The 57,671-nt window shown below is 60.2% G+C and carries 46 protein-coding genes, 8 pseudogenes and 1 riboswitch (1 of these 55 running past the window's edge); of the genes and pseudogenes, 46 read left to right on the forward strand and 8 right to left on the reverse strand.

Features of this window, described 5'->3' with window-relative positions:
* The first annotated feature begins 489 nt into the window (after positions 1 to 489).
* The 6 genes from IVA92_RS07770 to IVA92_RS07790 all read left to right on the forward strand — a co-directional run bounded on the left by IVA92_RS07770 (position 490) and on the right by IVA92_RS07790 (position 6,824).
* A complete protein-coding gene (locus IVA92_RS07770) occupies positions 490 to 693 on the forward strand; it encodes a 4Fe-4S binding protein (protein ID WP_247279022.1) in 204 nt (67 codons plus the stop codon).
* 63 nt (positions 694 to 756) lie between these two features.
* A complete protein-coding gene (locus IVA92_RS07775; protein ID WP_247279023.1) occupies positions 757 to 1,002 on the forward strand; it encodes a hypothetical protein in 246 nt (81 codons plus the stop codon).
* A gap of 84 nt (positions 1,003 to 1,086) precedes the next feature.
* Positions 1,087 to 1,473, forward strand: coding sequence for an aminotransferase class V-fold PLP-dependent enzyme (locus IVA92_RS07780; RefSeq protein WP_247279024.1), 387 nt, complete (start codon positions 1,087 to 1,089; stop codon positions 1,471 to 1,473).
* A gap of 176 nt (positions 1,474 to 1,649) precedes the next feature.
* Positions 1,650 to 1,849: riboswitch (cobalamin riboswitch) on the forward strand.
* 99 nt (positions 1,850 to 1,948) lie between these two features.
* On the forward strand, positions 1,949 to 4,264 hold the full coding sequence (gene metE / locus IVA92_RS07785; protein ID WP_247279025.1) for a 5-methyltetrahydropteroyltriglutamate--homocysteine S-methyltransferase: 2,316 nt from the start codon (positions 1,949 to 1,951) through the stop codon (positions 4,262 to 4,264).
* A gap of 928 nt (positions 4,265 to 5,192) precedes the next feature.
* Entirely contained in the window at positions 5,193 to 5,597 is a 405-nt protein-coding gene (locus IVA92_RS35955; protein WP_346658117.1) for a DUF6538 domain-containing protein, read from the forward strand.
* A gap of 90 nt (positions 5,598 to 5,687) precedes the next feature.
* A complete protein-coding gene (locus tag IVA92_RS07790) occupies positions 5,688 to 6,824 on the forward strand; it encodes a tyrosine-type recombinase/integrase (protein ID WP_247279026.1) in 1,137 nt (378 codons plus the stop codon).
* A gap of 14 nt (positions 6,825 to 6,838) precedes the next feature.
* Here IVA92_RS07790 and IVA92_RS07795 read toward each other — a convergent pair whose 3' ends face one another.
* The 4 genes from IVA92_RS07795 to IVA92_RS07810 all read right to left on the reverse strand — a co-directional run bounded on the left by IVA92_RS07795 (position 6,839) and on the right by IVA92_RS07810 (position 14,067).
* Positions 6,839 to 8,332, reverse strand: a complete 1,494-nt coding sequence (locus IVA92_RS07795; RefSeq protein WP_247279027.1) for a HEPN domain-containing protein — start codon at positions 8,330 to 8,332, stop codon at positions 6,839 to 6,841.
* Positions 8,333 to 8,950: 618 nt separating this feature from the next.
* Positions 8,951 to 10,576 carry an ATP-binding protein gene (locus tag IVA92_RS07800; RefSeq protein WP_247279028.1) on the reverse strand — a complete coding sequence of 542 codons (1,626 nt, stop codon included), beginning with the start codon at positions 10,574 to 10,576 and terminating at the stop codon, positions 8,951 to 8,953.
* A 119-nt stretch (positions 10,577 to 10,695) separates the two neighbouring features.
* Positions 10,696 to 11,778 (reverse strand): dsDNA nuclease domain-containing protein, encoded by a 1,083-nt coding sequence (locus tag IVA92_RS07805; RefSeq protein ID WP_247279029.1) that lies wholly within the window; start codon positions 11,776 to 11,778, stop codon positions 10,696 to 10,698.
* 360 nt (positions 11,779 to 12,138) lie between these two features.
* Entirely contained in the window at positions 12,139 to 14,067 is a 1,929-nt protein-coding gene (locus IVA92_RS07810) for a TonB-dependent receptor (protein ID WP_247279030.1), read from the reverse strand.
* Between the two features lie 925 nt (positions 14,068 to 14,992).
* On the opposite strand from IVA92_RS07810, the gene IVA92_RS07815 reads away from it, so the two are divergent.
* The 6 genes and pseudogenes from IVA92_RS07815 to IVA92_RS07840 all read left to right on the forward strand — a co-directional run bounded on the left by IVA92_RS07815 (position 14,993) and on the right by IVA92_RS07840 (position 19,719).
* Positions 14,993 to 15,220 (forward strand): hypothetical protein, encoded by a 228-nt coding sequence (locus tag IVA92_RS07815; protein ID WP_247279031.1) that lies wholly within the window; start codon positions 14,993 to 14,995, stop codon positions 15,218 to 15,220.
* Between the two features lie 74 nt (positions 15,221 to 15,294).
* A complete protein-coding gene (istA, locus tag IVA92_RS07820; RefSeq protein WP_247279032.1) occupies positions 15,295 to 16,851 on the forward strand; it encodes an IS21 family transposase in 1,557 nt (518 codons plus the stop codon).
* An 11-nt stretch (positions 16,852 to 16,862) separates the two neighbouring features.
* Positions 16,863 to 17,365 (forward strand): annotated as a pseudogene (locus IVA92_RS07825) (ATP-binding protein); the annotation flags it as partial.
* An 81-nt stretch (positions 17,366 to 17,446) separates the two neighbouring features.
* Positions 17,447 to 18,468, forward strand: a pseudogene (locus tag IVA92_RS07830) (IS110 family transposase).
* A 277-nt stretch (positions 18,469 to 18,745) separates the two neighbouring features.
* Positions 18,746 to 18,991: pseudogene (locus tag IVA92_RS07835) on the forward strand (ATP-binding protein); the annotation flags it as partial.
* Between the two features lie 308 nt (positions 18,992 to 19,299).
* Positions 19,300 to 19,719: a hypothetical protein gene (locus tag IVA92_RS07840; protein ID WP_247279033.1), complete on the forward strand. Its 420-nt coding sequence runs from the start codon at positions 19,300 to 19,302 to the stop codon at positions 19,717 to 19,719.
* A 379-nt stretch (positions 19,720 to 20,098) separates the two neighbouring features.
* Here IVA92_RS07840 and IVA92_RS07845 read toward each other — a convergent pair whose 3' ends face one another.
* Positions 20,099 to 21,166, reverse strand: a complete 1,068-nt coding sequence (locus IVA92_RS07845) for a cytochrome-c peroxidase (protein WP_276576765.1) — start codon at positions 21,164 to 21,166, stop codon at positions 20,099 to 20,101.
* A 1,747-nt stretch (positions 21,167 to 22,913) separates the two neighbouring features.
* Here IVA92_RS07845 and IVA92_RS07850 point away from each other — a divergent pair.
* A complete protein-coding gene (locus tag IVA92_RS07850; protein WP_247279034.1) occupies positions 22,914 to 23,420 on the forward strand; it encodes a hypothetical protein in 507 nt (168 codons plus the stop codon).
* Positions 23,421 to 23,676: 256 nt separating this feature from the next.
* Here IVA92_RS07850 and IVA92_RS07855 read toward each other — a convergent pair whose 3' ends face one another.
* Positions 23,677 to 23,964 (reverse strand): hypothetical protein, encoded by a 288-nt coding sequence (locus tag IVA92_RS07855; RefSeq protein ID WP_247279035.1) that lies wholly within the window; start codon positions 23,962 to 23,964, stop codon positions 23,677 to 23,679.
* 55 nt (positions 23,965 to 24,019) lie between these two features.
* Between IVA92_RS07855 and IVA92_RS07860 the strand changes: the two genes are divergently transcribed.
* The 20 genes and pseudogenes from IVA92_RS07860 to IVA92_RS35735 all read left to right on the forward strand — a co-directional run bounded on the left by IVA92_RS07860 (position 24,020) and on the right by IVA92_RS35735 (position 44,020).
* Entirely contained in the window at positions 24,020 to 24,232 is a 213-nt protein-coding gene (locus IVA92_RS07860) for a hypothetical protein (protein WP_247279077.1), read from the forward strand.
* Positions 24,217 to 24,542, forward strand: a pseudogene (locus IVA92_RS07865) (ISNCY family transposase); the annotation flags it as partial. The gene IVA92_RS07860 and the pseudogene IVA92_RS07865, both read left to right, overlap by 16 nt.
* Before the next feature lie 1,424 nt (positions 24,543 to 25,966).
* Positions 25,967 to 27,469, forward strand: a complete 1,503-nt coding sequence (gene nifD / locus IVA92_RS07870; protein WP_247279036.1) for a nitrogenase molybdenum-iron protein alpha chain — start codon at positions 25,967 to 25,969, stop codon at positions 27,467 to 27,469.
* A gap of 80 nt (positions 27,470 to 27,549) precedes the next feature.
* Positions 27,550 to 29,109 (forward strand): nitrogenase molybdenum-iron protein subunit beta, encoded by a 1,560-nt coding sequence (nifK, locus tag IVA92_RS07875; RefSeq protein WP_247279069.1) that lies wholly within the window; start codon positions 27,550 to 27,552, stop codon positions 29,107 to 29,109.
* Positions 29,110 to 29,228: 119 nt separating this feature from the next.
* Positions 29,229 to 30,878 (forward strand): nitrogenase iron-molybdenum cofactor biosynthesis protein NifE, encoded by a 1,650-nt coding sequence (nifE, locus tag IVA92_RS07880; RefSeq protein ID WP_247279070.1) that lies wholly within the window; start codon positions 29,229 to 29,231, stop codon positions 30,876 to 30,878.
* A 9-nt stretch (positions 30,879 to 30,887) separates the two neighbouring features.
* Positions 30,888 to 32,270 carry a nitrogenase iron-molybdenum cofactor biosynthesis protein NifN gene (nifN, locus tag IVA92_RS07885; protein ID WP_247279037.1) on the forward strand — a complete coding sequence of 461 codons (1,383 nt, stop codon included), beginning with the start codon at positions 30,888 to 30,890 and terminating at the stop codon, positions 32,268 to 32,270.
* Between the two features lie 22 nt (positions 32,271 to 32,292).
* Positions 32,293 to 32,688, forward strand: a complete 396-nt coding sequence (gene nifX, locus IVA92_RS07890; RefSeq protein WP_247279038.1) for a nitrogen fixation protein NifX — start codon at positions 32,293 to 32,295, stop codon at positions 32,686 to 32,688.
* Between the two features lie 10 nt (positions 32,689 to 32,698).
* On the forward strand, positions 32,699 to 33,169 hold the full coding sequence (locus tag IVA92_RS07895; protein ID WP_247279039.1) for a NifX-associated nitrogen fixation protein: 471 nt from the start codon (positions 32,699 to 32,701) through the stop codon (positions 33,167 to 33,169).
* A 7-nt stretch (positions 33,170 to 33,176) separates the two neighbouring features.
* Positions 33,177 to 33,377 carry a CCE_0567 family metalloprotein gene (locus IVA92_RS07900; protein WP_247279040.1) on the forward strand — a complete coding sequence of 67 codons (201 nt, stop codon included), beginning with the start codon at positions 33,177 to 33,179 and terminating at the stop codon, positions 33,375 to 33,377.
* Positions 33,378 to 33,390: 13 nt separating this feature from the next.
* On the forward strand, positions 33,391 to 33,675 hold the full coding sequence (fdxB, locus tag IVA92_RS07905; RefSeq protein ID WP_247279041.1) for a ferredoxin III, nif-specific: 285 nt from the start codon (positions 33,391 to 33,393) through the stop codon (positions 33,673 to 33,675).
* Positions 33,676 to 34,740: 1,065 nt separating this feature from the next.
* Positions 34,741 to 34,908: pseudogene (locus IVA92_RS07915) on the forward strand (cytochrome); the annotation flags it as partial.
* 94 nt (positions 34,909 to 35,002) lie between these two features.
* The gene (locus tag IVA92_RS07920; RefSeq protein ID WP_247279042.1) at positions 35,003 to 36,292 is read left to right on the forward strand and encodes a cytochrome P450; all 1,290 of its coding nucleotides are present in this window, start codon (positions 35,003 to 35,005) and stop codon (positions 36,290 to 36,292) included.
* Between the two features lies 1 nt (position 36,293).
* A complete protein-coding gene (locus IVA92_RS07925; RefSeq protein WP_247279043.1) occupies positions 36,294 to 36,602 on the forward strand; it encodes a ferredoxin in 309 nt (102 codons plus the stop codon).
* Positions 36,589 to 37,404 (forward strand): annotated as a pseudogene (locus tag IVA92_RS07930) (SDR family oxidoreductase). Before IVA92_RS07925 ends, IVA92_RS07930 begins: the two are co-directional and overlap by 14 nt.
* Complete coding sequence (locus IVA92_RS07935) at positions 37,404 to 38,747, forward strand: cytochrome P450 (protein ID WP_247279044.1); 1,344 nt, start codon at positions 37,404 to 37,406, stop codon at positions 38,745 to 38,747. The pseudogene IVA92_RS07930 and the gene IVA92_RS07935 overlap by 1 nt, the downstream one beginning before the upstream one ends.
* A 148-nt stretch (positions 38,748 to 38,895) precedes the next feature.
* Positions 38,896 to 39,894: a polyprenyl synthetase family protein gene (locus tag IVA92_RS07940; RefSeq protein WP_247279071.1), complete on the forward strand. Its 999-nt coding sequence runs from the start codon at positions 38,896 to 38,898 to the stop codon at positions 39,892 to 39,894.
* A gap of 279 nt (positions 39,895 to 40,173) precedes the next feature.
* Positions 40,174 to 41,724, forward strand: a complete 1,551-nt coding sequence (locus tag IVA92_RS07945) for a hypothetical protein (RefSeq protein ID WP_247279045.1) — start codon at positions 40,174 to 40,176, stop codon at positions 41,722 to 41,724.
* Positions 41,721 to 42,622 (forward strand): annotated as a pseudogene (locus IVA92_RS07950) (hypothetical protein). The gene IVA92_RS07945 and the pseudogene IVA92_RS07950 overlap by 4 nt, the downstream one beginning before the upstream one ends.
* 85 nt (positions 42,623 to 42,707) lie before the next feature.
* Complete coding sequence (fni, locus tag IVA92_RS07955; protein WP_247279046.1) at positions 42,708 to 43,757, forward strand: type 2 isopentenyl-diphosphate Delta-isomerase; 1,050 nt, start codon at positions 42,708 to 42,710, stop codon at positions 43,755 to 43,757.
* Positions 43,758 to 43,885: 128 nt separating this feature from the next.
* A complete protein-coding gene (locus IVA92_RS35735) occupies positions 43,886 to 44,020 on the forward strand; it encodes a hypothetical protein (protein ID WP_256464971.1) in 135 nt (44 codons plus the stop codon).
* A 595-nt stretch (positions 44,021 to 44,615) separates the two neighbouring features.
* Here IVA92_RS35735 and IVA92_RS07960 read toward each other — a convergent pair.
* Together IVA92_RS07960 and IVA92_RS07965 are read right to left on the reverse strand one after the other, a co-directional pair.
* Positions 44,616 to 45,360: pseudogene (locus tag IVA92_RS07960) on the reverse strand (IS5 family transposase).
* A gap of 715 nt (positions 45,361 to 46,075) precedes the next feature.
* A complete protein-coding gene (locus tag IVA92_RS07965) occupies positions 46,076 to 46,666 on the reverse strand; it encodes a hypothetical protein (RefSeq protein ID WP_247279047.1) in 591 nt (196 codons plus the stop codon).
* A 327-nt stretch (positions 46,667 to 46,993) separates the two neighbouring features.
* Here IVA92_RS07965 and IVA92_RS07970 point away from each other — a divergent pair, with 327 nt between their 5' ends.
* The 13 genes from IVA92_RS07970 to IVA92_RS08030 all read left to right on the forward strand — a co-directional run.
* Entirely contained in the window at positions 46,994 to 47,314 is a 321-nt protein-coding gene (locus tag IVA92_RS07970; protein WP_247279072.1) for an iron-sulfur cluster assembly accessory protein, read from the forward strand.
* A 39-nt stretch (positions 47,315 to 47,353) separates the two neighbouring features.
* A complete protein-coding gene (locus IVA92_RS07975; protein ID WP_247279048.1) occupies positions 47,354 to 47,647 on the forward strand; it encodes a NifU family protein in 294 nt (97 codons plus the stop codon).
* A gap of 18 nt (positions 47,648 to 47,665) precedes the next feature.
* Entirely contained in the window at positions 47,666 to 48,859 is a 1,194-nt protein-coding gene (nifS, locus tag IVA92_RS07980) for a cysteine desulfurase NifS (protein ID WP_247279049.1), read from the forward strand.
* The gene (nifT, locus tag IVA92_RS07985) at positions 48,856 to 49,077 is read left to right on the forward strand and encodes a putative nitrogen fixation protein NifT (protein WP_247279050.1); all 222 of its coding nucleotides are present in this window, start codon (positions 48,856 to 48,858) and stop codon (positions 49,075 to 49,077) included. The genes nifS and nifT overlap by 4 nt, the downstream gene beginning before the upstream one ends.
* A 480-nt stretch (positions 49,078 to 49,557) precedes the next feature.
* Complete coding sequence (locus IVA92_RS07990) at positions 49,558 to 51,669, forward strand: prolyl oligopeptidase family serine peptidase (RefSeq protein WP_247279051.1); 2,112 nt, start codon at positions 49,558 to 49,560, stop codon at positions 51,667 to 51,669.
* 639 nt (positions 51,670 to 52,308) lie between these two features.
* Positions 52,309 to 53,865, forward strand: coding sequence for a nitrogenase cofactor biosynthesis protein NifB (gene nifB, locus IVA92_RS07995; protein WP_247279073.1), 1,557 nt, complete (start codon positions 52,309 to 52,311; stop codon positions 53,863 to 53,865).
* 17 nt (positions 53,866 to 53,882) lie between these two features.
* A complete protein-coding gene (locus tag IVA92_RS08000; RefSeq protein WP_247279052.1) occupies positions 53,883 to 54,107 on the forward strand; it encodes a 4Fe-4S binding protein in 225 nt (74 codons plus the stop codon).
* Positions 54,108 to 55,223: 1,116 nt separating this feature from the next.
* The gene (locus IVA92_RS08005; protein WP_247279053.1) at positions 55,224 to 55,544 is read left to right on the forward strand and encodes a nitrogen fixation protein NifZ; all 321 of its coding nucleotides are present in this window, start codon (positions 55,224 to 55,226) and stop codon (positions 55,542 to 55,544) included.
* Positions 55,541 to 55,780, forward strand: coding sequence for a nitrogen fixation protein NifZ (locus IVA92_RS08010; protein ID WP_247279054.1), 240 nt, complete (start codon positions 55,541 to 55,543; stop codon positions 55,778 to 55,780). Before IVA92_RS08005 ends, IVA92_RS08010 begins: the two co-directional genes overlap by 4 nt.
* A gap of 11 nt (positions 55,781 to 55,791) precedes the next feature.
* The gene (locus IVA92_RS08015; protein WP_247279055.1) at positions 55,792 to 56,151 is read left to right on the forward strand and encodes a hypothetical protein; all 360 of its coding nucleotides are present in this window, start codon (positions 55,792 to 55,794) and stop codon (positions 56,149 to 56,151) included.
* A 135-nt stretch (positions 56,152 to 56,286) separates the two neighbouring features.
* Positions 56,287 to 56,424, forward strand: a complete 138-nt coding sequence (locus IVA92_RS35960; RefSeq protein ID WP_247448739.1) for a hypothetical protein — start codon at positions 56,287 to 56,289, stop codon at positions 56,422 to 56,424.
* A gap of 713 nt (positions 56,425 to 57,137) precedes the next feature.
* Positions 57,138 to 57,401 carry a hypothetical protein gene (locus IVA92_RS08025; protein ID WP_247279056.1) on the forward strand — a complete coding sequence of 88 codons (264 nt, stop codon included), beginning with the start codon at positions 57,138 to 57,140 and terminating at the stop codon, positions 57,399 to 57,401.
* Between the two features lie 117 nt (positions 57,402 to 57,518).
* A protein-coding gene (locus IVA92_RS08030; protein WP_247279057.1) for a hypothetical protein crosses the window boundary here: on the forward strand, positions 57,519 to 57,671 show its start. It continues 180 nt past the right edge of the window; only the first 153 of its 333 coding nucleotides appear in the window; the start codon lies at positions 57,519 to 57,521; its stop codon lies off the right edge, out of view.

The following is a 57,671-nucleotide window of genomic DNA, read 5'->3' on the forward strand; positions in this document are numbered from 1 at the left end:
TTTGGGCCGTCAAAGCCCGAAAGTTTGCAATCCCCAAGACCTTCTCGCCCCGAAAACTGATTCTTGATCAACCGCTTGGAGGTTCTTCACGGACGACTAACGTTGCAGCCGTGAGCGAGGCTTGCACAAAACCTCCAGTCAGGGTGTGTGACCGGAGGTTTGCCGAGATCCGGCGTAGACGTGCGTCGGCTCGCGGCTTTTAGTCGCGCCGCCGGTTTCGGAATCGTCGAGCGTCGCTTGGCCCCGCGCTGCCATGCCAGACAAACGACGGAAGCTCCCAGCGGTCGAGTCGCGACTGGCTCTCGGAGTAGGGCCTGAGGGCTCGCATAGCTTGAAATTGAAGTGGCCCGTTGCTGTCGCAGATGTAGCATGGTCTCAGACCCGGGACAGCACCTTTGGGCAAATTGCCCATCATTGAGCGCGTCCGTCCTTGGCACGGCATTTGAAAGGGATCGCCAATGGCATCGCTCGCCTAAGGAGTCGGAAGGCATGGCTTACAAGATCGTCGCTTCGCAATGCACCGTTTGTGGGGCATGTGAGTTCGAGTGTCCCAACGCGGCGATCAGCCTCAAGCGCGACATTTACGTTATCGATGTCAAAAAGTGTACGGAGTGCGAGGGCCATTCCGACAGGCCGCAATGTGCGGTGGTCTGTCCGGTGCCTGACACCTGTGTCCCGTCGAAGACAGCATAAGCAGCCCGCGTCCAGAAGGCTTCACCGCTCGATTTCGCGAACGAAGTAGTAGATGTCGCGCTTGTGGAGGCCGCCGACCGCGTGGGGCGGATCGAGGTCGATCAACATCGTTATGACCTTAAGGCGCCGATCGATTCCGAGAAGCCCTCGAAGGGCTCTGCAGGATATCTAAAGCTACGTCACTTCGAAGCCGAAGAGACGGTCTCGATGCGCGACGAGATCGGTCCGGAGATCCTGATGACGTGCGAGAAGCTCGGCATCCGCTTGGCCGTGGTCACCATGCACGCGTGCATGAGCCTAGGCTCATAGCAGGATTCCCGCCGCCCGCGCTCGCCCCGCTCACTCCAGTTTCGCAAGTCAGCGTGCATCCTGACGTCCGGAACTGTTCCGGCGATGTCGCGCAGGCCAACATCCAGGCTGCACTACTCGCCAGCGGCGACGGAAACAACGAAGGCGCGCGCCATAGTCGCTCAGCACGTAAGTGCTTGGCGCACCGAGGAGATCATCTTGACCAACGCCACGGAGGCGATCGAGCTCGCGGCTCGTCGCGGGGTCCGCCGAACACAGGCAGTCCGACCTGATCATCCGTGCGATCCTGGAGCAATCCCGGCCTTGGCAATTCCTAAGGAGCCTCATGGCGCTGTGTTCAAGCGGATGTCGGCCGAGCATGATCGCAACTTCCTCACGGGCGAGTTCGAGAAGCTGCTGACGGAAAAGACCAGGCTTGTCGCGATCACGCAGATGTCGAAGCGCCCAGTGCGTTCGTTCTGCTCGCGTTAGCTCACGACTACGCCAAGAGGGTGTTGAGCGGACGCATTCATAAGCGGAGGCTTCACAGATCCACGCGTTTTTACCAGGCCGGGAGTAAGACCGTTGTGCCCTACCTGGTACAGCTGGCAATCGCTTGGGCAATATCGCGGCAACACTTAGTAGGTTGACGGATCGATCCTCGTGCGTCTAATGCCAGCCGTCGTGGTCTTCGGATTTCGTTTGATCCAGAGCTAAGAGGGAGCCGGTGCAATGCCGGCGCTGCCCCCGCAACTGTAAGCGGCGAGCCGCTGTCCAACGAAGTCACTGAAGCCATGCGGCTTCGGGAAGGCCGGACAGCAGCGACGACCCGCGAGCCAGGAGACCTGCCTCGACAATATATCGTCCACGGGCGGGGTGTCCCGGTGTGCGCCAAGCAGCTGTCGCTCACGCGATATTCGCTGCATGCGTCCGCCATGGCCTTTGTCCCAATTATGGGGTCTGATCTATGTCTATTCTTTCGCTTCCCGTTGCCACATTGGGGACGTCACGCATCGGCCCACGACGCGAACTCAAGTTCGCGCTCGAGAGCTACTGGGCGGGAAACTCCAGCGAAGCCGAGCTCCTCGAGGCGGGGAGTGGACTTCGTGCCGCTAATTGGGCACGGCAGAAATCCTGCGGTGTGACGGTCATTCCTTCGAATGACTTCTCGCTCTACGACCAGGTGCTCGATACCAGCGTAATGGTCGGAGCCATTCGCGACGTCTACGGCTGGACCGAAGGTCCTGTGTCGCTCAAGACCTACTTCGCCATGGCACGTGGCGCTCAGGACGGTGATCACACTCAGCATGGGCCTGGCGTAGCCGCACAGGAAATGACGAAGTGGTTCGATACCAACTACCACTACATGGTGCCGGAATTTCACCAGGATCAGATCTTTAAGTATTCCTCTCGAAAGCCGATCGAGGAATATGAGGAGGCAAAAAGCCTCGGCTACCAAACGCGCCCCGTCCTAGTTGGCCCAGTCACTTTCCTGAAGCTCGGCAAAAGCGGAAATCCCGCATTCAATCCGCTGTCGCTGCTTGATAGGCTCCTCCCAGTTTATGTCGATGTTCTCCGCGAACTAGCCTCGCGCGGTGCTGAATGGGTTCAGCTCGACGAGCCATGCCTGGTGATGGACGTCGACGAAGCGTCGCGGGCGGCTGTCCGCCGGGCCTATGCTCATTTCGCAAAGGTTGTGCCGGCCCTTAAAATCATGCTGGCCACTTATTTCGGCGCTATCGGCGACAATCTTGAAACAGCCCTTGCCTTGCCCGTTGCCGGGCTTCATGTCGATCTGGTTCGGGCACCCGACCAGTTGGACGCAATTGTCGCCACAGCCCACAGAGATCTCGTGGTCTCGCTAGGCGTCGTTGATGGTCGCAACGTCTGGCGCTCCAATCTTGCGGCGCTGCTCGACCAACTTGCCCCTTTTGTCAAAAAGCTGGGCAGGGACCGTGTTCAGATTGCTCCTTCCTGCTCGCTGCTTCATGTTCCGATCGACATTGAGCTAGAGACCGATCTCGATCCCAATCTGAAGACGTGGCTGGCGTTCTCAGTTCAGAAGATCAAGGAACTTTCGATATTGGGCAAAGCGCTGGCCGGCCATGCTGCCGAGGTGGCCGATGAACTTGCGCTTTCCGAGAACGCAGCCGTGACCCGCGAAACATCGCCCGAGATCCACAATGCGAATGTCGCCGGACGAATGGTCGCGATCGACGATAGCATGCGTCGCCGTCGCAGTGCGTTCACCCAGCGTGCCGACGTCCAGCGGGCCGCGTTCGCATTGCCGATGTTTCCAACGACAACCATCGGATCCTTCCCGCAAACGGTCGACGTCCGGAATGCGCGTGCGGCTCATGCGCGGGGAGCGCTGAATGACGCGCAGTACGAGCAGCTTCTGAAAGCGGAGACAGCCCGTACCGTGCAGTGGCAGGAAGATATCGGCCTGGACGTGCTCGTACACGGTGAGTTCGAGCGCAATGACATGGTTCAATACTTTGCCGAGCAGCTGTTGGGATTCGCTTTCACCAAGCACGGCTGGGTTCAGTCTTATGGATCGCGGTACGTTCGTCCGCCTATCCTGTTCGGAGATGTCTCCCGGCTGAAGCCGATGACCGTTGAATGGTGGCGCTTCGCGCAGTCTCTGACCAAGAAACCCGTCAAGGCTATGCTGACCGGACCGGTGACGATCCTGAACTGGTCGTTTGTCCGCGACGACATCTCGCGGAGCGAGACATGCCGTCAGATCGCTCTTGCGATCCGAGATGAGGTGATCGATCTTGAGGCGGCTGGAGCGACCATGATCCAGATCGACGAGGCTGCGTTGCGGGAGGGATTGCCGCTACGCAAATCGCAGTGGAGGAACTATCTCGATTGGGCAGTGGACAGCTTCCGCGTTTGCTCGTCCGCTGTCGCCGACGGAACTCAGATCCATACCCACATGTGCTATTCCGAGTTCAACGAAATCATCGATGCGATCGCAGCAATGGATGCTGACGTCATTTCAATCGAGACGTCCCGTTCTAAGATGGAATTGCTCGAGGCCTTCAAGAGCTACAAATATCCCAATGAGATCGGGCCCGGCGTCTATGACATTCATTCACCGCGCATTCCCGCAGCGGCGGAAATCAAGCAGCTGATTGTGTTGGCGCGGCAGCGAGTTTCCGATCGGCAGCTCTGGATCAATCCCGACTGCGGACTGAAAACTCGAAGCTGGGAGGAGGTGCGTCCCGCGCTCGTCAATATGGTGGCCGCCGCACGCGAGTTGCGGGCTGAGCCATGATGGTGCGGAGCGTTTCGCCAACGCGTTTGTGAACAAGATGCACGCGCTTTGGGGGCTTACGATGTCCTTGCGAGCTCCCAAAGTTCCCAGCGCCTCGGAATGCCGGCGGGCGCCGGCGGAGGCGGTCGCATACAGCCGGCGACAAGCTCGATTCTCGACCCGACGGCCGACAGCATGCCGGCGACGTCCGATCAGGTCACATATTGCGACGTCATTAACGCTCCACGCGAAGCACAGCCCTACTTTTTCATTTATCCATCGCGTGGATGCGTCCCATCACAACAATCTATTTTACCGTCCTTACGGAACGTCATACGAAATTCGCGTCCTGGCACGCTCTTCGGGAAAGGTAATCGAGCGTTGTTGGTTTTTGGGGGCGTGCCAAATGCTGCTGCGCGACGGCAAACTGCCGCTTGTGTTTCAGGGCACGGCAGCCAAACCGCTTGCGCGAAGGATCCCAGCTCGATCAAGGCACTGACGTCCCAACCGGACAGCGGGCGAGTGGTGGACAAGTCGTGAAGTTTCCGACAGGAGCGGAAGGCAAGCGGCTCCAAATTTCGCGCGGAGTGATATCCGTTTCTCCTTGTTTGACGGCGAATGCCCTCGCCGAAATCGATCGCCGGTAAGTCCTCCCTACCGACGAAAGCTGGTGCGATGCATAAAGCAGCGTCGTTCCTGCGTGACTTTCGCCCGGCCTCCGGAGGAGGCCGGGCTTTTTTGGTGCCCCAGGCATGGCGCGGACCGCGTGACTGGCGCGATTCGACCGGAGTAGTGTCCGGTCCTGACTTGGAGGTCAGAGTCCTTTCCTGGGCACCATACAATTCTGGATATCAAACAAATCCAGATAGATAAGTCCAATCAGAGTGTTGCGTTGGCCCCGACTGTGTAACAATGGGGCGTAACATTGCTGTTTAGGGTTGTTCGGCCGATGCGCCGGGACGGGTCTCGCTTTCCACTTTTCGTGCAACGCATTCCGGCTGATGTCCGGCGCAAGGCGGTCGGTTTCGAACTGGCGATTCCGCTCGGTGATGGCTTCGTTTTCGTGACGCCCAGCGAGGGCGCTCAGGCCGTCCGGTTCTCTCTTCGCACGGCAGAGCCAAATGAAGCTAAGAGGCGTCACGCGCTCGCTGCGGCCAGTCTAGCGATCATATGGGAGGCGCTCCGGAATGACGCCCCCGTGCGTTTAACCCACCGGCAGGCCACGGCTTTAGCGGGCGAACTCTATGGCGTGTGGGCGGACAGCGAGAGCCGCGCCCGAGTGTTGCCATGGTGCGCGCCCGGAGTGGGCTGGGCGCCCGACACTGAGAGCCAGGACGAGCAGGAAGCCCATTGAGCGGCCGTGGTGGCAATGTGGGCGAGGGTTGGCGAGGACGGTGACCCCCAAAAATTGGAGAAGCAGCTCGGGCCTATCGTGGACCGCCTCTTGCTGACCAAGGGCATTCGCCGTGTGGATGGCGAATCACGCGCACTCTTGCTCACCGCCTTTTGGATGGCGCTTCGGGACGCCTTCGCGGCCCGCCAACGGAATGCAGGCGGCGACTACTCGCTCGATCCCAAGGCCGCTCGCTTTCCGGAATGGCAGGCCCCGGCAGATGCGCCGAAGGAAAAGCCAAAGCGGGGTGCCTTCAAGAATTCCCTTACTGGGCTGGTTGAGGATTGGTGGAAGGAAGCGAAGCGGGCGGGTCGCAAGCAGAGCACCTATGAGAGCTATCGCAATTCGATGGCGCGCCTCGTGGCATTCCTGAAGCACGACACCGCGAGCCGGGTGACGCCGGAGGACATCGTTCGCTTCAAGGACTATCGCTTGCAGAGCGACGTAAGCCCGAAGACCGTAAAGGATAGCGACCTTGCCGGTCTGAAAACGGTGTTTGGATGGGCGGTGGTCAATCGTCGGCTGCCCAACAATCCGGCCGAAGGGATCACAATCAAGGTCGGCAAATCACGCAAGCTTCGGTCCAAGGGGTTCTATGATTCGGAGGCTATCGCCATCCTGAAGCATGCCCGCGAGTTTGTGCCCGGGAGGGAAGCCCCGAAGCTGGCAGCGGCCAAACGGTGGGTGCCGTGGCTGTGTGCCTTCACGGGCGCCCGCGTGGGTGAGATGATCCAGATTCGCAAAGAGGACTTGCGGCGCGAAGGCAAGCTTTGGGTGCTGCATGTGACGCCGGAGGCGGGACCGGTGAAGACGGACGAAGCGCGGGATGTTGTGCTTCATCGGCAAGTCATCGAGGAGGGCTTTATGGCGTTCTTTGAAAAGTCCAAGGGCGGCTATCTGTTCATTGACCCCAAGGCCGGAGAGTTGGGTGTGCGCAACGCGGTGAAGACTGCGCGGAACAAGGTCAATGAGTTTGTGCGTGAGGTGGTGAAGGACAAGAACGTTGATCCAAGCCACGGCTGGCGCCACCACTTCAAGACCGTGGGCATTGATCAGGGCGTCGAGATGCGCGTGCTGGATGCCATTCAGGGGCATGCGCCGCGCAATGTCTCGGAGGGCTACGGAGACGTGAGCATCAAAGCAAAGGCGAGCGCTATCGCTCAGTTCCCAGCCATTGAAGTCGCGTGAGTCGCCATACTGCCTCAGATTGAAGGCAGAGGGCGACAAGCGGTCTGTGCCATGGTGTTGTTGCCAAGCATCCCGGCGAGATTATCAAGAGGCAGTCCCATGGTGATGCAGGCGTGAATGCAATAGAGCACGATCAGCTTATAGGTGAGAAAGAGAGATAGATAAGATGCCACTTCAATAGGTAGATTTTTCCCGTCCTGCATGTGCGTTAGCACATTGCGTGTCTTGACTACAGCGGAAACAAAATCGGATCGGTCTCTGCAAATCTGATCTAATGCGAGTTGCGGGATGTCCTTGATCATATTTTGAACGAAGTTTGCAAAGCTTTCGCGATTGCTAGAGCGCAACAACTGTAAGAGCCGCTTCGCCGCATCTTCACCAAGCTGATTGTTGAATATTTTCTCAACTTCTCGACAGACCGCTCTAAACTGTTGTTTATTGTAGGGAGCGGCCTTGCTCTCCTCGCGACCAGCGATCTCCCACGCCTGCGCTACGGAAAGAAATTTCGATGTCGATGACACCTCGGTAAAGAGGGCATCAAAGATTAGCCAACGCGCTAGACGCGTCGACTCACTTGCGGCAAACCATCTCTCCAAAGCTTGTCGTGCGAGTCCGGGATGTCTTCCCAAAGGGACGAGCATCTGGTGAGGCATGAGGGAGAAACGTGCCGAGCGGTTCTGTTTTCCCATCTTCCAGATCAGTTCCGCCCTGTGAATCATATCGAGGCTGAGTGCTACTCTCTCACCGCGAAATGGCCCGATGCACAACAGGGCAAGAAACTGCTCGACTTCATAAGCTACGTTCACAAGCTCCGTTAAAGTCGCACCCTGCGACAGGATATAGACCGAGTCTGACGTTGTTATGCTGATCCCATCCAGGCTTGAACTGTTCTGTGAAATTGACGACGCGAATTGGATTTCGAACGATTTGTCCGCTCTGACAATTTGAGCTTTTGGCTGCTCGCGGTGGTGAACGAGAATGGCCTCATCTGCGCCAGTCAATTTCTTTAGCTTGTGCGTCGGGCTCTTCCGCTTCGGCTTCGATTCGACGAGGAACTGATGGTCAACGTCAATCGTCGATAGAATGTTGTGCAGGCCGGGCGCACGAAAGCTTAGTTCTTGGTAGGGCTCTTCGGCGCTAACGAAACCAGAGCCGCTCCACGCTTGGGACGGTCCTAGCGTTAGCTCGACCCGGGCCAGGGGCGGGTCTAGCTGAACTGCAGATTGGTAAGTCAATTGCGGGCAGTTAAAAAGTGTCACGTGCCCTGCCGCCTTCGTTCGACCGTGTAGCGTTGGCTGATTCGGCGGCGCGAAGGGCATCAAGCGGGGGTCGGTTCGGGTAAGAATTTCGAAGGGTGTGTTCCCGTCAATCGTAAGATAGAGGGTCAGACGGAGATTATCGTCTTCAAAGTACAGTACACCTGGAAATTCCTCGTTGCTTCCGAGGACGAACCACGTGCCAACGACGGGGTGAGATTTGAGACGATCGATTGTAACTGACTCGGGCATTGCAGAAGCTCGTCTCCCCTTGAAGTCGTTGGTTTGGAGAGACTAGCGGAGGACCGGTGGTTCTTGAAGTCGCGACGGCGCTGATTTCCGGCGTCAAGTTAGTCGGCTGTGGGTCACCAACGTCTCGTCTTGGTAATCAGAGACGGTCAGCGTCGGACCGCATTGAAATCTCTAGCGAGTGTTCGCGTAGTCGGCTGCTGCCGCTTGGCATGCCGCAATCTTCGCGCACGCCAGCACGGCGCCGTCACGTAGGGCACTCTCATAGGACTCGTCTTTCTGGTTTGCATGAAGATAGGCCCCGAGTAAGGCCGCAGCGACCAAAACCACGACGTAACGAGCTCGCTCCAAAATCAGCCGCGCTTTGGGGTTCTTTTGAATGCGAGTGACCGTCGCCAAGAATAGGAATTGGCGGATCAATCATGCATCGGCGATGTGGTGGCCGCTGCATTGAACTTGGCGCTGAATGATGCCTCAGAAATTGAAGGGGGCTACGGGGGAAAGCTCGCAGCCGACGCCCATGAGGTGACCTCTCAGATTTTGGACCCTTGCACAATTCTCGCCCGGGTCTGTCACCGGACGGTATCAAACCGGCCCAGAAAGGTTCTTTGCAGCGCCGGCCTAGAGCACAAGCTGCGCCAGATATGGCCGCAAATGTTCGCTAACAGCTGCAAACTGATTGTCGTCAAGTAGCTGGCGCTTCTGGACTCCCACGCTGGTGATGTCCGCATCATCGGCCGTTATGCCAACCGCATCCTCCACACCAAGTATTAATTGCGCGTTCTCGGGGCGCTTCTTGACAAGGAATGAGATAATTGCGGGCAGATGCTGCCCATCTTGCCCTTGCTGATTGGGGGCATCGATTACAATTGGGCAAAATGTCGACGATCCATATTCCTTGGCCGTGTGTAAGAATGCGTAAAAATATGCCGTGAGACCGCGCGGGCCTTCACTGCCACGAGCTAGATGCGCACTTGCGATTGAACCAGACTTAGTGCTCTCCACCCTCACATCGAGGCTCATCGAAAAGCTTGTGAGACGGCTGAAGAAGAAATCGGTAATCGTGGCTGACCTCTTGCGGTCAAGTGATTTGCGCATTGCAAGTCTTAGTTCTTCGATGCGGCCGCTAAGCGCACCCACCTTGCTTTCAATTTCGGTCACGCGCTCTCGCAGCACGCGGCTTGCCGCATTGCGGCCCTCCGCCGCCATCACCTCTTCCAGGGTGACGTCATTCTTGCGGGTCGAGAGAATCGCCTTAACCCGTGAAAGCGCAGTCTCGACCTCGCCCAACTCCTTCTGAGCGGTATCGATTTGCTTCTGAAGCCCGTCTTTTTGTTCTTTAGCTTGATGGAGGATGCTGATGAGGGCTTCAGTATCTGCGGCGATGCCGAATCGTCCGGCAATATCATTAGTGTAATGTTCTCCGCAGGTGGGACATTCGACATCTGCCGGATGACCAATGGCGCTTTTGAATACCTCGTCAAGTTCCGCGAGCGCCGCCTTTGCGATATCTATCTGTGTCGACCACAACGCGCGAGCATCAATCAGTTCGGATAGTTTTGCCCGGTGGGCATTCTGTCGATCAAGCAGTTCCGAGCACTCGGCCAACAGGCTGTTAGTTTCGGCCTCGAAGTCCTTGAGGTCGAAATAAACTCCCGCCTCTGGTTGCACGGAACGAATTTGCTCTAGTGCATCACGGAGTCCTTGAAGCCGGGCTGCCTCTTCTCGAAGTTCGACCGCTAGTCGGTCCCTCTCAGCCCTCGCAACGTAATAGGCGTTGGGCTTAAGACCGGAATGATACTCGGCGAGGCTTGCGTCTGAACTCGGAAGATACATCCCACGAAATGGCTTCCATGGTTCGGACCAGCTCTTATCTTGATCGATACAGAAAGGGGCAAATGCGTAAGCCGGTGGGGGGATAAGAACCTGCTCGCGCTTGTCGGTCATTAGGAGTCGGAAATCGAGAAGGTCGGCCATGAAAGGCGACAGCTCCCGAGTTACCGAGGTCGTTTGGAGGATCTTCTGCCCAGCTGCGTCGAACACCACATAGGTGCTCGCGATCTTCATAGCCGTATATGCTTCGCCAGCCACTTCGAAATCGACCGCAGAGGTGACACGCGCTCTACGCCAACTTTCGTCGATCCGATGCGGCTCGGCCCCTAAAGTATCATAGAGGCTCTTTATTAGGGCCGACTTTCCGAAGCCGTTTCCGGCGGACAGCACCGTTGCGCCCGGGCTGAACTCCATCGTGAAGGCTCGTCGCTCTTCTTGCGATAGAAGAAAGACTCTCTTGAACCTCATCGTGCGCACGTCGCCTGCCCCCACTAATATTCAATAGCAATCGTCGCAGTCCCAACCCCCGCCGCTTATTTTCCATTCATGGCCTCAAACAATTCGACGAATATGGCGGCATCAATTTCGATGGCGTCATAACTGGACAGCTCGGACATCTGCAGTTGAGCTTTGACCATCTCGACGACCGGCAGCAGGTTGCTACATTCCATTACGGCAGTCTCGATTGAGGCGAGAGGTTTGCTCACAATTTCGGAGAGCGTTATCGATCTGGCACTGCGATTTGAGCAGCCACGTAGGTGAGTGATTGTCTGCGTCTTCAGCCTGATTCGAAATGCGATCGAACGGCCAGCTTCCTTGAGTTCATCTTCAATGATGGACCAGCTATCGAGAATGCCCCGTCTATTCTCAGCGGCAGAAATAACGTCTGCCAGATCTTTCCGAGACAGCGACTTCCGAGCATATATATCGTCAATGCTACTGTATTCCGTCGCGTCGTTTGTTCGCGCTGTAACTTCCTCAAGGATAGTGCGATATAGAGCGCTGACAGCCAGTCTATCGGTGTTTTCGAGTATCTCGACCAACTTGCCCTTCACCATCGTGTCATAACCCGTTACAGGCACGTCAGTGCGTTCGTAGTGCAGCACGATGCTCTCGCTGGGTGACCGGGGCGGCGCAAAATCGAGATCCAGCGCCTTAGCAATCACTTCGCTGTCCTTGGGACCTAGACTGGCATGAGTAATATTCCGATGGTCGCTACCAGTCTTGGTGCCGTCCGCCAGCGTGAAGCTGAAAGATGCGTTCGTTAGGAATGTGCAACGCGTGACGGCCGATCCAAAAATAGTGGTGTGATGATACATCTTGCCGACAGGTGTGCAGGGGCTCTCGCCCTCCTTCTTGGCGAGGTTGGCAGCGGTCCATGGCTTTGACTGCTTGCCCTTGATCTGGATGAACGCGATCTTATCAGGATCATCGGGGCCTGTGAGAACCGCGAGGTCGTCGAAATGATCGAAGACGGCACGATAATCGAAGCCCGCTGCATGCCACTCTAGAACTTTGGCTAAACAAACGTGCACCTGAAACGCATACCTTGCGCCTGTCCGGGGTCCCGACTTCTCGCGCGGCTTCGCTGTAACAAGCGTTGTCGCTAGCGTCATACATCCCCCACCGCCCAAGGTTTCGCTACCCGGCCGATGCTACCTTGCAGCCTGAGCCGCGCCAAGGGCTCTTCATCCCCAAATCGATGGCTGCAACAAGACTTTCGGACGGCGGGATGCACCTGAGTTCATCGCGTCGACTAAGAACATCACTAAGCAAAATTCTACCTTATAATCAATGGTGACCGGGTCGCCTTTCGCAATCCAGCATGAAGCTCAGACCGGAAGCAGCGTTGAACGATGGCCCTAAAGCTGACCGGGAACGCAGCGAGCTGCGCCAGGAGGTCACCTCTTAGATGCTGGACCTTTGCGATCTCGGCCGGCGAGCAGCGATCGTTCAAATCGATATATATTCGAAGGTTAAAATTTGCCGGCGAGCGTAACCCGAAAGGCGCGGGGCTCGGCCGGATGCACGTGACGGTCAGCAACACCATGGACGGGTTCGCCCGGCAGGCGAGACACGTAATAATACTCAATCTGGTTGGTTTGGGCGTTGAACAGGTTAAGGACATCTAGCTGCAATCTAAGCCCATTGTCGAAGCGATAGCCGGCGCGTGCGTTGAATATGAGGGATGACAGAGAACGGACGCTGTCGTCCTCAATAAGGGGGCGTGGACCGAAATAGCGTGCCTTCAACGCCCCAAACCAGCCGGTCTCTCCTCCGAGCGTAACCGAACCGCTCGCGACCCATGCTGGTGCTCCGGGAATGCGATTGCCTGCAACATCGAAATCGGTGAACCTTGCCCGAGTATACGCAACGTCTAGGTCGAACGACAACCAAGTCAGCGGTTTATATTGATTGACCCACTCTACGCCAACACGACGGCTCGGCCGGTTGGGTTCAGTGGTTCCGGCATCGCCCACAAATAAAAGTTCGGAATCGAAATCAAGAACGAACACTGCGAGCGAACTCGTGAGATGATCGATCGCCTTGGTGCGAATACCTACTTCAGCGCCGCGCGAGCGGACGAGAAGCGGAACGCGATCAAGGGGTGTCACCTTGTCCTTCGGATCAACTGTGATGGCCGCACCCCTGATGTCGTTGCTGTGCAGTCCGTAACCAGCGTTGCCGTAGAACTCGGTTTTGAACCAGGGGCCGAGCACCAGCCCGGCTTTGGGGCTCGCCATGGACGCTCGGGCACTGCCAGAGTTTTCCGGTGTGTCGCTGAGGACGCGACCAGCGAAGATATCTTCGCGAATGCCCACTGTAGTTCGGAGCCAGTTAGTCCAACGTGTGGTCGTGTCGGTCCATATGCCGACGTTGCCCTCGCGCACGCGGTCTTCGCGCACCGTCGAGGGCACCGCACGCTGCTCCGTTTTAAAAAGTCCTACTTGAATATCGTCGTATCGACTTTGTATGCCAACCCGTGTTTCCGTCTCTAACCCACCAAAACGCCAGTCAATGGCATGGCGCGCGTCAAAGCCGCCCAGAGTGCGGCGGTCGAGCTGATTGAATTGATCGCCCTTGACAGGATTGTCCAGATAATATGTGAAGTTATTGAACAGCTGCAAATCGGAGCGAACGACGTAGGCGCTGATCTTGGTCTGGCCATACTCGCTGGATCGAGTCCAGTTGCTGGATAAACTGAAGCGACTGGACGTTCCTCCATCAGTAGGATCTAGGGAGCCGAAGCGGCCGATGATGCCCTGATCGATTGCCCGCTGAGCAACTTGATCGGTTGAATTCCAGCCATTGGAATAGGCCATCGCAGTCAGCGCAAGGCCATCGGTCACTGTGCCCTGACTATATCGCAGCACTCCATTGATCTTACGGACGTCGTCGGACACGTCCCACGGGCCGCTGTAGTTTGTGCTTTCGATCGCCGAGAGGAGCGTGCCAGCACCGACCGCGGTGGATGCTGCGGCGACGCCGCGCCGATAGCCGAAGCTACCAAACGTGGCCTCTGCAAGATTCTTTGGCAGCCTATTAACGTAGTCGATGCCAACAGCACCTGCTGAGCCGAAATCTCCAACGTCAGCAAAGTAGGGACCCTTCCGAACGTTGACCGACTGGATCAGCTCGGGAATGAGGAAATTAATGTCCGCATAGCCCTGTCCGTGGCCATGAGTCGGCATGTTGACCGGCATGCCGTCCACCGAAATGGCTAGATCGGTGCCGTGGTCAAGATTGAAGCCGCGCAGAAAATACTGATTGGCTTTGCCTTCGCCCGAGTGCTGGGTGACAATCAATCCGGGACCTACTTCGAGCGCTTCTCCCACTCGCGAGAAGGGCACTGCATTTACTTCTGCGCCCGTAAAGCGCACCGCGCTTGCCGCCGTGGGCTGCATTGTGGCGGCTCCATCGGCTGTCATCCCCTCAGCCAAGCTGGAATGGGCGCTAAGGTTGGGCTGTGATGACCGGGTTGCGACAGCATTTCTTCTCCCACGATCCCGTGAGGGCAGGCGTCGCGCGTTTCGACTTGCTGGTTTTGCGTCTGGAGCCGAAACGGTCACAGGTGGAAGCTGACTAGGCTTCAACCCCGATTGATCCTGCCCGGCTGCCGGCAAAGAAAGTATCGCTGTTGATGCTGTCGCGGAAATAACCCGCAATATTACTCGACGCATCGGCACGCCCCTGCGCCCGAAAGCCCCGCAACAGTCACCTTCGACCGCGCGGGCCATTCCAACCAAGCGAGAGACGTAACAGGCCGAGTATGAGGATTCAATCAAAGCATCATACTTACGTCCATTCCTCGCAAGCATCTGGGTTAATGGCGCAGCATCGTCGGCTACAGAACTGTGTAACAAACGACGGGACCAGTTGAAATTGCTCAACTTTCAATATTATGAGTCCCGGCCGATGCAATCCTTTCCTGGGCACCATCGCTCCTCTAAGAGCGTGAAATCCAAAGCAAAGCAATTCAACGGCTTACCCGCTCCTCAGTGGTACAGAAGGGTGGTACAATGCCGTCGGCTATGTCGCGTCCGTGGAAGCATCCCAAAGCTGGAATCTATCAGCTCCGGAAGGCCGTTCCGGAGGATTTGCGCAAGATCGTCGGCAAGCGCGAGGAGAAGGTAAGCCTTCAAACCCGCGATCCCGGCGAGGCCAAACAGTGCTTCGCGAAGGCGCTTGCTGAGGTCGAGACTCGGTGGGCCAACTTGCGCACAGGGCCAAAACTGCGAACTGAGCGTGAGGCGCATGAACTTGCCGTCGTCGCCTACGATCAGTGGCTGCAGATGTACAGGGATAATCCAAGCCAACTGACCGGTTGGGATGTCGTCGCCGGAGATCGGCTGTTCGGCCCCCCAAGAGACCAGGGAGCAGATCCGTGCTGCGTCTCAGCGAGTGTTGGATGGCGCGCCGGAGTTGCCAGAGGACAAGATTTTCCGGATGGAACAGGCGTGTTTGGATGCCGCTGACGGCTATTTGATGCTGATTCCGCTCGATGTCGCGGATCTCGCCCACCGTTCCGATTTGATGTCGCCCACCATTCCGGGATGATGTCGCCCGGGGTGACGAGGCCTCTTCTAGCTCCGCTACGGTCCCGCCTTTCGGCTTTGCGAAGGGGGACCTGGATGCCGACGGAGAGGTTTGCGATGCGCCATGTGCGCGATGTGATCAGATTGAAGTCGGCCGGGATGCCGAGCCGCGAGATCGCGCGGCGGGTGGGGATGGCGCCTTCGACGGTTGACGATCCGCCGGTTCGAAGCGGCGGGGCTGACCTGGCCGTTGCCCGACGACATCACCGACACTGTGCTGGAGGCCCGGCTGTTCGCCAGCGCAGGAGCCGGTTCCGGCACCCGGCGGGCCATCGCCGGCAGGCCGAGCCGGACTGGGCGGCGGTGCATCGCGAGCTCAAGCGCAAGCACGTGACGCTGTCGATCCTGTGGGAGGAGTACATCGCGGGCGAACCCGGCGGGTATCGCTATTCGCGCTTCTGCGAGCTCTACCACGCCTGGGAGGGCCGCCTGTTGGTGACGATGCGCCAGTCGCATGCGGCCGGCGACAAGCTGTTCGTCGACTATGCCGGCGACGGCGTGCCGGTGGTGATCGACCGAGCCACCCGCGAGCCGCGCACCGCGCAGATCGTCGCGGTGCTCGGCGCATCGAGCTTCACCTACGCGCAGGCGACCTGGGCGCAGGGGCTCGCCGACTGGATCAGCGGCCACGTCGGCGCCTTCGAGGCGATCGGCGGCGTGCCGGCGCTGCTGGTGCCGGACAACACCAAGGTCGCGGTGATCAAGGCCTGCCTCTACGATCCGCGGATCAACCGCAGCTACGCCGACATGGCGGCGCATTACGGCACCGCCATTCTGCCGGCGAGGCCGCGAGGCCGCGAGGGCCACGGGACAAGGCGAAGGTCGAGCAGGCGGTCCTCATGGTCGAGCGCTGGCTGCTCGGGCGGCTGCGCCACCGCATCTTCCACAGCCTCGCCGAAGTCAACGCGGCGATCGGAGTTGCTGACCCGGCTCAACGAGGAGCGGCCGATCCGGCGGCTCGGCGTGACTTGCCGCAAGCTGCTGGAGGAGATCGACCGGCCGGCACTGCAGGCCTTGCCGGAGAGCCCTTACGTGTTCGCCGAGTGGCGGATCTGCCGGGTCAGCATCGACTATCACGTCGAGGTCGAGGCGCATTACTACAGCGTCCCGCATCGCTTCGTCCGCGCCAAGGTCGAGGTGCGCTTCACCGACCGCACCGTCGAGATTTTCCACAAGGGTGAGCGGATCGCCGCGCATCAGCGCATGAGCGGCAACCACAAGCACACGACCGTGCCGGAGCACATGGCGTCCAGTGATCGGCGCTACGCCGGCTGGACCATCGAGCGCATTCGCAAGGAGGCCGCCATGATCGGGCCGGCCACCGCGGCGCTGTGCAACCTGATCCTCGATGAACGCGCGCATCCGGAACAGGGCTTCCGCGCCTGTCTCGGCATCATCCGGCTCGCCCGATCCTACGGGCAACAACGGCTCGACGCCGCCGCCCTGCGGGCGATCGACATCGGCGCGCGCACCTACGGCTCGGTCAAATCGATCCTCGCCAACAATCTCGATCGGCGTCCTTCACCCGAGCGCTCCGCGGACGACGCACCGATCCTTCATTCCAACATCCGCGGGCCGCGCTACTACAATTAGGAGATCGCATCTTGCTCACGCATCCGACCCTCGATCAACTCTCCATGCGCTCGGCCTTCACGGCATGGCCAAGGCCTTCGTCGACATCGAAGCCGGCGGCGAGGCCGCGAGCCTCGGCCATGCCGAATGGCTTGCGCTGCTGCTCGAACGCGAAGCGTCGCTGCGACTCGACAAGCGGCTGTCGAAGCGGCTGCAATACGCCAAGCTGCGCCAGCAGGCCTGCGTCGAGGACATCGACTATCGCAATCCGCGTGGCCTCGACCGAAGCCTCCTGACGATGCTGGTCGAAGGCCAATGGATCGACGACCACGCCAACCTGCTGATCTGCGGACCCTCCGGCGTCGGCAAGAGCTGGCTCGCCTCGGCGCTTGGCAACAAGACCTGCCGCGACAATCGCTCCGTGCTCTATCAGCGCGTCCCGCGGCCGTTCGGCGATCTGGCTTTGGCCTGTGGCGACGGCCGCCACCCCCGGCTGCTGCGCGCGCTCGGCCGCGTCGATCTGCTCATCCTTGATGGTGTGGACGGCCTCACCTCAACGGCATCATAGTGCCAAGCGTGGCCGCCAGGGAGCCACAAAGAAGGGAGACCGTCCGCGATGAAGTTTATCAGAATAGGCGTTGATCTCGCCAAGAACTATTTTCAGATTCACGCGCTATCTAGCGAGGCTGCGCCGGCCGTAAAGCGCAAGCTGACGCGCCGAACAATGCGCGAGTTTTTCTCGAAGATCGAGCCGTGCCGCGTTGGCATGGAGGCTTGCGGCTCAGCGCACTATTGGGCGCGCGAACTAAAGGCGATGGGACATGATGTGTCTCTGATGCCGCCCGCCTACACAAAACCATATGTCAAGCGGGGTAAGAACGATGCCGTCGATGCGGAGGCCATCTGTGAAGGGTCTCGCGACCTGCCATGCGTTTTGTGCCCATCAAGAGCGCTGATCAGCAAGCGACACTGATGCTGCACAAGACGCGCGAGCTGCTCGTCAAACAGCGAACGATGAGCGTGAACGCTCTACGCGGCCACCTAGCCGAATTCGGTCTTGTCGTCGCCAAGGGCACCGGCCGCGTCGACGAGCTTTTAGACCTCGCAGAAGCCGACACGACTCTTCCGGACGCCGCTGTCCTGGCTGCAAGGGTTCTCGGTCAGCAAATTGATGCACTCGGAAGCGCGCTCGATGATTTGGAGAGGGAGATCGCCAAGGCCCACGCGCGAAGCGAGACGAGCCGTTCGCTCGGAGAAATTCCCGGCGTTGGCAAGCTTGTTGCCTCGGTAATTGCAGCCAGTGTACCGGACCCAAGCGTATTCAATTCGGGGCGGGATTTTGCTGCCCGGCTCGGGCTGACGCCCAGGCAAATTCGAGTGGGGGTAAACCGACTCTCGGAAGCATCACCAAGGCGGGTAATCGATATATAAGGAAGCTACTGGTTCTCGGAGCAACATCGCTTCTAAACGTTGTGGAAAAACGCCGCGGCGGCTTGCGCGACTGGATTGTCGGGCTCTTGGCGAAAAAGCCGGCGCGGCTTGTGACCGTCGCCCTTGCCAACAAGCTGGCTCGGATCATCATTGGCAATGATGAAAACCGGAGAATGCTTCCGCACCGAGATGTTCGCCAAACCTTGAACGTGAGTTTCGGCCAGCCGCATCCAAATCAAAGAGTTCTAAGCTTGGTAAGTGCAAGAAAGGCATGATGAAAGACAACGGTCGCCACCGAAAACCAGGAAAACCCGACCTGTCGTGTGAGCTCTAAAGCTCGCATCCTTGATGTGACCCCTTGGTTGTCGGACTTCATCAGGGCCCGCGGAGATATGATCCGCGCTAAAGGCCGGACATACGATCGCAGCCGTCCAAGTCGTTCGAAGTGCCAAATTGTGCTTGCCATCAGAGGCCGTCCACATACGACGACTGGGGCCTCGAGCCGCTCGACGCCGCGGCCCGCCACGACCTCCTGGAGATCCTGGAGGACCGCTACGGCCGCCGCTCCACCATCGGCACCAGCCAGCTCCCGGTCGATCAATGGCACGCGCTGATTGGCGACCCCACCTACGCCGACGCCGTCCTCGACCGCCTGATCCAGAACGCCCACCGCATCGATCTCAACGGCGAGAGCATGCGGCGAACCCGTAAGCCCGGCCGAAAAGCCTGAGCAAGTGGCGCTGTGGACATGCCGCTGCGCTTGGACAACGCAAGGGCGTTGCCCACATGCCCACAGCAGAAACAGCAGACGAAGAAGCCCTTCAAGCCGCGATTCAAGGTTGACCCCGCGGCTTGCCCGGTGCCAGAAAACAGACAGCCAGAACGCCTTGCGCCCCGGGCGACATCAAATCGGAAGGGTGGGCGAGATCATCTCGGAATCCTGGGCGAGATCATATCGGTACACCCGGGCGAGATCATCGGAATCCGCACTATTTGACGGCCAACGGGATCTTTATCAATTTTGAGAACCGCCGAACCATGGCCCGCGCACTCGGCGCGGCCATGCAGCGTGCCAGCGTACTTTTGGCAAAATTGGCAAGAGGTGAAGGCGACTACTCGCCTGATTCCCAAGCAATTCCATTCCCGCAAAGGAACGCTGCGGCAGAACGAGGAAAGGCAGGCTTAGTGCCTGGCGCCTCGAACGGGACGCTATCGGCATTGGTCGAGGATTGGTGGAAGGAGGCGAAGGCCGCCGGTCGCAAGCAGAGTACCTATGAGAGCTATCAGAAGACGATGATGAAGCTCGTGGCCTTCCTGAAGGATGACGAGGCGGGCCGCGTAACGCCGGAGGACATAGTCCGCTTCAAGGATCACCGGCTGCTGGGCGGCGCGAGTGCGAAGACCGTGAAGGATAGTGACTTAGCCGGCCTAAAGACGGTGTTGGCTGGGCGGTCATGAACCGCCGCATGCACTCCAACCCTGCCGAAGGACTTACCATCAGGGTCGGCAAATCGCGCAAACTTAGGTCAAAGGGATTTTACGACCGAGAAGCGTCCGCCATTCTCAAGCACGCCCGGAATTCTGCTGCTGGGAGGGCTGCTCCGAAGCTGGCATTGGCCAAACGGTGGGTGCCGTGGTTGTGTGCCTTCACGGGAGCGCGGGTACGGACCCGTACGTACGGTGTGTGGGAGGGGGAAGCCGTGAGGCTTCCTCCCATCCGATTGCCTGGTTATGAATGACAGCAGGGGATCATTCATTTTGACGTCATTGCGGGACGCCGGGTTCTTGCGTCGCATCTGTTAGTATTCGGCAAGACATGAGGCCGGCTCTGTTAATCCTATCTGTCTATTGAAGGCTTTGGCGTCGTGTTTGTACGGGTGGGTAGTATTGGATACTCGATCTTAGGTAGCCGCCCGGTAAGCGAATTCAGAAACGCGACAATGTCGTTTTCTTCCCCATCGCTAAGCTTGGCGCCGAGCTGGATTTCACTCATCAGGGCAACAGCTTGCTTCAGGCTCCAAACCTGGCCCGAATGGAAGTAAGGGGCTCGCAAAGCAACGTTCCGCAACGGCGCCGCGCGGAAGACATATTCGTCGCCGACCGCCTTGGTGACCGCGAATCGGCCCTTATCGGCTTGCGGAAGCAGGGTTGCGTCCGGCTTCTTCATCACGCCGAACTGGAAGTAGGCCTGTCCACCGACATTGATTCCATTGTGGCAAGAGGAGCATCCCTTCTCCATAAACAGCGCCAACCCTGACTTCTGCTGATCATCGAGAGCATGTGTATTGCCCTCCAAATACTGATCGAACGGGGCCGCAGGTGTGATGAGAGTCGCTTCAAAAGCCTCGATTGCCTTCGCAAAGTTTTCAAAGCTGACCGGCCTCGCCTCGTTCGGGAAAGCATTTTTGAACAAGACGACATAGCTGGCCATTGAGTTCAAGGTGTCGAGCACATGATCCGGAGTCGCATTCATTTCGGCACTCGCCTGCACGGGGCCAGTTGCTTGCGCCTTGAGGTCCGCGGCGCGTCCGTCCCAGAATTGCGCCGCATTGAACACCGCGTTGTAGACGGTTGGGGCCCGACGTAGGCCGACCTTCCAGCCGTGACCGACTGAGGTCGGACCGGCATCGACTCCGCCGCTGCCGAGATTGTGGCACGTATTGCAGCTAATGATCTCGCTTGCCGAGAGCCGCGGATCGAAGAACAGAATCTTGCCAAGCTCGACCTTTTCATGCGTGACTGGATTGTCCTTTACCGCAGGAATGACTGAGGGGATCGGATGGAAGATCTGCCTGGCGGTTCTCATCAGATCATCGTCCGCGCTAGCTCCTGACGACATCAGCAGCCCAATCGCCAAAACAGATGCTTCAGCCATAAGCCGAAGCTCCCGGATCGATTTGTTCATACGCCCGCCTCATCAGTTCTGATTGATATCAAGGAAACAGTCGAAAGCGATGCCACACTCTGTTCCCTCAACGGGCCGGCGCAGCATGCACCGGATCCTGTGAAGCGAGGCTGCATCAAATGTTCGATTTCGAGGTGCTCGCTGCCGGCGTTCGCCCACGAGATTTTAGCCGTTATTTGATTCGCGAGTTCGCTTTGAGCTTAGATCACGACCTTGGTAGATCAGACTAGCGCCTCAACCTTCGGAATGATGGCCGATCTGATAACAACAAGCGTGCCGAAAAAGGATAATCTGTCCCGTGGCCGCATCGGTTCTCCATTAAGCGATTGGGTGGCCAATACGCTCCAGCGAAGTTGATCGTGCCCGTGTTGCACCGCTGGTCGCGCTCAGCGCTCACGGTGCGGCTGGACAATAGCAACCCCCATGCCAGTTGCATCTGACATGCAAGCTGCTGATTTAGTTACAGAACGATTCCGGGCTACCGAACAACGTCGGATGTCTTGGTTTGATGAATACATACAGTGTCACAGATGCGACAAGCGCCGGCTAGACATCATCGCAGAAAGTTTTGTGATGAGATCCAATTGCCAGCTTGCCGGCCGCACGTCGGACCGCGGTAATAAGATCTACGCTGGCCTACGGCCAGACACTGAGCCGAGGCGCCCAGCGGTGCGTATCGCTCACGATTTCGCCTCGCCCTGCCGACTGAAGGCTCTCCGACCTCATATCCGGGCCGGCTCTTCGCGCGCCGCCGCCGAAATCCCACTCGTTTGTAACAGACGAGCCCCCAAGCCTGAACATGGCTTGTCTTGAATCCCACCTGGGATTCGCTGGCATGGCAATTGCCGATCTCAGATCTGTTACCCACAGTTTGACGGTACGACCGTCCGATTACTCCGATACTCCCATTCGACGCCAGCTCAAGTGGCCGGCCTGACACCTGAGCGGGCCGCGTGTTGGTTGGAATAAGATAACCATTTCGACTCACTCACGGGCGAGTGGCAGCTTTTGAAATCCTGCGCGCTGATGGCAAAAATCGCTGAACTTCTGCAGAAGCAACGGTCACTTCGTGCTCTTGCGTTGAAAGACTTCGATACAAGAGGACACGCTGGGAGGAGATCGTTACATCATGTCCGCAGTGTCCATGGCTGGTTCAAGCTAGATATGGTGTCCGTGATGGCTTCGATTGACGATCGCTTGAACGAGATCAGATACGTGCGGAATGACATTTGGCGCTGTCGAAGAAGACTTCAAAGCGAGCTAAGTGATCTTGAGCGTAAGGTTCTCGAAGAGCGCCTGCTTGAGCGGCAATCTGCCTTTGAACGGCTCCTAGCGACCACGTTTCCTTTTACATGGACACTGTGAAGCAAAATTCGGGACCTGTGCCGCGGGTCATTGGCGCGAAAAATGGTGTCGCTCATAGAACGCATGCGCCTGCGTCAGGAACGTAGCGCTCCGTCGCCGCGGGCCGTCACGCCCGTCATGGCCGCCGCCGAGCTGAATGCGTCGGCCCTCAGCCTTGGTTCACCGATGTGCTGGCCGGTGGCGCACGTGAGCGCCGATAATGAAACCGTTCGGGCCGCCCATCTAGGGCCACCGTTGGGGGGATACCGATTGCCCCGTTTCTGCGACACCGCGGTCACCATGAGTAGCTTTCATCCGACAGAGCGATCGAAGAAGCTTGAATCGGCCGTAGCGTCAGATTGTACAGAGCAGGCGAACGATACTCCAGACTAGGTGTAGCCGAATGAGAAGACCCGTTATCGCTTTTGTATTATGTTCCGCTCTCGAGTTGCTCGGGCTAAGCACGGGCGCGGTTGCGGACACAAGGCGATATGCGTGCACGATCACTGCCGCCGATAGAGAGCCGGTCGGAGTTCGGGACGAGCGGGTCATTCTCACGGTTCAATATGGCTGCCGGATCGCGGATGATCTCTTGAGTGACGCGGGGATTACAGCAGTGTCCGTCAGCGAGTGGGCTGCTGATAAAGGAACATACTTAGCGTCCCTGGAATTTCACCGCGCGCTGGAGGGAGTTGCAATTGGGCAACTCTCCGAGGTGACCGGCTTCTCTAGCATGGAAGGCGAGAAAGGCATTGCGGTCGCAACTTCCGGCACGACAGTATTCAAGTTCGCATCTGGCTCATTGGCAGCCCTTTCAGGGAAGACCCTTAAATTCACCACCAAACTCACTGGCCCACGTAGCTTCGAATTGGAGTTCACAGATTGGCCAGAATCTCGTTTTTGGAAGTGACTCGCGTCTCACGCTGATTTCCGCGAGCGCTCGGGCGGACGAGCCACTGTCGACTCTTAACTCCACACGATGAATGCCGCTCCGGCCTGTGTGCCGTCCTCAAAGACGAGCACACCGCAACAAAGGTTGAGCCCAAACTCCGAAGGCACTTAAAGGCGCTAGACTACTTCCCAGCGCACATTAGGTGGACGCAGTCTGAAAACTGCAAGGTCGAACGGATCGGCGCTTGACTTGTTAGGCTGCCATTGATTCATTCCTATGAATCATTCGTGAGCGAACCGTTAAAGCGCGCGACAAGCTCGTCGGCAAGCTGCCGGCCACCGGCGAGTTGCTGCGCGGTTCGTAGCTGGAGCGCACCGTCCGACATACCAAAGGCTGTTCTAAATGCGCGCGCGGCGAAGGGCACCAGGTGTTCGTGCTCACCGTGACATACGCCGGCGGCCGCACGCAGCAGTTCAGCGTACGTCGCGAACGGGTCGCCGAGGTTCGTCGCTGGCTCGACAAATATCAGAAGCTGAAGCAGGCGATCGAGGGCATCTGCCAACTCAATCTTGAGCTGCTAGGTCCAGAGCCGCATCGAAGGCGCGCGGGGCGGCGAGATGATTGAGATGCGGCGGGCGCAACTCAGCTTTGGCGATGGGCTGATCGCCGAGGAAGTGAGTGATCTTCGCGAAGAGTGGATGCAGCACGCCGATCAGATGCTGGCGGACGAGCAGATCGTGGCGGCGGTGCACGAAGCACTAGCGAAGCGGTGCCCGAAGAGCCGCAGTCGTGGTCGGCTCGGCACGATCGCAACCACCAGGTCAAGCTGAGGCGCGTGCCGCGGCTGGTGGCGACTGACGCCGGGTTCTACTCTGCCAGGAACGAGGCCGCTGCGAGGGCAATGGGGGTCAAGGGGTATGCATTCCCAATCGATCGAGCAAAAGCCCTGAGCGCAAGCGCGAACAGAAGAAGCGCTGGTTCCGCGATGGCCAAAAATGGCGCACGCGATGTGAAGGACGCATCAGCGTGGTTAAGCGGCGAAACGGTCTCAATCGATGCTGATAGAAGGATGACGCCGGAATGCAGCGCTGGGTCGCCCTCGTCGTGATCTCAACCTCGTCAACATCGGCCGGACGATGAGCAGGCGAGCCGCTCCGTAGACCTCGCCCCCATCATTGCTCGCTTCAGACCCCCGCCGTCCACCGGGCGGGGTCTGTTTTGGTCCATGCCTTGGCCAAAGGCTGGAAAACATCAATTTCGCGCCGGGAAGTAGACAAAAGTGGGCTATCCACGGGCACTATTTGCCGAACGGAGAATATGCGAAGCTTCATCGACCGACGATGAACCCTCAACGCGAAATTGAGGGTAGCCCGCACTGATCGAGCCGCTCTAGCGGTGTCCGTCTTTGGTGGGAGGAGGGCCTCGCGCTCATCAGCAGACCGCCCTCGTTGTCGCTGCACTCGGTGACGGCTTCGGCTCATCGTGTCACGCTCCCGCAAGCGGCGATAGAAAAAGTCGACGCGCGCCCAATCAAAGTGCCGAATTGCGTCGTGGCGTGTCTAACCGAGATGCTGAAGCGAGCTGCAACTGGACTGCCGAATGACAAGGACGGGGCCATTGTAGAACACCGACCCCTTTACCCCGAACGACGAAGGGCCACGAGCTTGCGCCTTTAAGGCTATCGCGGGTTGAGAATCTATCAGCCCCACATGCTCTCCACGAGATCGGTGTCGCCACATTAGAGCGCGTCTCCACGAGATCAACTGGAATGACGAGCGAAGCGAAAGATCGCGCGTAAGTGAAACAAAGCGTTCTGCTGACAACTGAGTTCTCTTAGTCTTCCGGAAGAGATGGTGCAGCTCAATCACCACTTTCTTAGGATCGATCGCAAACACCATGGGCGCATCTACGTGCGCTGAAGTCCATCTCGAACCGATGGTGTTTGCGATCGCTCGATGGGTGCGCCAAGCAAAGCTGCCGCACCGGAGTGACGTCGGCGCGCGGGGAAGACTTTAGCCATCTCGCTGGCGGAGAGCGCAAGTGATTGTTTTGTTTCAGACAGGGCTTTAGCGGGTAAGCCTGTCGGTGCCACGCAGGGTCAGTTTTATAACAATCCGCATCCTATCAGCTATCTAGCTCTACAGACGTGGGTTTTTGTATTCAACCAGCACTGGCACACTCGTTGCAGACCCCTGCGCAACAGGCGGCTGTCAGCCCTTTGCACGACATGCAGACGGGCAGGCCGCCCCTGATGGCACGCGAGCGAGTAAAGAAGCCGATATGACCAATCGCTGGAGGGCAGGCATGACATCACCGAGACGCGTCTTGGTCAGCGATTCCGTCGACAAATCAACAGCGTCACACATGGTGCTCGCAAGCGCTTAGCCGAGATGAGCTGCAACATCCTGATCGGCCGCTGGATCCGGAAGCCCGCGAAGTTGCGTTCGGTAGGACCGGCCAGGGAGATTTGCACGCTTTACACCGCAACGCCGGATCGGAAATCCGTCGATCTACCGGAAAAGCGTCGCTTCTTCATTTGAGACGACAATGGAAAGGAAATTTGTATGAGCCGATCAACTACCGAAAGCGTCGCAGAGATCAAGGCGCGCAACAAGCAGCTAATTGATGAGGTGTTGAAGGTCTACCCAGAGAAGACCGCCAAAAGGCGCGCCAAGCATCTGAGTGTTCACGAGGCGGGAAAGTCGGATTGTGGCGTCAAATCCAATATCAAGTCCATTCCGGGCGTAATGACCATCCGCGGCTGCGCCTACGCGGGCTCCAAGGGCGTGGTCTGGGGGCCGATCAAGGACATGATCCACATTAGCCACGGTCCGGTCGGCTGTGGTCAGTACTCATGGGGCTCGCGGCGCAACTACTACGTCGGCACGACCGGCATCGACACGTTCGTGACACTGCAGTTCACTTCCGATTTCCAGGAAAAGGATATCGTGTTCGGCGGAGATAAAAAGGTCACCAAACTCATCGACGAGCTGCAGGAGCTGTTTCCTCTCAACAGGGGCATTACCATTCAGTCCGAATGTCCAATTGGTTTGATCGGTGACGATATCGAGGCAGTCTCCAGAGAAAAGTCAAAGCAATATGGCGGCAAAACCATCGTGCCTGTGCGGTGCGAGGGTTTTCGTGGAGTGTCACAATCGCTCGGCCATCACATCGCGAACGACGCCGTTCGAGATTGGATCTTCGACAAGAGCGCCCCAGAAGCCAGCTCTAAATTTGAGCCGACCCCATATGACGTTGCCATCATCGGTGACTACAACATCGGCGGCGACGCCTGGTCGTCACGGATCCTGCTCGAAGAAATGGGCCTGCGCGTCATCGCCCAGTGGTCCGGGGATGGATCTCTCGCTGAATTGGAGGCGACGCCGAAAGCGAAGCTCAACATATTGCATTGCTATCGCTCGATGAACTACATCTCACGGCACATGGAGGAAAAATTTGGGATTCCCTGGTGCGAGTACAACTTCTTCGGGCCTTCCAAAATCGCGGAGTCGCTGCGCAAAATTGCAAGCTTCTTCGATGATAAGATCAAGGAGGGCGCCGAGCGCGTCATCGCGAAATATCAGCCGCTGGTCGATGCGGTGACCGCGAAATACCGGCCGCGGCTCGATGGCAAGACCGTAATGCTGTTCGTAGGCGGCCTACGTCCTCGCCACGTCATCGGCGCGTATGAGGACCTCGGCATGGATGTTGTCGGCACAGGCTATGAGTTCGGTCACAACGACGACTATCAGCGCACCGCCCAGCACTACGTCAAGGACGGCACGCTGATCTACGACGACGTCACCGGCTACGAATTCGAGCGCTTCGTAGAAAAGATCCGGCCCGACCTCGTCGGCTCCGGTATCAAGGAAAAATACGTCTTCCAAAAAATGGGCGTGCCGTTCCGCCAAATGCATTCCTGGGACTACTCGGGTCCTTACCACGGTTATGACGGCTTCGCGATCTTCGCCCGAGACATGGACATGGCAATCAACTCCCCGATCTGGGGGAAGACCAGCGCACCATGGAAGGACGCTCCGCGGCCGAGCCTCATGGCGGCGGAATAGGAAAGCCGACGCTCGGGCCCTTTCTTCCGCAGAGGAGGGAAGGGCAGGAGAACGAACACAAGAACCTGAAGAGTGCCATGATGACACAGAACGCCGAACACATCCTCGACCACTCTGAGCTTTTCCGGGGAGACGAATACCAGCAGATGCTGGCCAATAAGAAGGCGCTATTTGAGAATCCGCACGATCCCGCCGAAGTCGACCGTATCAGAGAATGGTCCAAGACGCCCGAATACCGCGAGAAGAACTTCGCCCGCGAGGCGCTAACTGTTAATCCGGCGAAGGCTTGCCAGCCGCTAGGTGCGGTGTTCGCCGCGCTCGGGTTCGAGCGCACACTGCCGTTCGTCCACGGCTCCCAGGGTTGCGTCGCGTATTATCGCAGCCATTTGTCGCGGCACTTCAAGGAGCCGACCTCGTGCGTCTCCTCGTCCATGACGGAAGACGCGGCTGTGTTCGGGGGGCTCAACAACCTGACCGACGGGCTTGCCAACAGCTACAACATGTACAAGCCGAAGATGATCGCGGTCGCCACGACCTGCATGGCGGAAGTCATTGGCGACGACCTCAACGCCTTCATCAAAACATCAAAGGAAAAAGGTTCAGTCCCCGCGGACTACGACGTACCATTCGCTCACACTCCTGCATTCGTCGGTAGCCACATTACGGGCTACGACAACACGCTCAAGGGCATCCTCGAGCATTTCTGGGATGGCAAAGCCGGCACGGCGCCTAAACTCCAGCGCAAAGCGAACAACTGGATCAACTTCATCGGTGGCTTCGATGGCTACACTGTCGGAAACATCCGTGAGATCAAGCGCATCTTCGAGCTGATGGGGATCGGCTACACGATCCTCGCGGATAACAGCGATGTGTTCGATACCCCCACCGACGGCGAGTTCCGCATGTATGATGGCGGCACCACACTAAAGGATGCCGCGAACGCAGTCCATGCGAAGGCAACCATTTCCATGCAGCAATATTGTACGGAGAAGACGTTGCCCTTCATCAAGGGGCACGACCAGGAGGTCGTCGCCTTCAATCACCCGCTGGGTGTCAGCGCCACGGACGATTTCCTGATGACGCTGTCGCGTATCACCAACAAGGCAATTCCCAATGCGCTGGAGCGGGAGCGCGGGCGTCTGGTAGACGCAATGGCTGACTCTAGCGCGCATGTTCACGGCAAGAAGTTCGCGATCTACGGCGATCCCGACCTCTGCTATGGCCTGGCCGCATTCTTGCTGGAGCTTGGCGCTGAGCCGACGCACGTGCTCTCGACCAACGGAAGTAAGGCCTGGGAGCAGAAGATGCAGGCGCTGTTCGCGAGCTCGCCGTTCGGTAAAAACTGCCGCGCCTTCCCGGGCAAGGATCTCTGGCACATGCGTTCGCTCCTGTTCACAGAACCAGTCGATTTCCTGATCGGTAACACCTATGGCAAGTATCTCGAGCGTGACACTGGAACGCCGCTAATCCGCATCGGGTTTCCCATCTTCGATCGCCATCATCACCATCGTTATCCAGTGTGGGGCTATCAGGGTAGCATGAATGTGCTGGTCAAGATTCTCGACAAGATCTTTGATGAGATCGATCGAAAAACCAGCTCAGTTGGCAAGACAGACTACAGCTTCGACATCATACGTTGAGGCGAGCGCCCCGCCTCATTGTCCGCAGGAACAGCGGCGCTGTGGCGGGGATCCCGGGTTATCCGCCGGACCATCCTCTTGGTCTGTGCGAATGTCTTGACATCCCCGAAAGAGACGCCATGACTTCGCTTCCCACGACCATACAGGACGTCTTTAACGAACCGGGCTGCGCCAGGAACGCGAGCAAGTCGAACGTCGAGCGCAAGAATGGATGCACCAAGCAGCTGAAGCCGGGCGGCGTCGCCGGTGGGTGTGCCTTCGATGGCGCCAAAGTCGCACTGCAGCCCTTCACCGATGTTGCCCATCTTGTGCATGGTCCAATCGCCTGTGAGGGCAATTCCTGGGACAATCGCGGTTCCGCCTCCTCCGGCTCCGATCTGTGGCGCAGAAGCTTCACCACAGATATGAGCGAGACCGACATCGTGTTCGGCGGCGAGAAGCGGTTGTACAGGGCAGTCAAGGAGATCACAGAGAAATACGACCCGCAGGCCATCTTCGTCTACCAGACATGCGTGCCCGCAATGATCGGTGACGACATCGATATGGTCTGCAAGGCGGCCTCCGCCAAATTTGGCAAACCGGTCATTCCCATCAATGCACCGGGATTTGTGGGGTCGAAGAACCTTGGCAACAAGCTCGCGGGCGAAGCACTGCTGGAGCACGTCATCGGTACCGGAGAGCCCGATTACACCACTGCGTATGACATCAACATCATCGGCGAATACAACCTGTCCGGCGAACTCTGGCAGATCAAGCCGCTGCTCGATGAGCTCGGAATCCGGGTCCTGTCGTGCATCTCGGGGGACGGCAAGTATCGCGAGGTCGCTTATTCGCACCGAGCCAAAGCCGCGATGATGGTCTGCTCAAAGGCAATGATAAACGTCGCACGCAAGATGAGGCAGCGCTACGGCATCCCGTTTTTTGAAGGCTCGTTCTACGGTATTGAGGATTCCAGCGATTCACTGCGCCAGATCGCGCGCATGCTGATCGAACGCGGCGCGCCGGCTGAGCTGATGGAGCGCACGCAAGCCCTGATCGCACGCGAAGAGACCAAAGCCTGGGCTGCGATTGAACGTTTCAAACCACGCTTTGCCGCCAAGAGGGTTGTTCTCATCACCGGTGGCGTGAAATCCTGGTCGATGGTGGCCGCTTTGCAAGAGGCCGGGCTCGAGATCGTCGGCACGTCCGTGAAGAAATCGACCAAGAAGGACAAGGAACGTATCAAGGAATTAATGGGCCAGGACGCCCACATGATCGAGGACATGTCCCCTCGCGAGATCTACAAGATGCTGAAGGACGCAAAAGCCGACATCATGCTCTCCGGCGGCAAGTCGCAATTCGTCGCACTAAAGGCGGCGATGCCGTGGCTCGATATCAACCAGGAGCGCTGCCACGCCTACATGGGGTATATCGGGATTGTCAATCTCATGGAGGAGATCGAGAAAGCGCTCTACAATCCGATATGGGATCAGCTCCGCCAACCCGCGCCATGGGATGAGTTCGACCGGAAGCGTCAGGCAAGGACAGTTGCGCAGACGTATGCGCAAGCCGCTGATCCAGTTCGGGACGCGAGCAAGAACGGCGTCAATACGATAAGTTCCTCCAATGAAGGTGAGGCCGGCGGTGGTGAGAGCGCGATTGAGGCGCATGGCCCGAATCTCGCCAAGCCCGCCAGGACGTGGCCGTGCACCAATTCCACCGCACGGTGCGTTGCTTGTAAGGACATTTGTTCCGATCTGCAGCCCCCGGCACTGCAGGCGGCGGAGTAGGGGAACGACATGGCGATCGTCACGACCTCGAAGAAAGCCTGTTCGGTCAATCCGCTCAAAATGAGCCAGCCGATCGGCGGCTCATTTGCCTTCCTGGGCCTGCGCGGCGCGATGCCGCTTTTGCACGGCCCGCAAGGTTGCACCTCCTTCGGGCTGACGCTGTTCGTGCGCCATTTCAATGAAGCCGTGCCGATGCAGACGACCGCCATGAGCGAGGTTGCCACCGTGCTCGGTGGCCACGAGAATCTCGAACAGGCGATCCTCAACATCTACAATCGGGTCGAGCCCGAGATCATTGGCATCAATTCGACTGGCGTCACCGAGACCAACGGCGATGACGTCGAAGCCTTCATCCGGTTGATCCGACAGAAGCATCCGAAGCTCGAAAAGCTCCCCCTTGTCTACGTCTCGACCCCGGATTTCAAGGATGCCTTTCAGGATGGCTGGGGCAAGACAGTGGCGCGGATGATCGAGGTGCTTGTGGCTCCGGTCGACACAGCGAGACCGCGCGATATCTCCCGCGTCAACGTACTACCTGGTTGTCACCTCACGCCCGGCGATCTCGACGAGCTTCGCACGATTTTTGAGGATTTTGGGCTCAAGCCCTCGTTCCTGCCGGACGTTGCCGGTTCGCTGGACGGTCACATCCCCGACGAATTCACGCCCACCACGATCGGGGGCATTGGAGTGGACGAGATTGCGACCATGGGGCAGGTGGCCTGGACGATCGCGATCGGCACACAAATGCGCCGTGCGGCCGAGGCCATGCAGGTGCGGACAGGCACGCCGTTCCGCCTGTTCGAGCGGCTCTGTGGCCTTGTCCCAAATGACGAATTCATCGCCTTCCTGAGCCAGATCAGCGGCCGGTCGGTGCCCTGGAAATATCGCCGGCAGCGTGGACAGCTGGCAGACGCCATGCTGGATGCACATTTCCATATCGGCGGCCGCAAGCTCGCGATCGGCGCCGAGCCGGACTTGTTATTCGATCTCTCCAGCTTGCTCCACGAAATGGGCGCACAGGTAAGTGCTGCGGTGACGACGACGAACTCACCGGTGCTCCAGCGGGTCAGGACCGAGGACGTCCTGATCGGCGATCTGGAGGATCTTGAAGAGCTTGCCAGGTCGCGTGACTGCGACCTCTTGATGTCGCATTCACATGGCCGCCAGGCCGCTTCGCGACTCAATGTCCCGTTCTTCCGGGTCGGCTTTCCGATGTTCGATCGCGTTGGCGCTGCGCACCTCACGATCGCTGGCTATCGCGGCACGCGCGATCTGATCTTTGACATCGCCAATCTGATCATCACCGACCGCGAAGCCAACCATGGGCCGACGCCCGACACCTGGCGATCAACCTGCGGCGGGCCGCAGGCCAATCCGCCCCAGTTGCATTGAGCAGGTAGAGAAAACAACCCGGATGAAAGTTGCATTCGCCACTCAGGACTTGAAGCACGTCGATGCCCACTTCGGCTGGGCCAAGAACATCGCGATCTACGAGGTCGACCCGGACGGGCATCGGTTTATTGAGGCGATCCAGTTCGACGGTGACCTCACCGAAGACGGCAATGAGGATAAGCTCGCGCCGAAGATCGAGGCGATCAGGGAGTGCGCAATCCTCTATGTTGCGGCGATTGGCGGCTCGGGTGCTGCGCGAGTCGTCGCCAGGAACATCCATCCCATGAAGGTGCTGCAGCCAGAGCCCATCCACGATCTTTGCGTCAAACTCGAAACCGTGCTGAAGGGGTCGCCGCCGCCCTGGCTGCGGAAGCTGCTCACCAAAAGCCGTGAACGTACGCTGGATTTCGAAGCCTGAAGGAACAAAGATGGCCGATCCGTCTGAAGTCACTCCAGCCGCCGCCGCGGCGGAGGGGCCATTTCTGAAAGAGCTCATCAAGATCTGGCGCGCCCAGGACACCCACTGCGCCTGGGAGGGCAAAACGGATCTCGAGCTGCTCGAACCCTACGTTCTCGACAAGCGCAAGCGCCGTGCGCTGCCGATCGTCGGCAATCCCGACCCGGACACGACATGGCGGCTGGAGCTGTTCTTCGACGCCGTTGCGCTCTCGATCGAGAAGGCGACCGGTGTGATGATCTCGCCAATGCTGAAGATGCATCACGAAGGGTTCGGTCGGATCGTGCTGATCGGCGGCCGGCTCGTTGTCGTGAGCAAGCACCTGCGCGACGTGCATCGCTTTGGTTTCGACCATCTCTCTGATCTCGCCAATCAAGGCGACAAATTCGTCAACAGTGGCGTTCAGATGATCCGTAAGTTCCCGGAAGTGGCGAGTTGTTGAGGCAAGTGTGAGCGACATCGAAATTCTGAAAGCGGAAATAAAGGAGCTGTCGGCCAAGGCGGCTCAGGCCAAGATGGACCTCCACGACCTCTCCGAGGAGCTGCCGGTCAACTGGTCGTCGATCCTGAGCGTGGCCCAGAAGGCCCACGCTGCCTTCAGCGAGCTCGAAAGCAAACGCCAATATCTCCAGGCGCTGGACAAAACATAACGGACGGTTAGCCATGTCATTCAGGACCCGCGACGGTCGCAATTGGAGGCCGGACTACCTGGTTGCTATCGATCCCAAGAAGTGCATCGGCTGCGGCCGCTGCTACAAGATCTGCGGCCGTGAGGTCATGACGCTGAAGGGGCTAAGTGAGGGTGGCGAGATCATCGATCTCGACGAGGACGACGATGAGCTCGAAAAGAAGGTCATGGTGCTGAAGGACGAAGGCGCTTGCATCGGCTGCAGCGCCTGCGCCCGGGTGTGCCCAACAAACTGTCAGACCCACACACCACCTGGTTGACTTAGCTTTCTCCGACGAGATCGACGAGCCAGTTGTCAGATAGTAGCTGGTAGGGAACGCCCAGATCCTACCTGTTCTGGCGTGAAGCCGGCAGTTTCCGAATCGGCCGCGACCTCGCATGGGCCCCGGCGGCGAAGGCCGGCAGGATCGTGAAAACGACAACGCCGACACCGTCGTTGAAGAGTGACTCGCCCTGCATCTCGACCTTTCAGGTGCCTTTACATTTTGAGCGTACCCATGACCGCCACCGCATCGGTCAGGCTGATGAGCGCGCCAAACACCAGCTCCCAGGACAGCGGCAGCGACTGACCAAGGAGACCAGCGGCCTGCCAGAATAGAAAGCCACTACGGCGCGGCTTACCAATGTTGCGAGATCGACGTGGAGCGCTCCCGCGAAGAGCTAGAATTCTAGCATCCCGTTCATGACGACCGACGTGAAGTCGATCTGGAGCACTGTCTTTGTTAGCGCTTCGAACAGATGCTGTTCTGGCAACGAACGCAGAGATCCCGCGTTTACCTGACGCTTCTAGCTCGATCGCAAGGCTCGCGAATAGTGATGACGAAACAGTGGATCAGCATACCGTAAACCCTGTGCAAAAAAGCGGGCTTCGTGCCCCAACCATTTATTGGGAACGGCGTGCGTGGATCTCATCATGGCTTGGCTGCAACAGCGGCGAGAGGCCGGATATACTAAGCAACTGGAATCGTCATTCAGGAGAACTGATAAAGAAGGTGTCGCCGGTCTGACGTCTGATGACTATCCGACACTGTTCTGTCGCCTTTGTTGGTCCGCGACACCGGCCTATTTCGCCGAGCTCTTGTCTGGCCGCAGGCTAATCCGCTGAAAAGCAATCACAATCTTTTCTTCTGCTGGGTCGGCCAAATTGGCACGAGTTTTGAAACCCTTCGTTGCGAGCTGGGAGCCGCCGACCGACCTTCATTTCGTGGATGACATCGCGATCGATGGAGCGAAGAAAGAAAAGCAAAATGGCAAATCCGCATCAGATAGCATTCTATGGGAAGGGGGCCTCGGCGAAATCGCCCCCTAACAAACAGGCTCGCCGCCCGCACTACTGCATCGTCGTGGCGCTGGCCAGGCTTGAACTCAAGGTGGTGTTCGGTTCGATCTTCCCGCGCTTTCCCGCGCTGCGCCTGGCCGTGGCGCCCGAAGGAGCGAAGTTGCGCAAGGAGATCATCACTGGCGGGTTCGAGGGGTTCCCGGTGCTCTGGTGATGCTCGGACGCCGCCGGGAATCGCGATGTTCTCCGCAATTTGCCGGCGCGCCTGGCGCGCGCCGATCAGATCAGCCAGCCAACAGGTAACCAAGATGGACGTGCAAGAAACCACGGCAGCATGCCGGGACGCCTTCGCCGAACTGGCGTCGCCAGCGCGCATCCACGACCCGTATCCGTTTATGCACTGGTTGCGCGAGCACGATCCCGTGCATCGCGCGGCGTCGGGCCTCTTTCTGTTGAGCCGCCACGCCGACATCTACTGGGCGCTCACGGCCACGGGCGATGCGTTTCGGGCACCGGCGCCGGGCGAACTGGCGCGCCACTTCCCGCGTGCGGCGACCAGCCTATCACTCAATCTGCTGGCGTCTACACTAGCGATGAAGGACCAGCCGACGCATACGCGTCTGCGCCGGCTGATCTCGCCCGATTTCACCATGCGCCAGATCGACAACCTGCGGCCGAGCATCGCGCGCATCGTCGCAGCGCGCCTGGATGGCATGGCGCCCGCGCTGGAGCGCGGGGAGGCGGTGGACCTGCATCGGGAATTCGCGCTGGCCTTGCCCATGCTGGTCTTGGCCGAACTGTTCGGCATGCCCCAGGACGACATGTTCGGGCTCGCCGCCGTCATCGACCCCATTCTGAAAGGCCTGGGCCCGCACGCCAGCGACGCCCAGCTCGCCACGGCGGACGCGGCCAGCGCCAGGGTGCAGGCCTACTTCGGCGACCTCATACAGCGCAAGCGCACCGATCCCCGCCACGACATCGTGTCAATGCTGGTCGGCGCACACGACGACGATGCCGACACGCTGTCGGATGCGGAGTTGATCAGCATGCTTTGGGGCATGCTGCTGGGCGGCTTCGCAACCACTGCTGCGACCATCGACCATGCGGTCCTGGCGATGCTGGCGTATCCCGAACAGCGGCACTGGCTTCAGGGAGACGCCGTGGGGGTGAAGGCATTCGTCGAAGAAGTCCTGCGCCGCGACTCGCCCGTCATGTTCAGCGCCACTCTGCGTATCGCCCAGCGCGACATCGAATTGGGCGGCGTGGTGATCCCGAAGAACGCGGACGTGCGCGTGCTGATCGCGGCCGGCAATCGCGACCCGGACGCCTTCGCCGATCCCGACCGCTTTGATCCCGCGCGGTTCTACGGCACCAGTCCTGGCATGTCGACCGACGGGAAGATCATGCTGAGCTTCGGCCACGGCATCCGCTTTTGCCTCGGTGCGCAACTGGCCAGGGTGCAGTTGGCCGAGAGCCTGCCGCGGATCCAGGCGCGCTTCCCCACGCTGGCATTGGCCGAGCCGCCGACGCGGGAGACCTCCGAGTTCCTTAGGACGTTCCGCGCGCTGCCGGTGCGGCTGCATGCGCAGGGGGGCTGAGATGCGCATCTTGGTCGACCAGGATATGTGCGCAACCAGCGGGCAGTGCGTGCTGACGCTGCCGGGCACCTTTCGCCAACGCGAACCCGACGGCGTGGCCGAAGTGTGCGTGGCGACGGTCCCGCAGGCGCTGCACGCCGCCATGCGACTCGCGGCCAGCCAGTGCCCGGTCGCCGCCATTCGGGTCATCGAAAGCGACGCTGGTGATGACGAGCGCGCCAGCGTCGGCCCTGCGCCTTCTCCTGCGGGGGCCGAGCGGCATGCCGCGAAAGACCAACGCAATCCAGGAGGACACGATGGCACGGTTTGAAGGCAAGGTGGCCGTGGTGACCGGCGCCGGCGCCGTTGGCAAGGCATGCGCCCTCGCCATCGCACGCGAGGGCGGCAGAGTGGTAGTGGCCGACATTGATGGCTCGGCGGCCATCGCCTGCACCGCGCAGGTCGCGGCCGAAGCGGGCCACGCGCTGGCCCTGGCCATGGACATCGCCGATGCGCGCAGCGCTGCTCGAGACTGCGGAGCGGCACTTCGCTGGGGTCGACCTGCTGGTGGAGCGACATGCATCTGACCCCGCGCCACCGTGCGATCCTCGACCTGGACCTGGCGGTCTGGGATCAGAACATGGCGACCAATCTGCGCGCCATGCTGCTCTGCTGCCGGCAGGCCATATGCCCGCGGCGGTGGTGCGATCGTCAACATGTCGTCGTGCCAGGGGCTCAGCGGTGACACCGCGCAGACGTCCTACGCCGCGTCGAAGGCGGCGATGAAAATGCTGTCGGCCTCGCTCGCTACCCAGTACGGTCATGCGCAGATCCGCTGCAACGCGATTGCGCCGGGTCTCGTCATGACGGAGCGTCTCCTCGCCAAGCTGCACGAGTGCATGCAACGGCATCTGCGCCGGCACCAGCTCCTGCCGCGCGTCGGCTGCCCCGAGGGACGTGGCCGCGCTGATGGCATTCCTGCTCTACGACGATGCTGCGTTCATCACCGGCCAGGTCGTGTGCATCGACGGCGGCATGCTGGCGCATGTGCCGACGTACGCCGACGGTGGCAACAGCCGCGCCGCGCGGCCTGCCGGCACACCGCCGAAGCGGCCGCGGCGCCGCGCTGCTGATGGCCATGCTGCTCAACCCGCTGGACCGTCGGCACCGGCTGCGGCACGACATCCCGGTCGTGCCCGGCGCTTTCCCCCTGGTCGGGCATCTTCCCGCCATCGTCTGCGACCTGCCGCGCCTGCTGCGGCGCGCGGAACGGACGCTGGGCAGCCACTTCTGGCTGGATTTCGGCCCTGCCGGACACCTGATGACCTGCGTGGATCCGGATGCGTTCGCACTGCTCCGGCACAAGGACGTGTCCTCGGCGCTGATCGAAGAGATCGCGCCCGAATTGCTTGGCGGAACGTTGGTTACCCAGGACGGCGGCGCGCACCGGCAGGCGCGCGATGCGATCAAGGCGGCGTTCCTGCCCAAGGGGCTGACCCAGGCCGGCATCGGCGACCTGTTCGTGCCCGTCATCCGGGCACGGGTGCAGGCGTGGCGCGACCGCGGCGACGTAACCATCCTGCGCGAAACCGGCGACCTGATGCTCAAGCTCATCTTCAGCCTCATGGGAATCCCCGCGCAGGACCTGCCGGGATGGCATCGCAAGTACCGGCAAGTGGTGCAGTTGATCGTCGCGCCCCCAGTCGACCTGCCCGGACTGCCCTTGCGGCGCGGCCGCGCCGCCCGCGACTGGATCGACGCGCAGTTGCGCCAGTTCGTCCGCGACGTGCGCGCGCATGCCGCGCGCACGGGGTTGATCAACGAGATGGTGAGCGCTTTCGATCGCAGCGAAGATGCGCTCTCCGATGACGTCCTGGTCGCCAATATCCGCTTGCTGCTGCTTGCGGGTCACGACACCACTGCCTCGACGATGGCCTGGATGGTGATCGAGCTGGCGCGGCAGCCTGTGCTGTGGGACGCCCTGGTCGAGGAGGCGCAACGCGTGGGCGCGGTGCCGACCCGGCACGCGGACCTGGCGCAGTGTCCGGTCGCCGAGGCGCTGTTCCGCGAGACGCTGCGCGTGCATCCGACGGCCACGCTCCTGCCGCGTCGCGCGCTGCAGGAATTGCAACTCGGCCAACGGCGCATTCCCGCGGGCACCCATCTGTGCATCCCGCTGCTCCATTTCTCGACCTCGGCGCTGCTGCACGAGGCGCCTGATCAGTTCCGCCTGGCGCGGTGGCTGCAACGCACGGAGCCGATCCAGCCGGTGGACATGCTGCAGTTCGGTACCGGCCCACACGTCTGCATCGGCTACCACTTGGTATGGCTGGAACTGGTGCAGTTCTGCATCGCCTTGGCGCTGACCATGCACAAGGCCGGGGTGCGGCCGCGGTTGCTGAGCGGCGTCGAAAAAGGCCGGCGCTATTACCCGACCGCACATCCGTCCATGACAATCCGCATCGAATTCTCATGAGCTGGCATCGCATCCCCGTGTGGCGAGGCAGCGGCGCCGGCGACGCGCGGCATTGCTGCACTCGGCGCGTGCGCTCGGTGCGACGCCGGCAACACCGCGGCGGCTCGGCGCTCGCCGTGGCCGTGTCAGGTACAAGGACATGAACAACATGCAGACCGGTTCTACGCTACAGGACGACCGAACTGGCGTTTCCGCGCTCGGCGGATTGGGCGCGCAGGTGCGCGGCGCGTCCGGCAGGCTGCTGCCGGAGATCTGGATGCAGGACGGCGCAAAGCGGGTCGAACAGACGCTGGCGCGTCTTCTCTGCGCCGAAGACAACGGTGAGACCGAGCTGATGGCGGCGATGCGCTACGCCACCTTGAATGGCGGCAAGCGCACCCGCGCCTTGCTCTGTCTGGCTGCCGGCGCACTGGCTGACACGCCGGCGCACATGCTCGACAACGTCGGCGCCGCCCTCGAGATGATGCATGCCTGTACCCTGGTCCACGACGACCTGCCCGCGATGGACGACGACGTGCTTCGCCGCGGCCTCCCGACCGTGCACGTCAAGTTCGGCGAAGCCACTGCGATCCTGGTCGGCGATGCGCTGCAGGCGCACGCCTTCCTGACCCTGGCGAGCCTGGATGCGCCGGGCGACAACCGTATCGCGCTCGTGCGCGAACTGGCGCAGGCGGTGTCCGCCGAGGGTGCCGCAGGCGGGCAGGCCATGGATCTGTCGCTGGTCGGAAAGCACGTCGAGCTGGACAGGATCGTGGCGATGCACCGGATGAAGAGCGGAGCGCTAGTGCGCGCGTCCGTTCGCATGGGCGCGCTATGCGCGATCGCGGAGGATGCCGCGCACGCTGCGCTGTACTGTGCGCTCGATCGCTACACCGCCTGTTTCGGCCTGGCGTTGCAGGTGGTCGACGACATTCTCGACGCGACAGCTGATACCGCGACGCTGGGCAAGACCCCCGGCAAGGACGCGGCGGCGCAGAAGCCGACCTGCGCGTCGATCATGGGGCTGCAGGCAGCGCGCCAGTTCGCGCTGGATTTGTTGCGCGACGCCGGGGAGGCCATCGCTCCGCTGGGCCCTCGTGCGGAACGGTTGGCGCAGATGCTGCAGCGGGCCAACGCGTATCTGTTCAAGCACGCGCCATGCGCATGAGCGCGCCCGTCCGCATGGAGTCGCCCCTGCCGCTGCGATCGCCCGGCGGCAGCGGTGCATGCTGCACTGTGTCCGAGTCCGCGGCGCCGATCGCAGCGGTTGCCCAGCACGGCCGCGGCGCGCTGCGCGCAAGCCTATGCGGCGGACCGGCGCCAGCATCGGCGCGTCGCCGCGCCGGAGCAGGGCGACCGTCCGGCACCGCCCATGCGCCGGGCCGCGACGGGCCTGCGGCGACGTGCGCGGCGTCTGCCCGAACCGTCTGCAGAAGGAACATCCCGAGTGAACGCGCTGTCTGAACAGATCCTTTCCGAATTGCGCCACCTGCTGAGCGAGATGAGCGACGGCGGCAGCGTCGGCCCGTCCGTCTATGACACGGCGCGAGCTCTACAGTTCCGCGGCAACGTCACCGGTCGGCAGGACGCATACGCGTGGCTCATCGCGCAGCAACAGGCCGATGGAGGATGGGGAAAATCGGACTTCCCGCTGTTCCGCCATGCGCCCACTTGGGCGGCGTTGCTGGCATTGCAGCGTGCCGATCGTCTTCCCGGCGCTGCCGACGCAGTCCAGGCTGCAACCCGGTTCCTCGAGCGCGAGCCCGATCCCTACGCGCAGACGGTGCCGGAAGACGCGCCGATCGGCGCGGAGCTGATCCTGCCGCAGTTGTGCGGCGAGGCCGCATCCTTGCTGGGCGGCGTGGCGTTTCCGCGCCACCCGGCGCTGTTGCCGTTGCGGCAAGCGTGCCTAGTCAAGCTGGGGGCGGTGGCGACGTTGCCGAGCGGCCATCCGTTGCTGCACTCCTGGGAAGCCTGGGGCACGTCGCTGACCACCGCATGCCCGGATGACGACGGCAGCATCGGCATCAGTCCGGCGGCCACCGCGGCGTGTCGTGCGCACGCCGTGACACAGGGGAGCACGCCGCAGGCCGCGCGCGCCGACGCGTATCTGCAGGCGGCATCGCGGGCGACGCGCAGCGGCATCGAAGGTGTCGTTCCCAACGTCTGGCCGATCAATGTGTTCGAGCCATGCTGGTCGCTGTACACCCTGCATCTGGCCGGGCTGTTCGCGCATCCCGCGCTCGCCGAGGCGGTGCGCGTGATCATCGCGCAGCTCGACGCCCGTCTGGGCGTGCGCGGTCTGGGACCGGCCTTGCACTTCGCGGCCGATGCGGACGACACCGCCGTTGCGTTGTGCGTCCTGCGCCTTGCAGGCCGCGACCCGGCGGTCGATCCGTTGCGCCATTTCGAAATTGGCGAGCTGTTCGTCACCTTCCCCGGCGAGCGCAATGCCTCGGTGTCGACCAACATCCATGCCCTGCATGCGTTGCGACTGTTGGGAAAGCCCGCCGCCGGCACCAGCGCCTACGTCGAGGCCAATCGCAACACGCACGGTCTATGGGACAACGAAAAATGGCACGTTTCGTGGCTGTATCCCACCGCGCATGCGATCGCTGCGCTGGCGCAAGGCAAGCCCCAGTGGCGCGACGAGCGCGCGCTGGCGGCGCTGCTGCAGGCGCAGCGCGACGACGGCGGCTGGGGCGCCGGTCGCGCGTCCACATTCGAGGAAACCGCCTATGCGCTGTTCGCGTTGTACGTGATGGACGGGAGCGAAGAGCCGACAGGGCGCCGGCGCATCGCGCAGGCGGTGGCGCGTGCGCTGGAGTGGATGCTCGCCCGCCATGCGGCGCATGCATTGCCGCAGACGCAGCTGTGGATCGGCAAGGAACTGTATTGCCCCACCCGGGTCGTGCGCGTGGCCGAACTCGCCGGGTTGTGGCTGGCGCTTCGTTGGGGGCGGCGCGTCCCGGCCGGGGGAGCAGGAGCGGCGCCATGATTCAGACCGAACGCGCGCTGCAGCAGGTGCTGGAGTGGGGGCGTTCCCTGACCGGGTTCGCCGACGAGCATGCCGCGGAAGCGGTCAGGGGCGGCCAGTACATCCTGCAGCGCATCCACCCGAGCCTGCGCGACACCAGCGCCCGCACCGGCCGCGATCCGCAGGACGAAACGCTGATCGTGGCGTTCTATCGCGAACTGGCGCTGCTGTTCTGGCTCGACGATTGCAACGACCTTGGCCTGATCGCGCCGGAGCAGCTCGCTGCGGTGGAGCAGGCGCTGGGGCAGGGCGTGCCGTGCGCGCTCCCCGGATTCGAAGGCTGCGCTGTGCTGCGTGCTTCGCTGGCCGCGCTCGCCTACGATCGTCGCGACTATGCTCAGCTTCTTGCCGATACTCGGTGCTACTGCGCGGCGCTGCGCGCCGGACACGCGCAGGCGGCAGGGGCGGAATGCTGGTCCTACGCCGAATACCTGCACAACGGCATCGATTCGATCGCCTACACGAACGTGTTCTGTTGCCTGTCGTTGCTGTGGGGGCTGGACATGGCGACCTTGCGCGCGCGTCCGGCGTTTCGCCAGGTCCTGCGGCTCATCTCCGCGATAGGGCGCCTGCAGAACGATCTGCATGGACGCGACAAGGACAGGTCGGCCGGCGAGGCCGATAACGCGGCGATCCTGCTGCTGCAGCGCTATCCGGCTATGCCTGTGGTGGAGTTCCTCAACGACGAGCTGGCCGGCCATACGCGCATGCTGCACCGGGTGATGGCTTCAGAACGCTTTCCCGCGCCGTGGGGACCGTTGATCGAGGCCATGGCGGCCATCCGCGGGCAGTACTACCAGACCTCGACCAGCCGCTACCGCAGCGACGCTGCGGGGGAGGCCAGCGTGCGCCGGCCTGAACGCGCGGGAGGCGGCGGCGTGCGCGCGCTGCCGTCGGTCCGATCCGACGCAACGCTGTCGCCCGATGCGACGGATGGAGCGAGCATGAGCGACACCGCCCTGAGCCGGCGCAAGGACGACCATCTGGACATCGTGCTGGATCGGCGAACGGCGCCGGCCACGATCGCCGCCGGCTGGGAGTACATCCGTTTCGAACACTGCGCATTGCCCGAGTTGGACCTGACGCAGATCGACCTGCGCGCCTCGCTGCTGGGCAAGACCATGCGCGCGCCGCTGCTGATCAGCTCTATGACCGGCGGCACGTCACGCGCCGAGGCCATCAACCGGCATCTGAGCGAGGCAGCGCAAGTCTTGGGGATCGCCATGTGCGTCGGTTCGCAGCGCGTGAGCCTGCAATCCCGCAACTCCCAGGGGCTGACACGCGCGCTGCGCCGCCTGGCCCCAGACATTCCCTTGCTGGCCAATATCGGCGCTGCGCAACTGCGCGAGACCGACGGCCTGGACCTGGCGCGCCGGGCGGTGGATGCGCTGGAGGCCGATGGACTCATCGTCCATCTCAATCCGCTGCAGGAAGCGGTACAGCCGGAGGGCGACCGCGACTGGCGCGGCGTCCTAGCGCAGATCGCTCGCGCCGCGCGCAGCGTGGGCGTGCCGATCGTGGCTAAGGAAGTGGGCTCGGGCCTGTCCGCCTCGGTGGCCTGTGCGCTCGTCGAGGCGGGCGTGGCGGTGATCGATGTTGCCGGCGCCGGCGGCACCAGTTGGGCCGCGGTGGAGGGCGAGCGCGCCCGCGATGCCGCCGACCGTGCAGTGGCGATGGCGTTCGCCGATTGGGGGATTCTGACCCCTGCCAGCGTGCAGGCGGTACGTCGGGCGCTGCCAACGGTGAAGCTGATCGCGTCGGGCGGAATCCGCGACGGCGTCGACGTAGCCAAGGCCATTCGCCTGGGCGCGGACATCGCCGGGCAGGCGGCCGGCGTGCTGCGCGCGGCTACGGTATCCACCGAGGCGGTTGTCGCGCATTTCGAGATCGTCATCCGCCAGTTGGCCGTCGCCTGCTTCTGCACCGGCTCGGCTGATCTGGCGGCGTTGCGTCAGGCGCGCTTGTTGCCCTCGGCGCATCTGCCCGCCGGTTGATGCCGGCGTCGCCCGCACGTGGCGGCGGGCGCCTCGTCTTACTGAGTCAGAAAGTCGCGGATGCGGGTGGATTCGCGCTGGCGCGGATTTGTTAGGGTGCTGCTTCGTGATCAGGGAAGCGCCCGGCGATGCCCGACTGGACAGCTCAGAGTGAAGCCGCATTTGACGCTTATGTCGATGCTTTGATCGGGGTGATCGGCCAAGCCGAACGAGCTGAGCCCCTGAAGGGCAACAAGGTGCGCCGGGAGACCGGCAAGGAGTAGATGGTGCAAGTCCATTGCAATGAAGGAGTAGCGATCCACATTGACGCCCAGTCATGCGCGGTCGGTCGTGAGGAGACCGGTAACTTCTCTGGGGTCAAACACGGGTTGTTCTCGAGCAGTCCATCAGCATCGTTTTGAGACAAAGCGATGGCGGTGGAATGGACGCTTACGATCGAGGGCCGGAACGAATTTGGTGAAACATGCCGGAAGGAGGTCCGCATAGACAAGAGCTGGGAGAGCCTATTCGACGGCGACATCGGCTTGTCGATCGGCGATAGCAAGAAGATCATGGCAGCGCTGCAGAACGCGGTCGTGAATCATGACGCGGAGACGTATGCCCTTCTTCGCCGGTTTTGCCCGGAGTGCCATACGTTCCGACCGCGTCAAGCTACACGACACGCCCGATCCGAACCGTCTGCGGCACCGTTGAGGTTCGCAATCACCGGATGCTGTGCCGGGAATGCCGTCCAGGGATGGTCGGTGCTTTCCGCCGCCGAAGGAAATTTGTCCCGATCGAGCGACACCGGAGCTGATGGAACTGACGGCGCGGCTAGGAAGCATGCTGCCCTACCGGCAGGCGCCGAAGGTGCCAGACTCAATTGAGCCAATATGCGACGAGAGTGGCGAGATGAACAGTGGCCAAGAAATTCCCGGCCAGCTTGTCGTATCGGGTGGCGATGCGGCGGAAGGCTTTGAGCCTGCAAAAACAGCGCTCGATGACTTTCGGCCTTTGTAGGCGCGTTTGTTGAAGCGATGGATGACAACGCGGTTGGATTTGTTAGGGATGACGGGCTTGGCGCCGCGACGAACAATTTCGCCGCGAAGGTCGACGCCGTCATACCCTTTGTCAGCGAGGAGCGCGCTCATGGGCCGCCCGAGCGCCAGAACATCGGGCGCCGCCGCGATATCGGCATTCTGGCCTCGGGTCAGATGCAGCACGACCGACCGGCAGAGCGGATCGCTCAGCGCATGGATTTTTGTCGTGCGGCCTCCGCGCGGGCGGCCGATTGCTTGATTGTGCTCCCCCCTTTTCCGCCGGAAGCACACCGGTGAGCTTTAATCGAGGTCGAGTCGAGCGACAGCACGACGCCGTCTTCGCCGGGCTTGGCCAGCGCTTCGAAGATTGCGCACCATCGCCCGCGCTTGGCCCCGCGGTTGAAGCGATTGTAGACGGTCGTGTAAGGGTCGTATTCACGCGGGCAGTCGCCCCATCGCGCACCCGACTGCAGCGTGTGAATGATCCCGGGTCGTCGTCCCGATCCGGCCCCGTCAGTCCCGTCGGCAGATGGCTCGATACGTCCCCATTGCCGATCATTCAGCCAAAACAAACCCGCGCGCATTCTCTCGCCCCCGAATCAAAAACTCGCAGGAGAGGGAATCACCTGGCGCTATTTAGGTACAGGTCCTGGGACAGCTTCGGTTGCGGCATTCTGCATAGCTTCGCTTCGTTCTCACAACATTGAGGACGTGCGGCCAAGTCTGCTCAGCTATCGCTTGGCTTGGCTCGATCGACCGGCACCCCGCCGTCGCATTTTGAGGCTCTGCGGAACTGCATGTACGAGGCAAACCCCTCGACGCTGGCTCGCTGGGTTCTCTCGAGCGATGCAACCTGCGCGTTACCCAATCCGCGGGTCGGTTTCCATCGTCCATGGGCGCAGCTCGTCGACACTGTCGGCTGGCGAGCATCGACGCGCGACATCTCTGCGCCACGCAGGCTGGCAAAGGCCTGGCGCACAGGCGCGAAAGCCGATCCATACATCGTCGATCCGCCCTCTGAAATGTGACCGCGATCATGAACCGATGAGCACTGGAATGTCCGGATCCCCATGGATGCAGTCAGCCGGACCGTCGCGGCCAGCCGCTCCTCGGTGCAATTGACGACAGTGCTCTTGACCAACACACGCTTAGCAGAGTGGCGGTGTGTTCTCTCCCGAAAGGTAGGCCGATAAGTCCATCACCAGGGTTTGTCAGAGCCAGTCCCGGCGAAGCGGGTGCAGTGACTCTCTCTGCGGCATACTCGTCGAGCTGGTGAGAGAGAGGGTCTGAGGCGATGCCTCAGACGGGGCGGTTTTCGCTTCTGTTCTTCACCGGCTCCATTTTGGCCAGGCCGTCCTCGTATGAAATTTCCGTGTATGATCCACCGATGTCCTTGGCCGCGTCGAGCAAGTAGTCGAGCCTACCGGCCGTACCGAGCTTCTTGATGTCATTCTTGTCGACGCCGGCGAGGTCCATCATCTCCTTCCATACAGTTGATTCGTCGCAAGGCAGAATGCGGAAGGTGATGTCGCCTATCTTAGTGCGGTACTTCGCGAGCAGATCAATGTTGTTGCAGAACATGAAATAGCTGCCTTTGGGGCTCAGCCTGCCATCCAGAACCTTTGCGGCCTGAGGTAGATAGGCGAAGGAATGCAGATATCCGGCAAGGACTGGGATGGTCGGTTCGCCTTCCTGCGCGATTGCAAGAACTTGTTCGATGGAATAGTCCGGCGGTCGTTTTTCGTCGGCGAGCTGGGCTTGGAACTTCAGCGCGATGTCGCCCCGAAATCCAAATCGCCCCGACTTCGTTGTCTCGGTCTTAAGCACCGCATTCAGCAACCGCCCCTCCTTGTCCAACTGGCCAAGAGCGGTGTTGTCGATCGACGTCATGGAAGGCTCCTCATCAATCTGTCGTGTACATTCATCGCCGAACGCGGCGTGTCCGCTAACCCTATGCAAGTTGTTTGCCGTGCGCCTATGTCTGCAGCGACGCACAGCGTAAGCGGCGGCTTGGCGCAATGTGCATGAATACGTGCCGGCACCATCACGAGGTCTCGGCCGGATGAGGTCGGGACGCCGGAAAACCGCCTGTCGCAAAGCCGACAGGTCGCAAATCGTATGGTCGCCGCCTGCAAAACCAATTGATTTCAGCTGCATCTCGACTGGCATGGGATTTGCGAATTGTGCCTCGCGACAGAAACTGAGAGCGAGCCAGAAATGATCAACCTAACGGATAGCGCCATCAACGCACTGAAGGCCGCAATCTCCTCGACAGCCCAGCCGGCAAGCGGTTTGCGGGTCATGGTCGAAGGCGGCGGTTGCCAAGGGTTCACATACAAAATGGGTCTTGCTCATGAGCCGGTCTCCGATGAGCCCGTGTTCGAGCAAGACGGGATCAAAGTCTTCGTCGACAAGGCGAGCCGGGCGCATCTCAACGGCACCACGATCGATTTCGTGGTGTCGCTCGAAGGATCAGGGTTCCGCTTCGATAACCCAAATGCCAAATCGAGCTGCTCCTGCGGCAAATCGTTCAGCTGAGCCGCCTTCGGACCATTCGCAATGGAAGGAGCATCGAACATGGGCCTGAAGGCTGAACGAACGAAGCAATCTTCGACTGCAGAGCCTTCCGATCGCCAGCGGATTGTCCGCGCCGTGCTCGATGAGAGTCGGCCAAGGCTCAGGCGTGATCGTGGGGATTGTGAGCTCGTCGAAATCGAAGGCAACAAGATCATGGTCAGGCTCACCGGCGCCTGCATGTTATGCAAGCTTGCGGGAACGACGCTCGCGGCCATTCAAGCGCGCCTGATCGTGCGGCTCGGCGAGTTCGTCCGCCTGATCCCGCTCCCCGGAGCTGCCAAAGTGGGGCCTTAAGTGCAGAGCGGACAGTCCGTGCGGCCGATCTACCTGGATAACAACGCGACGACCCGTGCCCATCCTTTGGTGGTCGCGGCAATGCTGCCGTTCTTCTCTGGGCAATTCGGCAATGCGTCGTCCGCGCATGTATTCGGCATTGAGGTTGCGCCCGCATTGAAGCAAGCGCGCCAGAAGCTGCAGGCCCTCGTTGGCGCGGCATTCGATCACGAGATCGTGTTCACGTCGGGCGCGACTGAATCCGACAACACAGCGATCCTGTCCGCGCTCGCCGTGCACGAGGGGCGCGACGAGATCGTCACAACGGCCGTTGAGCATCCAGCCGTGCTGTCCCTTGCCGAGGAGCTGGGCCGACGAGGAATCAAGACCCATGTCATTCCGGTCGATGCAAGCGGCCGATTGAACATCGAGGCTTATCGCAACGCATTGTCGAGGCGCACGTCAATCGCCTCGGTCATGTGGGCCAATAATGAGACCGGTACGATCTTTCCGGTGAAATCCCTCGCCAGGATGGCGCGCTCAGTCGGCGCGCTCTTTCACACCGACGCGGTCCAGGCGGTCGGGCGGATTCCGATTGACCTGAAGACTACGGACATCGACATGCTGTCGCTCTCCGGCCATAAGCTCCATGGTCCGAAGGGGATCGGCGCGCTGTATGTGCGCGAGGACATCAAGTTCCGACCGCTGATCTTCGGCGGCGCACAGGAGCGGCATCGCCGAGCTGGCACCCAAAACGTTCCGGGCATTATTGGGCTCGGCAAGGCGGCGGAACTCGCTGCGGCACACCTCGTACAAGAGCAGATGCAGATAGGCGTCCTTCGCGACCGGCTGGAGCAAGGCATTCTCGCTCTCGGCTGTTGCATCGTGCTTGGTCATATCAAGAACCGCTTGCCAAATACGTCTAACATTGCATTCGAGCATCTCGAAGCAGAGGCCATCGTCGACCACCTGAACCGCAACGGAATTGCCGTCTCACTCGGTTCAGCCTGCGCGTCCGGCTCGATGGAGCCGTCCCATGTCCTGCGCGCGATGAGAGTACCACCGGCCTTTTTGCGCGGTGCGGTTCGCTTCTCGCTGTCGCGCGAGACGGCGGCGGATGAGATCGATCGTGTCCTGCAAGTCCTGGCGGACATCAATGCCAAACAGAGAGCCTTGTGGCGTGCGTGTCAGGAGCGCGCGGGCGAGAGATCACAACTTGCGGAGCTCCTATGAAGGTCATGATTCGCCGTTCGCCCGAGACGGGGCTTTCGATTTATGTGCCCAAGAAGGATCTTGAGGAGTCGATTGTCGAATGTGAGCACGAGACGCTGTGGGGTGGTTGGATTCGAATCGCGAATGGCTGGGTGCTCGACCTACCCGCGATGGCGAGTGACACCATCCTTCCAATCACTATCAACGCCAAGAAGCGCGGCGGCGAGGCAACCGAATGATGAATGCTGCGACTCCACAGAACCTCGCCAAACCGGCGGATGCGGAAGCTATTCTTGGCGAAGCGGTTTGGCCCCTGCGAGGAAGGCCACATCATTCTCTGGCTTTGGCTTGGCGTGACCGAAGGTTCCAGCCGAGCGTGCCGATGACTCCGGAAGCGCTCGAAGCATTCTTGGGAACCAAGAAGGCGCCGACGCGCGGTGCCACACGCAATATCTCGGCCTAGGCCAGCACTGAGGCGTTGGGCCAACGAGATGGCGTTGGTGGGAAGGCCCTCGCGAGGGCCCATTGTGCTGACATCGCCAGCCCGGTCGTTGCATTCCGCACATCTTAACAGCGTCAGGCCAATTGCTGCAACTCCGCAAGATTCATTTTCGAGAGGATTGAATGTCGGGCCAGCTCGTAGCTTGCAAATCTTGATGCAACGTTCGCGATGCAAATCCTTGAATCAGTCGAACTACGCGTCAAGACTAAGGTTGTAAATGAAGCATGGTCAGACAAGGAGCGTCGATGGCGCGCGAACTGGAAGGCCAACGCCCTCCGCTCCTGACGATGATCCCTATCTATGGTTGGAACAGATCGAAGGCGCGCGGGCGCTGAACTTCGTCGAGCGGCAGAATAGCAGAACCCTGGAGGTGTTTGGCGGACCCGCAGCCGAACGAGACGGAGATGCGCTGACAGCGATTTACGACCGACCTGACAATATCCCCTATGTCAGCCGGCGCGGCGGGTATCTCTACAATCTGTGGAGGGACGCCACTAATCCACGCGGCCTCTGGCGGCGAACCACTCTGAAAGAGTATCGCACGCTGAAGCCGTCATGGGACATTCTGCTCGACCTCGATCAACTTGCCGTCAGCGAAGGCAAAGACTGGCTTCTGAATGCCACGGCCGCACCGCCTGGAAATCACTCGCGATGGATCTTGAGTCTATCGCGCGGCGGAAGCGATGCCGTCACTTTGCGTGAATTCGATTCAGACACGAAGCTCTTCATCCACGATGGCTTTATCTTGCCGGAAGCCAAAGGCAGCGGCGTATGGCTCGATTCCGATACGCTGGTGTTGTTAAGCTCCCATGGCGATGGCATGGCCGCGACCACCGGCTATGCGCGCACGGTGAGGCTGTGGCGGCGTGGTACGCATGTTGACAAAGCGGCAGTGATCTTTGAGGCCAAGGCCGCTCATGTGTCCGTCGGTTGCAGTGTTGACGACACTGTCGTGCCGCCCAGGATCTGGTTCCTCGATGCGACAGACGTCTCCAATTGCGTGGTCTGGCTGGGCGATGAAACGGGCGCCAAGACGAGGCTCGACTTGCCAAGTAACATCTGGATGCGGTCGCATCGCAACTGGCTTGCCCTGAAGCCGCGCGAATCCTGGTCTGTGGCAGGGCAGACCTATGCCGCGGATACGGTGCTCGTCATCCCGCTGCCGGCATTCCTGGCGGGCAGCCGCCAGTTCGAGATTCTCTTCGAGCCGGGGCCGCGCCGTGCGCTGCAGAGCTTCTTTTGGAGTGCGGGCAAAGTTGTGCTTTGTATTCTCGACGAACTCCGGCCAGTCTTCGAGATCTGCACGCCATCCGATCATGGCTGGATCCGCGAGCAATTGGGCGGGCTTCCTGATCTTGGCGTGGTCGACATCTGGTCTCTCGATCGCAATCCGTCCGAGAGCAATGGCGACTTGCTGGCTCACGTCGAGGATCCGCTCACCCCGCCGTCCCTCATCCTGATGGAGCGGGGCGTTGGCAGTCCCGCCGTGCTGAAGCAGGCGCCGAAGACGTTTGCCGCGGAGCACTGCGTGGTCACGCGGCACGAGGCCATCTCGATCGACGGTGAGCGAATTCCCTACCTACAGACCGGCCCGGTCAGACAGACCGGCAACGCGCCGGTCCATCTGAGTGGATATGGCGGGTTTGGGATCTCCGTGAAACCGTATTACAATTCCGCGCTCGGTAAGCTTTGGCTTCACTGCGGCGGCACCACGGTTCAGGCAAATTTGCGCGGCGGCGGTGAGTTCGGCACGCGCTGGCACGACGCCGGCCGGCTGGCCGGCAAGAGATTGTCGCATGACGATTTCGCAGCCGTCGCCGCCGATCTCGTTAAGCGCGGCGTGACACAGGCCAAGCGGATCGGGGCCGAGAGTGGATCGAACGGCGGCATCCTCATTACCAACATGCTCACGCGATATCCCGGGCTCTTTGGCGCACTGTTCTGCACCGTCCCGCTGATCGACATGCGCCGCTACACCAAACTGCTCGCCGGGGCGAACTGGCTCGCCGAATATGGCGATCCCGACAACGCTCAGGAGTGGGAGTGGCTGAAGACCTATTCTGCCTATCATGCCGCAAGACCCGGGCAGTCCTATCCACCGATCCTGATGGCCACCAGGCGGCGGGACGATCGCGTCCATCCCGGACATGCGCGCAAAATGGCAGCGAAGCTGCAGGCGATGGGCTATGAGGCTTATTTCTACGAGCATGCCGCCGGCGGCCACGGCTATGGCAAGGACAACAGGGAGCACGCCAGCTTGTTGGTGCTGGGCCTGCGTTTCCTGAAGAGCAGGATCGGCTGGCTGGATACCGAGACGTCAGCGACGTAGTGTAGTTGTTGGACGGCAGTTCGTGCGATGTCGACCGAGGCGGCTGCAGCCTTACGAATCTGATCGGCGTCCAAACCCGCACGACCTTTTCGAGATGCCAACCAACGTTTGGACGCACGGTCCAATTCATGGCCGTCGGCACCCTGGCCACTCGGCGTTTCTCTTCACCCCGACAATGCCTTCCGGAGTGTCAGGGCAGGGGCCCGCGTGATCTTCACGACATAGGTCGGCAACAGGGGGCTGCTTCTTGTCTGCATCTACGTAGGATCGCCGGTTCAAGTTGTCCTTCAAAGCGTCCGGAAACGTCTTTTGCGGATTGTGCTTTGCATACGCGTCACATTTCGGCGACAAGATTAACTTTCAACGACACCAGCCGCCATGCTCTTGGCCCAAGGGCATAGATGAAGCAGCGTACCCGCCGTCATCATAGCGCGGCCAGCGCTCTTGTGATCGCAATTTCTGTCAGCTTTCCAACATGAGTTGATAAAACGGACATTCGAGCAGGCGTTATCTAACTGCTTGAAGCGAACCAAAAAATTCGTTTGTGGCAGGTATGGCACGCCAGTTGCTCTTGGCTTTCAGAAACGATTCTGGGGATGCTTGCCTGGAAGGATTCGACTTGCGAAGAGAATTGGAAAAATGAGTACTTCAGCGCAACACCAGGTATCCTGCGGCGGCGGCGAGATCAGCGAGACCATGCAAGTCATGGCTAAGCACAAGAGCTGCGGTACGGTCGGTGGAAGCGGCAAGGCGAGCTGCGGATCTCAGGCCGGCATCGGCAATGTGCCAAATGAGGTCTGGGAAAAGGTGAAGAACCATCCCTGCTACAGCGAGGAGGCGCACCACCATTATGCCCGCATGCATGTCGCGGTCGCGCCCGCCTGCAATATCCAGTGCAATTACTGCAATCGTAAATACGATTGCGCCAACGAATCGCGCCCCGGCATTGTCAGCGAGAAGTTGACGCCGGAGCAGGCCGCCAAGAAGGTGCTGGCGGTCGCTTCCGCGATCCCTCAGATGAGCGTGGTCGGCGTTGCTGGCCCTGGCGACCCCCTGGCGAATCCGGACAAGACATTCAAGACGTTCGAGCTCGTCGATAAACTCGCGCCAGATCTCAAGCTGTGCCTCTCGACGAACGGTCTGGCGCTAGCTGATCATGTCGACACGATCGCAAGACTCAAGGTCGATCACGTGACGATCACGATCAACATGATCGATCCCGATATTGGCGCAAAGATCTATCCCTGGATCTTTTACCGCCACAAGCGCTACACAGGCATTGAAGCTGCAAGCATCCTCAGCAATCGGCAGCTCCAGGGCCTGGAGATGCTCACCGCGCGCGGCATCCTTTGCAAAGTCAACTCGGTGATGATTCCCGGGATTAACGATCAGCATCTGGTTGAGGTTAACAAGGCCGTGAAGTCGCGCGGCGCCTTCCTGCATAACGTGATGCCGCTGATATCGTCGCCCGAGCACGGCACCGTGTTCGGTCTCAGCGGGCAACGCGGCCCGACCGCGCAGGAAGTGACAGCATTGCAGGATAGCTGCGAAAGAGAGATGAACATGATGCGTCACTGTCGCCAGTGCCGCGCCGACGCCGTCGGACTGCTTGGGGAGGACCGCGGCGCGGAGTTCACTATGGAAAAGATTATGGCCATGGACATCAAATATGATGAGCAGGCCCGAAAGGAGTATCAGGCCAAAGTCGACAAGGCGCGCGTTGCAAAGCTTGCGGCCAAGCAGGAGCAGCTTGCGGGGCTCGCCAGCGCGTCCAGCCAAATCAAGGTGCTGGTGGCGGTTGCAACCAAGGGCTCGGGATTGATCAACCAGCACTTCGGTCATGCCAAGGAGTTCCAGATCTACGAGCTCTCGACTTCAGGCGCAAAATTCGTTGGCCATCGTCCTATTCACCCCTATTGCCAGGGCGGCCATGGCGAGGACAGCAAGCTCGAAATCGCCATCGGCGCCATCAACGATTGTCATGCCGTGTTCGTGTCAAAGATCGGCGGCTGCCCGAAGGCCGAATTGATCAAGGCCGGAATCGAACCGGTCGATCAGTATGCCTACGAGTTCATTGATGGCTCGGCGATCGCCTGGTTCAAACTCTATCTCGATAAAGTCAATGAGGGGAAGATCGAGCACGTTGAGCGGGTCGATCGGGCGGCCCACCGCAATGCGCTGATTTCCGCCGCCTGAGAGGATGGGTTCAGACAATGCCGTTCAAGATCATCGCCTCGCAATGCACGGGCTGTTCGGCGTGCGAAACGCAGTGCCCGAACTTTGCTATTTCCGAGCGAGCCGGCGTTTTCCTGATCGATCCTGAGAGATGCACCGAGTGCGCCGCCTACTTTGATGAGCCGCAATGCGTGGCGGTTTGCCCGGTTGACAATACATGCGTGCTCGACACGGCACTGCCGCGTCACCAGGAGCCTGCTTGAGGGCTACGATGGATGTCACTACGACACTAAAGGTTCAGAAACTCGGGCGGATGATGCTCCGCCTTGACGAGGCGCCGGCCGCGGCTTTCGCCTTCTCAGACCAGGTGGACGGCTCGCCCTGGTCCCAAACGTTTTCGCAAGTTGCCAAGTCATATTCTAGCGACGAGCACGTCGGCGGGAGCGCGTCGAGCTATTCCTGTCGGCCCCAAGGCCGCCGTCTTGAGCGTGGAGGATCGATTTCGCCGATGGGCCCACGAAGAGCGGACGCGTCTTCCGCGACACCAATCCAGGCACCTGCAGCCATTGTTGATCAGGCGACATTCATGCCCGAGGCCTTCTTCAGTTGGTCATCCGAAAGAGGGCGTCCTCGCCGAGTCCTGTCTTGGTCGCACGGTGTCGACTCAGCCGAGCATCATCCCAAGGCGACAGGGCTATCCTATCACCTCGATGAAAGTGCAGAAAGTACACCTGCGCCACGCCAAGGCGTTCGCACCGGATCACGTGATGCGGAAACGAATTTCTTGCCACTGGTGCGGTGGGCGCCACCAAGCCGGAATTCGGCTGCTATGAGAGCACCTCGTGTGGGTCTTCCTGTTCTCGCTCGACGCATATTGCCGACTTGCAGATGCGTCTCGGGCAACTGGGGAAGGACGGCAGCTGTCGGGAGACTGCTGGGGCTTTGCCCCGCGGACAAGGCTGGCGCCAAGGCGTTGTTGGGCACGCTCGAGCGTATGGGCGGGACCGTGAGTGATGACGTCCACAATGCCATCGGTTGCCGGGGTAATCAGGTCGACTCTGTCGGCTGTGCGCATCCCGCGCTGAAGCACGCGCCTCGCCGCCGGCTCAAGCACGCCTCCCTCGATGGCAGACGCGCGTGCCGCGTCGATGGCTTCTTCAACATCAACCATGGGCTCACGACAGTCTCGAGCATCTGGAGTTTAGGTTGCGGGGGTTGATGTTGCTGCACCGGGATCCCGACAGGCTCATGCAATCCGTGATCGCAAGCGCCGCCGTGCGGGAATGGAGGGCGTTGATCGAGCATCATGATAGGGTGGTCCGTAAGGCCGGGCGCCTGCAAGGCGCGGTACAATTGAACTATGGAACAGGGACGGCAGCATGAGCAACATCGCCCGTGACAGTGACATCGTCGAGCTGACGGACGCCCCCTTCTTTGATTATGGTGACAACGTGCGGGCCAACCGCACCATCCGTAACGACGGCACCTATGTAGGCAAGGAGATCGGTGAGGTTCTGGTCAAGAAAGGCGAGCTTGGCTATGTCATCTCGATCGGCACGTTCCTGCAACAATTTTATATCTATGGAGTCGAATTCCTCGGCTCCGGCAATCGCGTCGGCATGAAATGCAAGGAGCTCGATCTAGTCACGCCAAGCCACGAAGGCGAGGAGCCGTTCTTGCCAGGAGCGGCACCCCAATGATCGAACCAAGATCGCCAAAATACCGGTCAGGCCAACGTGTCAAGGCGGCAATCGATCTGCTCAACGACGGTTCCTTTCCCGGCGCGTCGGCGGAAGAGTGTCTGGTCAGCGTCGGGTACATTGGTGAGATCGTCCAGGTCGGTCGCCATACGGAAGCGAACCTACCCATTTATATGGTCGACTTCGGCAAGCACTTGGTGGTTGGCTGCCTCGAGGCAGAAATCTCTGCAGTCTAGGATATCGCGCAATGAACGCCGCAATCATCAGACGACATCATTCCGGATTGCCTGCGCATCCCAACGAGCTCGACCGGTGGCGGATCGTGCGCGCGCTGACGAAGCGCGAGCACTACCGATATGTCTCGCCAAAGGTGACAGCGGTTGCTGGCGGCTATCTGGTCGAGAGCCCGTGCTGCTCAGGCAATATCAATGCGGAGGGCGACCTCGTCGACGTCGCGCTGCTGCACCACGATAGGACTGGGGCGGCATGGCAGCTGCTCCGCAAAGATCACCGCAAGGGCGTCTGGGAGTGGCATTCGACCCATCAACGGCTTGGCTTGGCGACAGCGGTTCTGAACGCCGACCCTGAACGTTTGTTCTGGCAATAAGGATTGTGGAGATGGTGCTCGAAGGCGACTTGACAGAGATCGAGCAGACGCTCGCCGCTATTGATACAGCCTCTGAGCCCTGCCTGACGCTCCGGCAGAAAGTTCCACATCTTGCCTTCTTGCGAGGCGTCCGACATGACGCAGAGTCCGTTCCGCCGGCTTGGAAAGTTCGACCTGCATCTGCTCGACAGTGGAGATCACTGTGTACAGATCACGAATGATCCACACCGCGCCGCCGGCATTGTGCTGGCCAAGCGCTCTGGCAAGTCATGATCAAGCAATCGCCTTCCGGTGCCAAGCTCACACAGGACGGCTAGGCCCGCGGGTTGCTTGCCATGCCGTAGTGCCCGGCCCGGGAAATATCACGATCAGGTCGCTCGCTCGTTCATCGGGTCCATGTGACGGGGGCAGGCGATGGTCTCGCAGAAGTGTTCGCTGAGGGCGGAATTGCCTGGGTATCTCAACGTGGCTTATTACACCGAGGATACTGCGGTAGATCAAATGGGGATGAGCGAACCGTGCTCGATCAGCTGACGAGGAGTAACGGTCAGGCATTGCAAGATTTGGCTTTGTGAGTACTCGCCCTTAAGTCCGCAGGACTTGAGAAAATAGGAGAAGACGTTTGCTCTTCGCGCGGTAACGCCGTGCACTCGCCGTGAAGGCCCGTTGATGCGCGCGCAAAGTGAGGCAGTGCGACTGTCCCGGCCGATCCGCGCTACTCCATCAATAGTATTGGCGCCTGGAAATATCATACTACGAAATTGGTGAGTGAAGTCGGCGCATTCAAGCAAGAAGCGCTTTTCGAGTTGTTTTTCGAAGACGCATCGAGCGTCCCTTCTCTATGGCTTGCTTCCATGTTGAAGGGGCTGACGTGCACGTCGAAAATCGGGTTTGTCACGCGGATAAAGATCCAGAGGACAGAGGACAAATTCGCGTGTAGTTCCAGTTCTTATCTCGAAGAGAAAAATCCGCTTGAATAGTTGTCGATGACCATTGATATGGTAATGGGAAGCAGTTGCGTCTTCGCCAAAAGCAAGACGCTGCAGGCAAATGTGCAAAGCGAAATCGGAGAACACGTGGCAAAAAGCACCAAGCGCAAAGAGTATAGTAAGGATGACGTCAAGCTGCTCAAAGCGCACTCAAAGGCCCGCACCCCTGTAGCTAGGGTTTCAAAGCTTATGAAGCGATCCGAGGGCTCTCTAAGACAGAAAGCACGTACCTTGGGGATTGGCTTGGGTCACCAGCGCTGAGATACGCGTGAATGTTCGGAAATTGACCGGCGTGATGATCGAGACGGCCAGGCGGCTTACGACCGCCGGGCCACCTGATCTTTTTCAGGTCCCTGCGCCCGAGGAGCAGCTCGCGCGATGAACGAGCTGACCGGTTTGCTGAGCGGCTTACATCGTGAATATAGATTTACTGAGCTGGGAAAACACGGTCCGCGAGCGTGCCGGCGGATCATCATCTCGGCCGGTAGACGTCATTCGGCGCTGAGCCATCTCCCTCTGCCTCCATACTTC

Origin of the sequence: Bradyrhizobium sp. 154 (genome assembly GCF_023073875.1) — a bacterium.
Taxonomy (GTDB): Bacteria; Pseudomonadota; Alphaproteobacteria; order Rhizobiales; family Xanthobacteraceae; genus Bradyrhizobium.

Coding starts and splice junctions, on each gene's coding strand:
- IVA92_RS07770 (WP_247279022.1), top strand. CDS start 490: ATGGCTTACAAGATCGTCGCTTCGCAATGCACCGTTTGTGGGGCATGT.
- IVA92_RS07780 (WP_247279024.1), top strand. CDS start 1,087: ATGTCGCGCAGGCCAACATCCAGGCTGCACTACTCGCCAGCGGCGACG.
- metE (WP_247279025.1), top strand. CDS start 1,949: ATGTCTATTCTTTCGCTTCCCGTTGCCACATTGGGGACGTCACGCATC.
- IVA92_RS35955 (WP_346658117.1), top strand. CDS start 5,193: ATGCGCCGGGACGGGTCTCGCTTTCCACTTTTCGTGCAACGCATTCCG.
- IVA92_RS07795 (WP_247279027.1), bottom strand. CDS start 8,332: ATGCCCGAGTCAGTTACAATCGATCGTCTCAAATCTCACCCCGTCGTT.
- IVA92_RS07800 (WP_247279028.1), bottom strand. CDS start 10,576: ATGGAGTTCAGCCCGGGCGCAACGGTGCTGTCCGCCGGAAACGGCTTC.
- IVA92_RS07805 (WP_247279029.1), bottom strand. CDS start 11,778: ATGACGCTAGCGACAACGCTTGTTACAGCGAAGCCGCGCGAGAAGTCG.
- IVA92_RS07810 (WP_247279030.1), bottom strand. CDS start 14,067: ATGCAGCCCACGGCGGCAAGCGCGGTGCGCTTTACGGGCGCAGAAGTA.
- IVA92_RS07815 (WP_247279031.1), top strand. CDS start 14,993: ATGTCGTCGCCGGAGATCGGCTGTTCGGCCCCCCAAGAGACCAGGGAG.
- istA (WP_247279032.1), top strand. CDS start 15,295: ATGCCGACGGAGAGGTTTGCGATGCGCCATGTGCGCGATGTGATCAGA.
- IVA92_RS07840 (WP_247279033.1), top strand. CDS start 19,300: ATGGCCCGCGCACTCGGCGCGGCCATGCAGCGTGCCAGCGTACTTTTG.
- IVA92_RS07845 (WP_276576765.1), bottom strand. CDS start 21,166: ATGAACAAATCGATCCGGGAGCTTCGGCTTATGGCTGAAGCATCTGTT.
- IVA92_RS07850 (WP_247279034.1), top strand. CDS start 22,914: ATGAGAAGACCCGTTATCGCTTTTGTATTATGTTCCGCTCTCGAGTTG.
- IVA92_RS07860 (WP_247279077.1), top strand. CDS start 24,020: ATGATTGAGATGCGGCGGGCGCAACTCAGCTTTGGCGATGGGCTGATC.
- nifD (WP_247279036.1), top strand. CDS start 25,967: ATGAGCCGATCAACTACCGAAAGCGTCGCAGAGATCAAGGCGCGCAAC.
- nifK (WP_247279069.1), top strand. CDS start 27,550: ATGACACAGAACGCCGAACACATCCTCGACCACTCTGAGCTTTTCCGG.
- nifE (WP_247279070.1), top strand. CDS start 29,229: ATGACTTCGCTTCCCACGACCATACAGGACGTCTTTAACGAACCGGGC.
- nifN (WP_247279037.1), top strand. CDS start 30,888: ATGGCGATCGTCACGACCTCGAAGAAAGCCTGTTCGGTCAATCCGCTC.
- nifX (WP_247279038.1), top strand. CDS start 32,293: ATGAAAGTTGCATTCGCCACTCAGGACTTGAAGCACGTCGATGCCCAC.
- IVA92_RS07895 (WP_247279039.1), top strand. CDS start 32,699: ATGGCCGATCCGTCTGAAGTCACTCCAGCCGCCGCCGCGGCGGAGGGG.
- fdxB (WP_247279041.1), top strand. CDS start 33,391: ATGTCATTCAGGACCCGCGACGGTCGCAATTGGAGGCCGGACTACCTG.
- IVA92_RS07920 (WP_247279042.1), top strand. CDS start 35,003: ATGGACGTGCAAGAAACCACGGCAGCATGCCGGGACGCCTTCGCCGAA.
- IVA92_RS07925 (WP_247279043.1), top strand. CDS start 36,294: ATGCGCATCTTGGTCGACCAGGATATGTGCGCAACCAGCGGGCAGTGC.
- IVA92_RS07935 (WP_247279044.1), top strand. CDS start 37,404: ATGGCCATGCTGCTCAACCCGCTGGACCGTCGGCACCGGCTGCGGCAC.
- IVA92_RS07940 (WP_247279071.1), top strand. CDS start 38,896: ATGCAGACCGGTTCTACGCTACAGGACGACCGAACTGGCGTTTCCGCG.
- fni (WP_247279046.1), top strand. CDS start 42,708: ATGAGCGACACCGCCCTGAGCCGGCGCAAGGACGACCATCTGGACATC.
- IVA92_RS35735 (WP_256464971.1), top strand. CDS start 43,886: ATGCCCGACTGGACAGCTCAGAGTGAAGCCGCATTTGACGCTTATGTC.
- IVA92_RS07965 (WP_247279047.1), bottom strand. CDS start 46,666: ATGACGTCGATCGACAACACCGCTCTTGGCCAGTTGGACAAGGAGGGG.
- IVA92_RS07970 (WP_247279072.1), top strand. CDS start 46,994: ATGATCAACCTAACGGATAGCGCCATCAACGCACTGAAGGCCGCAATC.
- IVA92_RS07975 (WP_247279048.1), top strand. CDS start 47,354: ATGGGCCTGAAGGCTGAACGAACGAAGCAATCTTCGACTGCAGAGCCT.
- nifT (WP_247279050.1), top strand. CDS start 48,856: ATGAAGGTCATGATTCGCCGTTCGCCCGAGACGGGGCTTTCGATTTAT.
- IVA92_RS07990 (WP_247279051.1), top strand. CDS start 49,558: ATGAAGCATGGTCAGACAAGGAGCGTCGATGGCGCGCGAACTGGAAGG.
- nifB (WP_247279073.1), top strand. CDS start 52,309: ATGAGTACTTCAGCGCAACACCAGGTATCCTGCGGCGGCGGCGAGATC.
- IVA92_RS08000 (WP_247279052.1), top strand. CDS start 53,883: ATGCCGTTCAAGATCATCGCCTCGCAATGCACGGGCTGTTCGGCGTGC.
- IVA92_RS08005 (WP_247279053.1), top strand. CDS start 55,224: ATGAGCAACATCGCCCGTGACAGTGACATCGTCGAGCTGACGGACGCC.
- IVA92_RS08010 (WP_247279054.1), top strand. CDS start 55,541: ATGATCGAACCAAGATCGCCAAAATACCGGTCAGGCCAACGTGTCAAG.
- IVA92_RS08015 (WP_247279055.1), top strand. CDS start 55,792: ATGAACGCCGCAATCATCAGACGACATCATTCCGGATTGCCTGCGCAT.
- IVA92_RS35960 (WP_247448739.1), top strand. CDS start 56,287: ATGACGCAGAGTCCGTTCCGCCGGCTTGGAAAGTTCGACCTGCATCTG.
- IVA92_RS08025 (WP_247279056.1), top strand. CDS start 57,138: ATGACCATTGATATGGTAATGGGAAGCAGTTGCGTCTTCGCCAAAAGC.